Source organism: Bacillus sp. EB106-07-01-XG149 (assembly GCF_058791555.1).
Genome location: NZ_JBYTDP010000003.1, coordinates 1 through 57,671, shown reverse-complemented (window position 1 = coordinate 57,671; position 57,671 = coordinate 1). Strand labels below are relative to the sequence as shown.

60 protein-coding genes and 7 pseudogenes (1 of these 67 running past the window's edge) are annotated in these 57,671 nt (G+C 34.2%); 21 read left to right on the top strand and 46 right to left on the bottom strand.

The window, feature by feature from the left end:
• Positions 1-128: the 3' end of a DUF4352 domain-containing protein gene (locus AC3WTA_RS12540; protein ID WP_001231979.1), read on the top strand. 424 nt of this gene lie to the left of the window's left edge; 128 of the gene's 552 nt are visible here — the last part of the coding sequence; its start codon lies beyond the left edge, outside the window; it ends in the stop codon at positions 126-128.
• 192 nt (positions 129-320) lie between these two features.
• Here the strand turns inward: AC3WTA_RS12540 and AC3WTA_RS12535 are convergent, their stop codons facing one another.
• From AC3WTA_RS12535 to AC3WTA_RS12525, 3 genes are all read right to left on the bottom strand, one after another.
• Complete coding sequence (locus tag AC3WTA_RS12535; RefSeq protein ID WP_000946188.1) at positions 321-671, bottom strand: SH3 domain-containing protein; 351 nt, start codon at positions 669-671, stop codon at positions 321-323.
• Positions 672-899: 228 nt separating this feature from the next.
• On the bottom strand, positions 900-1,067 hold the full coding sequence (locus tag AC3WTA_RS12530; RefSeq protein ID WP_033659150.1) for a DAK2 domain-containing protein: 168 nt from the start codon (positions 1,065-1,067) through the stop codon (positions 900-902).
• 181 nt (positions 1,068-1,248) lie between these two features.
• On the bottom strand, positions 1,249-1,755 hold the full coding sequence (locus tag AC3WTA_RS12525) for an RrF2 family transcriptional regulator (RefSeq protein WP_001200329.1): 507 nt from the start codon (positions 1,753-1,755) through the stop codon (positions 1,249-1,251).
• A 210-nt stretch (positions 1,756-1,965) separates the two neighbouring features.
• Between AC3WTA_RS12525 and AC3WTA_RS12520 the strand changes: the two genes are divergently transcribed.
• Positions 1,966-2,607 carry an FMN-dependent NADH-azoreductase gene (locus tag AC3WTA_RS12520; RefSeq protein WP_001044360.1) on the top strand — a complete coding sequence of 214 codons (642 nt, stop codon included), beginning with the start codon at positions 1,966-1,968 and terminating at the stop codon, positions 2,605-2,607.
• Between the two features lie 74 nt (positions 2,608-2,681).
• On the opposite strand, the gene dhaK is transcribed toward AC3WTA_RS12520, so the two are convergent.
• Positions 2,682-4,433, bottom strand: a complete 1,752-nt coding sequence (dhaK, locus tag AC3WTA_RS12515) for a dihydroxyacetone kinase subunit DhaK (protein WP_078182890.1) — start codon at positions 4,431-4,433, stop codon at positions 2,682-2,684.
• Positions 4,434-4,611: 178 nt separating this feature from the next.
• Here dhaK and dhaS point away from each other — a divergent pair, with 178 nt between their 5' ends.
• Both dhaS and dhaQ read left to right on the top strand, forming a co-directional pair.
• On the top strand, positions 4,612-5,178 hold the full coding sequence (dhaS, locus tag AC3WTA_RS12510) for a dihydroxyacetone kinase transcriptional activator DhaS (protein WP_000204216.1): 567 nt from the start codon (positions 4,612-4,614) through the stop codon (positions 5,176-5,178).
• A 19-nt stretch (positions 5,179-5,197) separates the two neighbouring features.
• Positions 5,198-6,196: a DhaKLM operon coactivator DhaQ gene (gene dhaQ, locus AC3WTA_RS12505; protein WP_078182889.1), complete on the top strand. Its 999-nt coding sequence runs from the start codon at positions 5,198-5,200 to the stop codon at positions 6,194-6,196.
• Between the two features lie 91 nt (positions 6,197-6,287).
• On the opposite strand, the gene AC3WTA_RS12500 is transcribed toward dhaQ, so the two are convergent.
• Both AC3WTA_RS12500 and AC3WTA_RS12495 read right to left on the bottom strand, forming a co-directional pair.
• Positions 6,288-6,941 carry a DUF2306 domain-containing protein gene (locus AC3WTA_RS12500; protein ID WP_078182888.1) on the bottom strand — a complete coding sequence of 218 codons (654 nt, stop codon included), beginning with the start codon at positions 6,939-6,941 and terminating at the stop codon, positions 6,288-6,290.
• Positions 6,942-7,065: 124 nt separating this feature from the next.
• Positions 7,066-7,695, bottom strand: coding sequence for a VanZ family protein (locus AC3WTA_RS12495; RefSeq protein WP_070168500.1), 630 nt, complete (start codon positions 7,693-7,695; stop codon positions 7,066-7,068).
• 153 nt (positions 7,696-7,848) lie between these two features.
• Here AC3WTA_RS12495 and AC3WTA_RS12490 point away from each other — a divergent pair.
• The 4 genes and pseudogenes from AC3WTA_RS12490 to AC3WTA_RS12475 form a co-directional block, all read left to right on the top strand.
• Positions 7,849-8,013, top strand: a pseudogene (locus tag AC3WTA_RS12490) (IS3 family transposase); the annotation flags it as partial.
• A gap of 194 nt (positions 8,014-8,207) precedes the next feature.
• Entirely contained in the window at positions 8,208-8,519 is a 312-nt protein-coding gene (locus tag AC3WTA_RS12485; protein ID WP_000433539.1) for an ArsR/SmtB family transcription factor, read from the top strand.
• Positions 8,520-8,806: 287 nt separating this feature from the next.
• A complete protein-coding gene (locus AC3WTA_RS12480; protein ID WP_070168499.1) occupies positions 8,807-9,982 on the top strand; it encodes an MFS transporter in 1,176 nt (391 codons plus the stop codon).
• Positions 9,983-10,576: 594 nt separating this feature from the next.
• On the top strand, positions 10,577-10,681 hold the full coding sequence (locus AC3WTA_RS12475; RefSeq protein WP_075310385.1) for a YjcZ family sporulation protein: 105 nt from the start codon (positions 10,577-10,579) through the stop codon (positions 10,679-10,681).
• A 105-nt stretch (positions 10,682-10,786) separates the two neighbouring features.
• Here AC3WTA_RS12475 and AC3WTA_RS12470 read toward each other — a convergent pair whose 3' ends face one another.
• From AC3WTA_RS12470 to licT, 6 genes are all read right to left on the bottom strand, one after another.
• The gene (locus AC3WTA_RS12470; protein ID WP_000620589.1) at positions 10,787-11,158 is read right to left on the bottom strand and encodes an ATP synthase subunit I; all 372 of its coding nucleotides are present in this window, start codon (positions 11,156-11,158) and stop codon (positions 10,787-10,789) included.
• Positions 11,159-11,180: 22 nt separating this feature from the next.
• Positions 11,181-11,765, bottom strand: coding sequence for a CDP-diacylglycerol--serine O-phosphatidyltransferase (gene pssA / locus AC3WTA_RS12465; RefSeq protein WP_000038932.1), 585 nt, complete (start codon positions 11,763-11,765; stop codon positions 11,181-11,183).
• On the bottom strand, positions 11,758-12,216 hold the full coding sequence (locus AC3WTA_RS12460) for a MarR family winged helix-turn-helix transcriptional regulator (RefSeq protein WP_070168498.1): 459 nt from the start codon (positions 12,214-12,216) through the stop codon (positions 11,758-11,760). Before AC3WTA_RS12460 ends, pssA begins: the two co-directional genes overlap by 8 nt.
• 156 nt (positions 12,217-12,372) lie before the next feature.
• Positions 12,373-13,812, bottom strand: a complete 1,440-nt coding sequence (locus AC3WTA_RS12455) for a 6-phospho-beta-glucosidase (protein WP_070168497.1) — start codon at positions 13,810-13,812, stop codon at positions 12,373-12,375.
• 95 nt (positions 13,813-13,907) lie between these two features.
• Positions 13,908-15,800 (bottom strand): beta-glucoside-specific PTS transporter subunit IIABC, encoded by a 1,893-nt coding sequence (locus tag AC3WTA_RS12450; protein WP_070168496.1) that lies wholly within the window; start codon positions 15,798-15,800, stop codon positions 13,908-13,910.
• Positions 15,801-15,945: 145 nt separating this feature from the next.
• Positions 15,946-16,794, bottom strand: coding sequence for a BglG family transcription antiterminator LicT (licT, locus tag AC3WTA_RS12445; RefSeq protein ID WP_001219873.1), 849 nt, complete (start codon positions 16,792-16,794; stop codon positions 15,946-15,948).
• A 558-nt stretch (positions 16,795-17,352) separates the two neighbouring features.
• Here licT and AC3WTA_RS12440 point away from each other — a divergent pair.
• Positions 17,353-17,619: a YmzC family protein gene (locus AC3WTA_RS12440; protein WP_000432379.1), complete on the top strand. Its 267-nt coding sequence runs from the start codon at positions 17,353-17,355 to the stop codon at positions 17,617-17,619.
• A gap of 153 nt (positions 17,620-17,772) precedes the next feature.
• Entirely contained in the window at positions 17,773-17,883 is a 111-nt protein-coding gene (locus AC3WTA_RS12435; protein ID WP_000505686.1) for a YjcZ family sporulation protein, read from the top strand.
• 166 nt (positions 17,884-18,049) lie between these two features.
• Here the strand turns inward: AC3WTA_RS12435 and AC3WTA_RS12430 are convergent, their stop codons facing one another.
• From AC3WTA_RS12430 to AC3WTA_RS12420, 3 genes are all read right to left on the bottom strand, one after another.
• Positions 18,050-18,604 (bottom strand): HPP family protein, encoded by a 555-nt coding sequence (locus AC3WTA_RS12430; protein WP_000065737.1) that lies wholly within the window; start codon positions 18,602-18,604, stop codon positions 18,050-18,052.
• Positions 18,605-18,722: 118 nt separating this feature from the next.
• The gene (locus AC3WTA_RS12425) at positions 18,723-19,307 is read right to left on the bottom strand and encodes a CGNR zinc finger domain-containing protein (protein ID WP_097860122.1); all 585 of its coding nucleotides are present in this window, start codon (positions 19,305-19,307) and stop codon (positions 18,723-18,725) included.
• Positions 19,308-19,972: 665 nt separating this feature from the next.
• On the bottom strand, positions 19,973-20,218 hold the full coding sequence (locus AC3WTA_RS12420) for a hypothetical protein (RefSeq protein ID WP_000013662.1): 246 nt from the start codon (positions 20,216-20,218) through the stop codon (positions 19,973-19,975).
• Positions 20,219-20,417: 199 nt separating this feature from the next.
• On the opposite strand from AC3WTA_RS12420, the gene AC3WTA_RS12415 reads away from it, so the two are divergent.
• The 4 genes from AC3WTA_RS12415 to AC3WTA_RS12400 all read left to right on the top strand — a co-directional run bounded on the left by AC3WTA_RS12415 (position 20,418) and on the right by AC3WTA_RS12400 (position 22,107).
• Positions 20,418-20,543 (top strand): YjcZ family sporulation protein, encoded by a 126-nt coding sequence (locus tag AC3WTA_RS12415; protein WP_000540385.1) that lies wholly within the window; start codon positions 20,418-20,420, stop codon positions 20,541-20,543.
• Positions 20,544-20,766: 223 nt separating this feature from the next.
• Entirely contained in the window at positions 20,767-21,108 is a 342-nt protein-coding gene (locus tag AC3WTA_RS12410; protein WP_098251792.1) for a PadR family transcriptional regulator, read from the top strand.
• Positions 21,101-21,583, top strand: a complete 483-nt coding sequence (locus tag AC3WTA_RS12405; protein WP_098251793.1) for a hypothetical protein — start codon at positions 21,101-21,103, stop codon at positions 21,581-21,583. Before AC3WTA_RS12410 ends, AC3WTA_RS12405 begins: the two co-directional genes overlap by 8 nt.
• Positions 21,580-22,107, top strand: a complete 528-nt coding sequence (locus AC3WTA_RS12400; RefSeq protein ID WP_492332900.1) for a permease — start codon at positions 21,580-21,582, stop codon at positions 22,105-22,107. The genes AC3WTA_RS12405 and AC3WTA_RS12400 overlap by 4 nt, the downstream gene beginning before the upstream one ends.
• 148 nt (positions 22,108-22,255) lie before the next feature.
• Here AC3WTA_RS12400 and AC3WTA_RS12395 read toward each other — a convergent pair whose 3' ends face one another.
• A complete protein-coding gene (locus AC3WTA_RS12395; protein WP_016136571.1) occupies positions 22,256-22,411 on the bottom strand; it encodes a hypothetical protein in 156 nt (51 codons plus the stop codon).
• A 297-nt stretch (positions 22,412-22,708) separates the two neighbouring features.
• On the opposite strand from AC3WTA_RS12395, the gene AC3WTA_RS12390 reads away from it, so the two are divergent.
• Positions 22,709-23,596, top strand: a complete 888-nt coding sequence (locus AC3WTA_RS12390; protein ID WP_098222598.1) for a DMT family transporter — start codon at positions 22,709-22,711, stop codon at positions 23,594-23,596.
• 169 nt (positions 23,597-23,765) lie between these two features.
• Here AC3WTA_RS12390 and AC3WTA_RS12385 read toward each other — a convergent pair whose 3' ends face one another.
• A complete protein-coding gene (locus AC3WTA_RS12385; RefSeq protein ID WP_064469163.1) occupies positions 23,766-24,533 on the bottom strand; it encodes a TSUP family transporter in 768 nt (255 codons plus the stop codon).
• A gap of 233 nt (positions 24,534-24,766) precedes the next feature.
• Between AC3WTA_RS12385 and AC3WTA_RS12380 the strand changes: the two genes are divergently transcribed.
• Positions 24,767-25,552, top strand: a complete 786-nt coding sequence (locus AC3WTA_RS12380; RefSeq protein WP_098080475.1) for a TrmB family transcriptional regulator — start codon at positions 24,767-24,769, stop codon at positions 25,550-25,552.
• 91 nt (positions 25,553-25,643) lie between these two features.
• Here AC3WTA_RS12380 and dnaB read toward each other — a convergent pair whose 3' ends face one another.
• The 7 genes and pseudogenes from dnaB to AC3WTA_RS12345 all read right to left on the bottom strand — a co-directional run bounded on the left by dnaB (position 25,644) and on the right by AC3WTA_RS12345 (position 32,595).
• Complete coding sequence (dnaB, locus tag AC3WTA_RS12375) at positions 25,644-26,930, bottom strand: replicative DNA helicase (RefSeq protein ID WP_431122993.1); 1,287 nt, start codon at positions 26,928-26,930, stop codon at positions 25,644-25,646.
• The gene (locus AC3WTA_RS12370) at positions 26,927-27,790 is read right to left on the bottom strand and encodes a DnaD domain-containing protein (RefSeq protein WP_098633526.1); all 864 of its coding nucleotides are present in this window, start codon (positions 27,788-27,790) and stop codon (positions 26,927-26,929) included. Before AC3WTA_RS12370 ends, dnaB begins: the two co-directional genes overlap by 4 nt.
• A 197-nt stretch (positions 27,791-27,987) precedes the next feature.
• A complete protein-coding gene (locus AC3WTA_RS12365) occupies positions 27,988-28,314 on the bottom strand; it encodes a nucleoside triphosphate pyrophosphohydrolase (protein ID WP_492332899.1) in 327 nt (108 codons plus the stop codon).
• 52 nt (positions 28,315-28,366) lie between these two features.
• Positions 28,367-29,110, bottom strand: a pseudogene (locus AC3WTA_RS12360) (MerR family transcriptional regulator).
• An 8-nt stretch (positions 29,111-29,118) separates the two neighbouring features.
• Positions 29,119-29,370 carry a hypothetical protein gene (locus AC3WTA_RS12355; RefSeq protein ID WP_447614195.1) on the bottom strand — a complete coding sequence of 84 codons (252 nt, stop codon included), beginning with the start codon at positions 29,368-29,370 and terminating at the stop codon, positions 29,119-29,121.
• Between the two features lie 3 nt (positions 29,371-29,373).
• Positions 29,374-29,712, bottom strand: a pseudogene (locus AC3WTA_RS12350) (magnetosome magnetite crystal formation protein family).
• Positions 29,713-30,279: 567 nt separating this feature from the next.
• The gene (locus AC3WTA_RS12345) at positions 30,280-32,595 is read right to left on the bottom strand and encodes an AAA family ATPase (RefSeq protein ID WP_492332898.1); all 2,316 of its coding nucleotides are present in this window, start codon (positions 32,593-32,595) and stop codon (positions 30,280-30,282) included.
• A gap of 409 nt (positions 32,596-33,004) precedes the next feature.
• Here AC3WTA_RS12345 and AC3WTA_RS12340 point away from each other — a divergent pair.
• Positions 33,005-34,414 (top strand): annotated as a pseudogene (locus tag AC3WTA_RS12340) (IS1182 family transposase).
• A 129-nt stretch (positions 34,415-34,543) separates the two neighbouring features.
• Here AC3WTA_RS12340 and AC3WTA_RS12335 read toward each other — a convergent pair.
• The 11 genes and pseudogenes from AC3WTA_RS12335 to AC3WTA_RS12285 form a co-directional block, all read right to left on the bottom strand.
• Positions 34,544-34,900 (bottom strand): annotated as a pseudogene (locus AC3WTA_RS12335) (JAB domain-containing protein); the annotation flags it as partial.
• A 178-nt stretch (positions 34,901-35,078) separates the two neighbouring features.
• Positions 35,079-35,639, bottom strand: coding sequence for a C40 family peptidase (locus AC3WTA_RS12330; protein ID WP_447614198.1), 561 nt, complete (start codon positions 35,637-35,639; stop codon positions 35,079-35,081).
• A 637-nt stretch (positions 35,640-36,276) separates the two neighbouring features.
• On the bottom strand, positions 36,277-36,723 hold the full coding sequence (locus AC3WTA_RS12325; RefSeq protein ID WP_447614199.1) for a hypothetical protein: 447 nt from the start codon (positions 36,721-36,723) through the stop codon (positions 36,277-36,279).
• Between the two features lie 124 nt (positions 36,724-36,847).
• Positions 36,848-37,714 carry a hypothetical protein gene (locus AC3WTA_RS12320; RefSeq protein ID WP_492332897.1) on the bottom strand — a complete coding sequence of 289 codons (867 nt, stop codon included), beginning with the start codon at positions 37,712-37,714 and terminating at the stop codon, positions 36,848-36,850.
• Positions 37,715-38,058: 344 nt separating this feature from the next.
• Positions 38,059-39,072, bottom strand: coding sequence for a DUF262 domain-containing protein (locus tag AC3WTA_RS12315; RefSeq protein WP_447614201.1), 1,014 nt, complete (start codon positions 39,070-39,072; stop codon positions 38,059-38,061).
• Positions 39,073-39,077: 5 nt separating this feature from the next.
• A complete protein-coding gene (locus AC3WTA_RS12310; RefSeq protein ID WP_447614202.1) occupies positions 39,078-39,686 on the bottom strand; it encodes a hypothetical protein in 609 nt (202 codons plus the stop codon).
• Between the two features lie 759 nt (positions 39,687-40,445).
• Positions 40,446-40,682 (bottom strand): annotated as a pseudogene (locus AC3WTA_RS12305) (nucleoside triphosphate pyrophosphohydrolase); the annotation flags it as partial.
• Between the two features lie 386 nt (positions 40,683-41,068).
• On the bottom strand, positions 41,069-42,055 hold the full coding sequence (locus tag AC3WTA_RS12300; RefSeq protein WP_447614203.1) for an HNH endonuclease: 987 nt from the start codon (positions 42,053-42,055) through the stop codon (positions 41,069-41,071).
• Positions 42,056-42,177: 122 nt separating this feature from the next.
• Positions 42,178-43,386 carry a DNA cytosine methyltransferase gene (locus AC3WTA_RS12295; protein WP_098877628.1) on the bottom strand — a complete coding sequence of 403 codons (1,209 nt, stop codon included), beginning with the start codon at positions 43,384-43,386 and terminating at the stop codon, positions 42,178-42,180.
• A gap of 2 nt (positions 43,387-43,388) precedes the next feature.
• Positions 43,389-44,462, bottom strand: a complete 1,074-nt coding sequence (locus tag AC3WTA_RS12290) for a DNA cytosine methyltransferase (protein ID WP_447614204.1) — start codon at positions 44,460-44,462, stop codon at positions 43,389-43,391.
• Positions 44,463-44,517: 55 nt separating this feature from the next.
• On the bottom strand, positions 44,518-44,745 hold the full coding sequence (locus AC3WTA_RS12285) for a single-stranded DNA-binding protein (protein ID WP_002125643.1): 228 nt from the start codon (positions 44,743-44,745) through the stop codon (positions 44,518-44,520).
• A 446-nt stretch (positions 44,746-45,191) separates the two neighbouring features.
• On the opposite strand from AC3WTA_RS12285, the gene AC3WTA_RS12280 reads away from it, so the two are divergent.
• The gene (locus AC3WTA_RS12280) at positions 45,192-46,157 is read left to right on the top strand and encodes a restriction endonuclease PLD domain-containing protein (protein ID WP_492332896.1); all 966 of its coding nucleotides are present in this window, start codon (positions 45,192-45,194) and stop codon (positions 46,155-46,157) included.
• Positions 46,158-46,342: 185 nt separating this feature from the next.
• Here the strand turns inward: AC3WTA_RS12280 and AC3WTA_RS12275 are convergent, their stop codons facing one another.
• Genes AC3WTA_RS12275 through AC3WTA_RS12265 form a run of 3 tightly spaced genes read right to left on the bottom strand, consistent with a single transcriptional unit; the run spans position 46,343 to position 49,600 of the window.
• Complete coding sequence (locus tag AC3WTA_RS12275; RefSeq protein ID WP_492332895.1) at positions 46,343-47,317, bottom strand: tripartite tricarboxylate transporter substrate binding protein; 975 nt, start codon at positions 47,315-47,317, stop codon at positions 46,343-46,345.
• A complete protein-coding gene (locus tag AC3WTA_RS12270) occupies positions 47,314-47,991 on the bottom strand; it encodes a response regulator (RefSeq protein WP_098630933.1) in 678 nt (225 codons plus the stop codon). The genes AC3WTA_RS12275 and AC3WTA_RS12270 overlap by 4 nt, the downstream gene beginning before the upstream one ends.
• 19 nt (positions 47,992-48,010) lie before the next feature.
• The gene (locus AC3WTA_RS12265) at positions 48,011-49,600 is read right to left on the bottom strand and encodes an ATP-binding protein (RefSeq protein ID WP_492332894.1); all 1,590 of its coding nucleotides are present in this window, start codon (positions 49,598-49,600) and stop codon (positions 48,011-48,013) included.
• A 225-nt stretch (positions 49,601-49,825) separates the two neighbouring features.
• Between AC3WTA_RS12265 and AC3WTA_RS12260 the strand changes: the two genes are divergently transcribed.
• Positions 49,826-51,148 carry an MFS transporter gene (locus tag AC3WTA_RS12260; RefSeq protein WP_088351716.1) on the top strand — a complete coding sequence of 441 codons (1,323 nt, stop codon included), beginning with the start codon at positions 49,826-49,828 and terminating at the stop codon, positions 51,146-51,148.
• Positions 51,149-51,715: 567 nt separating this feature from the next.
• On the top strand, positions 51,716-52,663 hold the full coding sequence (blaIII, locus tag AC3WTA_RS12255) for a class A beta-lactamase BlaIII (RefSeq protein WP_098707946.1): 948 nt from the start codon (positions 51,716-51,718) through the stop codon (positions 52,661-52,663).
• 217 nt (positions 52,664-52,880) lie between these two features.
• Here the strand turns inward: blaIII and AC3WTA_RS12250 are convergent, their stop codons facing one another.
• From AC3WTA_RS12250 to AC3WTA_RS12230, 5 genes are all read right to left on the bottom strand, one after another.
• Positions 52,881-53,039 (bottom strand): hypothetical protein, encoded by a 159-nt coding sequence (locus tag AC3WTA_RS12250; protein WP_171902931.1) that lies wholly within the window; start codon positions 53,037-53,039, stop codon positions 52,881-52,883.
• 149 nt (positions 53,040-53,188) lie between these two features.
• Entirely contained in the window at positions 53,189-53,350 is a 162-nt protein-coding gene (locus AC3WTA_RS12245; protein WP_171902930.1) for a hypothetical protein, read from the bottom strand.
• Between the two features lie 287 nt (positions 53,351-53,637).
• The gene (locus AC3WTA_RS12240; RefSeq protein WP_492332893.1) at positions 53,638-54,162 is read right to left on the bottom strand and encodes a hypothetical protein; all 525 of its coding nucleotides are present in this window, start codon (positions 54,160-54,162) and stop codon (positions 53,638-53,640) included.
• A gap of 604 nt (positions 54,163-54,766) precedes the next feature.
• Positions 54,767-55,249 carry an antitoxin YezG family protein gene (locus AC3WTA_RS12235; RefSeq protein WP_000447113.1) on the bottom strand — a complete coding sequence of 161 codons (483 nt, stop codon included), beginning with the start codon at positions 55,247-55,249 and terminating at the stop codon, positions 54,767-54,769.
• Positions 55,250-55,251: 2 nt separating this feature from the next.
• On the bottom strand, positions 55,252-55,845 hold the full coding sequence (locus AC3WTA_RS12230; protein WP_492332892.1) for a DNA/RNA non-specific endonuclease: 594 nt from the start codon (positions 55,843-55,845) through the stop codon (positions 55,252-55,254).
• Positions 55,846-55,909: 64 nt separating this feature from the next.
• Between AC3WTA_RS12230 and AC3WTA_RS12225 the strand changes: the two are divergent.
• Positions 55,910-56,227 (top strand): annotated as a pseudogene (locus AC3WTA_RS12225) (site-specific integrase); the annotation flags it as partial.
• A gap of 17 nt (positions 56,228-56,244) precedes the next feature.
• On the opposite strand, the gene AC3WTA_RS12220 reads toward AC3WTA_RS12225, so the two are convergent.
• From AC3WTA_RS12220 to AC3WTA_RS12210, 3 genes are read right to left on the bottom strand one after another with little or no spacing between them, the layout of a single operon-like run.
• Positions 56,245-56,454 (bottom strand): hypothetical protein, encoded by a 210-nt coding sequence (locus AC3WTA_RS12220; protein ID WP_000392153.1) that lies wholly within the window; start codon positions 56,452-56,454, stop codon positions 56,245-56,247.
• A 3-nt stretch (positions 56,455-56,457) separates the two neighbouring features.
• Positions 56,458-56,928, bottom strand: a complete 471-nt coding sequence (locus tag AC3WTA_RS12215; protein ID WP_000595045.1) for a hypothetical protein — start codon at positions 56,926-56,928, stop codon at positions 56,458-56,460.
• An 18-nt stretch (positions 56,929-56,946) separates the two neighbouring features.
• A complete protein-coding gene (locus AC3WTA_RS12210) occupies positions 56,947-57,351 on the bottom strand; it encodes a hypothetical protein (RefSeq protein WP_000662517.1) in 405 nt (134 codons plus the stop codon).
• Positions 57,352-57,671 lie beyond the last annotated feature (320 nt).

Below are 57,671 nucleotides of genomic sequence, written 5' to 3'. Positions count from 1 at the left end.
CGGTAGAATTGAAAATAGCTTTTGAAGTACCAAGTATCGCAGATGAATATATGTTTTATATTGAAAGCTCTTTAGATCCTCTAGGAGCACGCTGGAAAATCGATAAGTTGCAATCACAAAAAAACTAAGTCTCAAATAAGCAAAAAACAATGAAAAATTTGATATAGATACAAATGAATAATATATAAACATAAAACCATCGATTTAATGAATCGTTGGTTTTTTTCAAAAAATGCTCCATTAAAAACTAGGAGACAAAAAAGAACTAATCCCTAGAAGAGATTAGCTCAATACATCAAAAGCTATTATAGTACATAGTTTTATGAGCAAACGTTATATAATGTTGTATGGGATACATAACCTGTCATCCCTTTATATGTAACTTTTAACCACTGTTTAGAATTACTGTAATGACCTTGAACATATTCACCAGTTACCCATGTTCCAGTAATTTTCGCACCATCATTAAATGTATGTAAGACAGGTGATCCAACAGTGTAACCACTGCGCATCTTTGCACCATATACACCTACCGTACCTCCCTTTGCACAAGCTGCTACTACAGTTTTATTTTCAGTAGTATTCGTAGCCGCAAAAGCAGAGCCGTTAAATGTAAACAAAGTAAACATAAAAGCTGTTAATAAAGTACAAATAGATAAGCGACGTAACAAAATAAATTCCCCCTTTTTTATAATATATTGCTTCATAAATGATTATCTTAAATATTCTAACTATTTTCAATATATTAATGTTGAGAAATATTAGTTGTAGTTTTGAAATAAGATTTTATCAAAAATATTAACAAACTCATATTTTACAGAGAGAGCACCGAAAGAAATGTTCTACATATCAACTATAAAAATCCCCTCCACCACAAGGCAGAGGGGATCTTCACATTCCTATTTCAAACTACCCGCAATCTCCGTAAAGATAACTCCAAGCGCATGCGCACCTGCATCTGGATATCCTAAGCTTCTTTCACCAACTGTACCGGCGCGGCCCATGCGAGCTACGATTTCTTTCGTGTACTCTGCTCCTTTTTCACTATGTTTAAAATATCTGAACACATAAATTCATTTACTTTTTACGAAAATAAAATTGTATTTTTTAGAATTTCAATGTTAATCAATTTGAAACTTTATGAGTTAATTAAATGTGATATTTAAAGAAGGAATTTGTGATGAAGTACTCACATGATGGAATTAATGTTAAAAAACAAAAAAACTCTAACTAATTCGTCATGGCGATTTAGTTAGAGTTTTTTTGTTTGAAGTATTCACGAGTATCTACCCTTATCTTTTCAGGTAAAACAATATCAAGTTCTTTATCTAACCATGCAAGAGTCTTTTTACGAAGAAACTCACGCATGTGTTCTTCTGCTTCAAGCATTACTAAGTTAATTGTACAAGAAGAATTGCTAGGCTCACAAGAATTACAAGCGTCGTCTCGATATAGTAGACCATTTTGTACAATATTTTTACATTGAAAAATAGGTTTTGGGCCTTCGACGGCTTCTATTACATCCCAAAAAGAAATATCTTCTGGAGACTTAGCTAACCTGTATCCTCCTTTTACACCTGGGACAGAATTCACAATGTCAGCTTTAGATAATTTACCGAAAACTTTTGAAAGAAATGTTTCAGAAAGTCCTTGAAACTCTGCCAAATCTTTTATTCCAACACTTTCCTTGGAAGGAGCATTGATTAAATAAACTAGGCAATGCAAGGCATATTCAACCCCAACACTATATTGCATATACAAATCACCTGCTTTTTATTTTAAGGGTTATCAAATTGTATCTTAGGACCATTTAGAATTTTAGTCAAATAAAAAAAGGCTCTTTTAGAATAGTATGTATTTCATTTGACAAAAATAATTTCAGAGATTATATTAAAGACAATATTAATCGACGATTAACATTGTCGACAATTAAAACGTAAAAACTTTTAAAAAGGGGAAATACAAATGAACAAAACACTTATTATAAACGCACATCCGAAAGTGGATGATACATCATCAGTCAGCATTAAGGTTCTTAACCACTTTTTAGTATCTTATAAAGAATTAATTCCTAATAATGAAACGATTGAACAGATTAATTTATACGATGATGTAGTACCAATGATAGATAAAACTGTTTTAAGTGCATGGGAAAAACAAGGAACTGAACAAGAGTTAACTGGTGAAGAACAAAAAGTAACGGAGCGTATGTCCGAAATTTTACAACAATTTAAAAGTGCAAATACGTATGTTATCGTATTACCTTTGCACAATTTTAATATTCCATCAAAGTTAAAGGATTACATGGACAATATTATGATTGCACGTGAAACATTTAAATATACTGAAACCGGATCAGTAGGACTACTTAAAGATGGAAGAAGAATGCTTGTTATACAAGCAAGTGGAGGAATCTATACAAATGATGATTGGTATACAGAAGTGGAATACTCTCATAAATATCTAAAAGCAATGTTTAACTTCCTTGGTATTGAAGATTATCAAATCGTTCGTGCACAAGGAACAGCATTACTAGATCCAAATGAAGTATTACAAAATGCCTATAAAGAAGTTGAAGAGGCTGCTTCTAGATTGGCTAACAAATAAAAGTTTTCACTGGAAGAATGATGGTTATCAATAAAGATCCCCTCCACCATAAGGCAGAGGGGATCTTCTAATTCCTATTTCAAACTACCCGCAATCTCCGTAAAGATAACTCCAAGTGCATGCGCACCTGCATCAGGATATCCTAAGCTTCTTTCGCCAACTGTACCAGCGCGGCCCATGCGAGCTACAATTTCTTTCGTGTACTCTGCTCCTTTAACCGCTGCTTCTGCACCTTTTTCAAAGGCAGTTTTCATGTCTACTTCGTTTGAAGCGCTGTCTAACCAAGAATCTACACATGGAGCAAGTGCGTCAACAAGTGTTTTATCACCAACTACCGCTCCTCTACCGAATGATCTTTCACCGATAGATTGTATACCTTGCAGTGCCGCTTGTAACATTTCAGCGAATTCTTTCACTGTTAACTCACATTTTTCGCCAGCTGCTTTACTAGCTGCGCGGAATGCACCGCCCCAAATTGGACCAGATGCGCCGCCGCAATGTTCCATAATAATCATCGAACAACCGTCAAGGAATGATCCAATCGTTACGTTCTCTTGATCTACAATAGAATGCCACTCACGTTTTAGTTGCTTAAATCCTTTTGCCACACTCATTCCGAAGTCGCCGTCACCAGCGTGCGTGTCTAACTCACAGAACGGCACTTCATTTTTAATAATAATGTCGCTCATTTTATCAACGAGATAGATCATGTTGTTTAATGTAATGACATTATCGTTTATAACAGCGTGCTCTTCCGCTGTTTCTATTTCAAAGGAAACTTCCTTCTCTTCTGCTCCTTCAAGCACATTCATGTACTCGACACTTTCAACTGGTCCATCTACTTTAAACGCTGGTGTATTACACTCTTTCGATAGTAATGTTTTTAGCTCATCATCTAATTTCATTACTGTTAAAGACATACCAGCCATATCAATACTCGTCATATAATTGCCAACGAATACTCTGTTTATTTTAATGTTTCTAGCTGCTAATTCTCGCGTCACTGCATTGTTAAATAAGTAAAGTTCTTGCAGTGGTGTTCCGCCAAAACCGTTAACTAAAAGCGCAATTTCTTCGCCGTCTTTTACTCCTAAATCTTTCATTAGATCATTTGTCATACGGTTCGCTAATTCATCTGCTGACAACATTTTTTCACGCTTAATTCCTGGTTCACCGTGAATACCTACGCCGTATTCCATTTCATCTTCCGCAAGTGTGAAAGTAGGTGATCCGCTCGCTGGAACTGTACAAGAAGTTAACGCTAAACCGATTGTGCGCACGTTAGCAGCTGCTTTTTCCGCTACAGCTTTCACCGCTCCTAAATCCATACCTACTTCCGCTGCTGCGCCGGCAATTTTATGAACGAGAATAACGCCCGCAACGCCGCGTCGTCCTACTGTATACAAACTATCTTCTACCGCAATATCATCATCCACTTTTACGTAGTCAACTTCAATTCCATCTTCCGTCGCTAAATGCGCACCGTTTTTGAAATTCATAATATCGCCGCTGTAATTTTTAATAATTAATAACGTACCTTTTTTACTCGCTGTCTCTTTAATTGCTTGATATACCTGAATTTGTGAAGGCGAAGCAAACACATCTCCGCACACTGCCGCATCTAACATTCCTTTTCCGACTAATCCTGCATGTGCTGGCTCATGACCACTACCGCCGCCACTAATTAACGTTACTTTATTTTCATTCATTTCTTTCTTTTTAATGACTTTATATTTTTTCAAAAGCTCAAGCTCTGGATGAGCCATAACCATTCCGTTGCACATTTCCATTACTAATGTTTCTGGTTTGTTTATAATCTTTTTCATTGTGCTTCTCCCTCAATTCCTTTAATATATTGTGATATATTTGAAATCTTCTTCTTACTATCCATGTTAAAATGAAAGCGTTTTATAGTAAACGGACAAAATGGACAATCTGTCTAAAGACACCGCTCTCATTTATGGGTAGGATTTTCATATTACTAACATTCTAGGGATGATTGAGATGACCTCTTCTATAATTTCTAAAAAGATAATCGCGAATTCATTGAAGTATTTAATGGAAACAGAGTCGTTTCATAAAATATCAGTGAGCGATATTATGTTACACTGTCAAATGCGTAGGCAAACTTTTTATTATCATTTTAAAGATAAATTCGAACTATTAAGCTGGATTTATAGAGAAGAAACGAAAGAAAACATTATCGACTTTCTCGACTATGAAACGTGGGAAAATATTTTCGATTTATTATTTGATTACTTTTACGAAAATCAAAAATTTTACCGAAATGCTTTTAAAGTCATTGAGCAAAACTCGTTTAATCACTATTTATTTGAGCATACGAAAAACTTATATATGAAGATTATTGATGAACTATCGATGAGCTGTGGATTCAGCCTTTCTGATGAGACGAAAAATACGATTGCCTCTTTTTATAGTCACGGCTTCGTTGGAACGATTAAAGATTGGATTGAAAGCAAATGCGAAGTAGATCCGTCCATTATGTCTTCACTCATGAAAAATATGATAAACAATCAATTACTACTATTACTGGAGCAATCGGCAAAGTAATTAAAGGGTGGCAAAAGCAATGAAAAAGATTATGAATGATGTACAAAATATCGTTCAAGATATGATGCATGGTTTTTATTTTGAACATAACGACAAAGTAAATTACGACGAAACAAATAACATCATTTATGTAAAAGATATAGAAAAACTGAAGCAAAACGTTGTTATCATAAGCGGTGGTGGTAGCGGACATGAACCTGCTGATATTGGTTATGTAGGAAAAGGTATGCTTACTGCGGCAGTAAACGGCAGTATTTTCACTCCGCCTACAGTGGAACAAATTATTGCGGCAACTCGCCTCATGCCAAAAAATAAAAGTATTTTATTCATCATCAAAAACTTTAAAGATGACGTAGCAAACTTTCTTGCGGCTGAACAAATTGCTAAAGAAGAAGGAAGAAAAATTGACCACATCATCGTAAATGATGACGTTTCAATTGAAGATGATGCTTCTTTTAATAAAAGAAGACGCGGCGTCGCTGGTACTGTTTTCGTTCAAAAAATACTTGGTGCGGCTGCTGAGAGCGGACATTCTTTAGAAGAACTAACAACACTTGGCCGTTCTATCACCGAAAACTTACACACATTAGGAGTCGCCCTTTCACCTGCAAACGACCCAGTGAAAGGAAAAGCTTCATTCACATTAAACGACGACGAAGTCTTTTACGGCGTCGGCATTCACGGAGAAAAAGGATACCGTAAAGAAGCGCTATCTTCTTCTGAAATATTAGCGATCGAACTAATGAACAAACTAAAAAGCATTTACCGCTGGAGAAAAGGTGACAACTTTGCTATTCTCATTAACGGATTAGGTGCAACTCCACTAATGGAACAATACATTTTCGCAAATGATATTCGCCGTTTATGTGAGCTGGAAGGCTTACATATTACATTCGTAAAAGTTGGTACGCTACTAACTTCTTTAGATATGAAGGGTGTTTCGCTCAGTTTGCTTAAGGTGGAGGATTTGGATTGGGTGAAGTGGTTGAAAGAACGTACGGAAACTGCTAGTTGGTAATACAAATAGGATGACTTCAATTGGCCATCCTATTTTTGTACGAAATTCAGCTATAAAAAAATTCTGCCCTCAATATGACAGCAAATTTACATTAAAAATGTAAATCCTCATTTCCCTGGTACTTTCCTTTATTAAGTCTTTTTCTTATGAATAATTCTGCAACAATTAAATTGGGTACCCACGCTAACCAAGCAATAATAGCGTAACTAAGTTCAAACCGCTCTATTCCAAATAGAGCGATAAACAACGGTAGCCAAATTCTTAATGTAACTGCTCCAAAGGTTAAAGAATAATTTCTAATCATCCAATTCCGATGGTCTTTAATTTTTTTATTCTTAACTCTATTTAATGCTTGATATGCTGATGTTAGCCAAAATATGGATAACAAACCGAAACCTAACTTCGCTACCAACCCTCCCGTAGCATAAAAGGATAGGTACAGTCCAGAAACGCCTCCTAATAATATACCAACCATATAGATTTTCCCAACTATTCGATGACGGTTGATATTCTTTTCTCTAAATTTAGTGGATAATGTAAAAGGGCCAGTTACTAATGCTACTATACTAGTTGTAATATGTATAAATAGCATCATATACCAGAACGCACTTAATTTAGATCCAAACATAAGCTTCGCTTTTACAAGCCCTGTTTGAAATCCATCCATAATAAAATATTGGACAACAACATAGCCAGTTACTAAAAGAGCAAAAAAAGTAACTACAAACCAAATTTTCCTGTTCAAATTTTACTGCCTCCTTATTACATTAAGGAATTAGATTATACATTACTGTTCATTCTAGGGAAAAATAGAAAAGCCTTCTTTACTGATTTATTCAATACATTGTTTTTATAAACGAGATTGTAGCTTACAGGTCTCCAGGATAATAAATGAACATCGCACCTACAAATGAACACACTAAACAAAAAACAGCTTCGTATTTTATAACTAAAGAAGAGTTCGTATCCAGCTTTTTTCCCTCTCTTCTTAATATCATTTTAAATAATGCTGTATATAATACTTTATATAATACATACCCAATAATCGCCCCGAGGGTATTCGTAAATAAATCATCAATATCTGTAATTCTATTATTTAGTAATTGATTTAACTCAATTGCCAATGAAAAAAAGAATCCCGCGCATACGGTGTTTTTCATTTTTCTAAACTTTGGCCAAATAGTCGGTAATAAAAAACCGAACGGCATAAACAGTACAATGTTCAAAAGATACGTAGTACTACCTGCCGTATCAAATAGAGTCAAGTTAATTTGACTGACACGAATCCACGTTTCATATCTACTTATATCCCATACAGTCGCGATTTGCGTCACCTTATACACGAGCGAAAGGTAAAACAGAAAAACATACACCCATAGAAAATGCCGAATAGATATATTGTTTTTCGCTTTAAAATAACATCCAATTTGAAACACAATACAAAAAATAATAGTAAAAAAATAAGTATACAAATAACTCATCAAAACTTCTGTATGCATGTAGAATCCCCTAACTTTACATTTTCATCTATGACTTTGTTGTTTATAGGATAGGAAAAACTTTTAAAATAAAAAGTGGGGTAAACATAAAATTTTTCTTAAATCTTCAGTTAGGTTTTATTATTACTCTTCTTAGGAATCCGTCATTGATAGCTAGGCAACAACATGCTTAAACGTAACAATATTATCATTTTTGCACGTAATCCTCGTAGTACTTTAACCGATGAAGCATATATAAAATCATGTGAATCGTTTGTTCAGTTAAAACATGAAATTAAGAAATATATGACGTACTATAATCACTCTTGCTATCAATAGAATTTAAAGAAGATGACTCCTGTTTGCATACAGAAATCATCTTTTTTAGGTTGCCTAACTTTTTTAAAAATGTCCTTTACAAAGGGTACAGATCAAGAGCACCTTATTACTATTCAAGGGGATTAACTATACCTTCTTCCCTTAAAATCACTAAAACCTATTTACAAATCTATAAAAGTAGATATAATATCCTTATGGAACCTTTATTAATTTATAAAGCATTGTCAAATGAAACAAGATGTCAAATTTTATCATGGTTGAAAAATCCAGAAAACCATTTCGATGAAAAACCTTATCTAGAACAAGACCTTAACTTTCAAGTTGGCGTATGTGTAGGAGATATCCAACTTAAAACTGGCTTAGCCCAATCGGTTATTTCTAGTTATTTATTAACTATGAAAAAAGCAGGCCTACTAGAGTCTGACCGAATTGGAAAATGGACCTACTATCGTCGAAATGAAAAAACAATACGAGAGTTTTCTGAATACGTCCAAAACGAATTATAAAATGAAAGCTAATAATCAATCAGCATACTAATTGATTATTAACTTTCACACATTCTGCTTTTTTACAGGTATCCAATGACTTTTGTATAAATTGCACTGCCTATAAAAGCAAGAAACATCGAAAGGAGAAATTTTTTTAACATATCATATCTAGTTATTTAGATATCTGTTATTGTATTTCAAATTACATACTCCTGATAATATCGGCATCCAATCATGCTTATAATAATGCTTCTTTGTTAATGAATTTATTTTCAAAATACTGATACGAATGGAGAGTTTTATAAATGAAAAAAGTAAATCCTTTACTTATTCTGACACTCGCAATAGGTGTGTTCGGAATTATTACTACCGAGATGGGTATTGTCGGCGTATTACCACAAATCACTGAAAAATTCGGAATTTCAACTACACAAGCTGGATTTTTAGTAAGTATATTTGCACTAGTTGTTGCTATTTCTGGTCCATTTTTAATTCTGCTCGTCTCTAGTATGAATCGCAAAATAATTTTATTAACAGCAATTTTCATATTTGTTATTTCAAATTTAATCTACGCTTATACAACACAATTTGAAATCATGCTTATTTTTCGTATTTTACCGGCAGCGCTTCATCCACTCTTCTTTTCAATCGCTCTTGTAACAGCTGCTAAACTTGTCCCTCCAGAAAAGAGCGGTCAAGCAGTTACAAAAGTTTTCATGGGAATTACTGTTGGCTTTGCTTTAGGTGTACCACTAACCTCTTACCTTGCAGACCAATTTTCACTCGAAATGGCTTTCTTATTCGGAGCATTCGTTAACACTGTTGCATTCATTGGAATACTACTCCTACTTCCTTCTATGCCTGTTAAAGAAAAAATGTCTTTCGGCAAACAAATTCGTATACTCGGCAAACCAGGATTATGGTTAAATATTTTAACCGTCACATTCCTTTTTGCAGCCATGTTTTCCGTATACAGCTACTTCGCTGAGTACCTTGCAAAAGTAACTTCCATGAATGGATCTCTCATCAGTATCATGCTATTCATATTTGGTATAGTTATGATTTTAGGTAATCATTTATTTGGTGGTCTTCTGCAAAAAAGCATAATAAACACTGTAATATCATTCCCTATTCTATATTCTATTGTTTACATATTGGTTTATTATTTAGGTTCCTACCTTGTTCCAATGATTTTTATAGTATTCATTTGGGGAATCGTACATGCTGGTGGATTAATTGTTGGTCAAACATGGTTAATAAGTGAAGCTAAAGAAGCACCCGAATTTGGTAACAGTCTATTCGTTTCGTTCTCAAATCTCGGAATTACTTTAGGAACCACTATTGGAGGCTGGTTCATTTCAAACTTAGGTATTCACCAGCTTATTTGGAGCGGATTTATATTCACACTACTCTCATTTCTATTAATTATAATAAAACTAAAATTTTTCAATTCTAATAGCCAGGCTTCATTATCAAGCTAGTACATTTTCAGTTCCAAATTCGATAAAAAACATTATAAATTCTTCTTATAAGATTTTATTAACTAAAAAGTATAATGCTCAAAGCCTTTAGCCATAATTACGACTAAAGGCTTTTTTGTATATAAAAATAAATCTAAAAGGAGCTAATTTTATGGAACATAATCAAAATGGAATACTTGCTTTAATTGTTTTATTTTTAGGATTAGTGTTTTTTGTTAGTGGAATGGTTTATCATTTATGGGGCTCTTTTTAATGGTATGATTGTAATCACTCATAAAAACCCTCAAGTATGTCGTTCCTTTATTAATTTCAACGTTTAGACAGATACATCATTCAAAAACTAAAATGTGTATTGCAATTATCGATATGAAATATTTCCAAAAACAACTTAACATGGTAAAATAATATTCGGACGGGAGTCCAATATTATTAAAATTAAGATGGTTCAAGTCGGAGAAAGGCACCTTAGGGTGTCTTTTCTTTATTTTCAAAAGGACCTGCTCAATTATTGTGTAAAAAACATAAAGTAAGTTGAATCCATTAAAATACATGAGTGACCCCTTGTTTTCCCCTCTTATTAAAGGAGGAACTATTATGGGATTTGGTGGTAGTTGTAGTAGTAATTGTGGCGGCGGCTTTGCTTTACTAGTTGTATTGTTTATTTTATTGATCATTGTTGGAGCTTCTTGCTTCTGCTAAAAAACTATCGGAAAAGACACTCTTATATGGGTGTCTTTTCTTTGTAATAAAAAGCTCTCTATAAAGGAAAGTTTTCACATCCAAATTAGTGATTTACACAGCACTTTATTTCTTCTCATCCCTCATACTGTAATAACCTAAATTAATAATAATTAAGAAATACCCACCCATAATTCCAGCTGCAAATGTCCACATGTACTCACGGTGTTCAATTTCATACATAATAATCGCACCGAGTATGGCGGCTGCAAACCGATTCATCATGCCAAGCATTGGTGCTTTTTCTTTTTTTACGATGCTATTTCCGAACTTTTCAATACGCCTTCCTAAGATCCAGGCGCAGTACATACTAACTAAAAGGCCAACGCTTATCCCTACAAACTGGGCTGAGAAAGGTGTCATCAACCATCCCAATAACATCACGCCTAGTAAACAATATATTTGTATGTTGAATGATCTTAATGCCATACGAATCATGTTATGCTCCTTATCTTTCCTATTAATCCCATCTTTCGGACTTCAAGCTTTCCGATATATCCTTTTTAAAATGGGGGAATTTGATTTTGCTCACCATTAAATAAGCGAGTACGCATGTGCCAAATGCCACGGAAACTGGATTATTTAGGAGGCATAAAATGAGGAGACACATTGCCGCAAATGGAATGGGCATTCCGATGAATGTTGGGAGTTTGCTTTGTTGTGTATTAAATCTCGCAAGCCGAAGCATTCCGCAAATACTATAAGCAAGCGCACATATCATCCCAATAAACTGCAAATCTTTTAAAGCGACACTATATACAAGAATAGAAGGTGCCACACCAAAGGTCACTAAATCCGCAAATGAATCTAGTTCTCCGCCCATTTCCGAAACAGAATCTAGCTTCCGAGCAACCATACCATCAAACAGATCAAATACCATACCTGTAATAATGAACAGAACTGCACCATACATATCGTGAACGAAAACAGCGTGAATAGCCAAAAGCCCACACACAAAATTTGCTATCGTAATCATATTTGGTATGTAACTCATAACACGCTTCCCCTCCTTTCTACTAATTTCTTCATCTTGCTTCTTACTCATTAGACTCAAGATCCTTCTGCTTTTCTTCCAATATCACTTTATTTATTTTCGTTAACGTATCAGTCATTTGCTGCAAAGCTTCAATATCAATTTTCGAGAAATATTTCTCGATCAATACATCATCTAACTCAGACAATCGTTCGATATATTTACTACCGTTTGGGCCGAGTGTAAGGAAATACTCCCTTTTATTGTTAGGATTAACTTGTTTTGAAATCATCTTCTGCTTTTCCAATTTCGATAAAACTTGGCTCACAGCACTTTTCGTTATATTAAACGTACTCGCAATGTTATTTGCTGTTGTGTTTTCATTTAAATGAATATGAAATAGCATGCTCTCTTGCTGCCCAGTAAGACCGAACTCATCCTTTAAATCTTGAAATAGTAAAATGTAGAGTTCCGTGTAGGCTCGATTCATTTCATTAATTACTTCTTTATACGATTTAGTCATAGCGTTCTTCCTCCATGCTGTTATTTCGGTTTTAATAGTTTAGTTCACTTAACTAAACTATATTATACCTTTATGTTCGTGTAAAGGGAAATATGGCTCCCTTCTTTATTCACAATGAAAAAAGAAGACATCAATCAAGATGTCTCCCTTTCATACTTAAGACTCCAAACTCTTACCATTTGTCTTAATTACTTCCTTATACCAATCGAAGCTTTTTTTCTTCAATCTTTTTAATGAACCTTTTCCTTCATTATCTTTATCAACGTATATATATCCGTAACGTTTCTTCATTTCTCCAGTAGAAGCACTTACAAGGTCAATTGGACCCCAGCTTGTGTATCCGATAATATCTACTCCATCTTGGATCGCTTCTGACATTTCAATCATATGCTTCTCTAGGTAATCAATACGGTATTCATCATTCACTTCGTCTTCACCATTTAATTGATCGATTGCACCGAGACCATTTTCAACAACAAATAACGGTTTTTGGTAACGATCGTACAGTTGGTTCGCTGTAATACGGAAGCCTTTCGAGTCAATCGTCCATCCCCACTCTGATTTTTCAAGGTATGGATTTTCAACAGAACCGAATACATTTCCGCTCGTTATGCTTTTTAACACTTCTGGATCTGTACTTGTTGCTCGGCTTGAATAGTAGCTAAAGCCAATATAATCAACCGTATGCTCTTTTAAAATTTCCTCATCTTCTTTTTCCATTTCAATTGTTAAATTATTATCCTTAAAGAAGCGTTTTGCGTATCCAGGATATGCTCCTCTTGCTTGTACATCAATGAAGAAGAATGATTCACGGTCTTGTTCCATCGCACGAAGAACGTCGTCTGGATTACATGTGTACGGATACGTTGCACCCGCAGCAAGCATACAACCAATTTTTGCATCTGGAATGATTTCATGACACGCTTTTACAGCTAACGCACTTGCGACAAGTTGGTGATGCGCTGCTTGATATTGAATTTGTTTTTTATTATCACCTTCTTTAAACGCTAGACCTGCTCCCATGAAAGGTAAATGTAAAAGCATATTAATTTCATTAAACGTCATCCAATATTTCACTTTATCTTTATATCTATTAAAAATAGTTTTTGCGTACGTCTCGAAGAAGTTTACGAGCTTTCTACTTCTCCAGCTTCCATACTTTTCTACTAAATGAACAGGCACATCGAAGTGAGCCATCGTAACGACTGGTTCAATACCGTGCTTTAACAGTTCATCAAACAAATTATCATAAAACTGTAATCCTGCTTCATTTGGCTTTTCATCTTCACCACTTGGGAAAATACGCGTCCACGCAATCGATACACGTAACGCTTTAAATCCCATTTCTGCAAACAACGCAATATCTTCTTTATAACGATGATAAAAATCAATCGCTTCGTGTGACGGGTAAAACTCTCCTTCTACCGGCGTAAAGGAATGAATATTTCCCTTCATAATATCCCAACGATTTTCACCAGTTGGTAATAGATCAACCGTCGTTAATCCTTTTCCGCCTTCTACATATGCGCCTTCAACTTGATTGGCTGCAGTTGCTCCACCCCATAAAAATCCTTTTGGAAAATTAACTTTAGACATATAGAAAAACTCCTTTATATAAGAATGAACGCGGAAAGGCATTGTAAGTTTTAAAGAATACCTTTCTTCGTTTGAACCTGTATGAAATGTAACTACTATTTAACTCCTAACTTTAGTAAGGAATCTCCTGCTTGAATCTTTTCTATTTCCGTTTTTTTGATGCTATATTTATCATAATTTGTAACAACAACTGGTGTCGTCACAATATAACCCGCCTTTTGAATTTCAGCTATATTAAACTCAATAAGTAATTGCCCTTTTTCTACTCTCGCTCCTTGTTCAATATGAGAAGAGAAAAATTCACCGTTTAATTTCACAGTATCCATCCCAATATGGATTAAAATTTCAGCACCTGAATCCGCCGTAATTCCTACTGCATGATTCGTCGGGAAAAGCGCAGCAATCGTACCTGAAACTGGTGAAAACAACTTTCCTTCTGAAGGCTCAATCGCAACTCCTTCACCTAACGCACCTGATGCAAATGCAGCATCGTCAATATTTTGAAGCGGCATAACAGCGCCATGGAAAGGACTAAAGATTACTTCATCATCGTTTGATGCAGCAATTTTATTACTTGTTTCCTCTGTTTCTGTAGATGTTTTCTTTTTCGTAAAACCAAATAAGTAAGTTAGAATAAAACCTACTACTAAAGAAACAATCATTGAAACAATTGCGCCCCAAAATCCAGCTGTAATCCCATCTTTCGGACTAATGAATGTAGGAAGCGTAAATATACCAAGTCCACCTGTCATATAAGCTTGTGTACCAAATACGCCAAGTATTGCGCCGCCAATTCCTCCAGCAATACAGCTCATAATAAACGGCTTTTTAAGAGGAAGTGTAATCCCATATATCGCCGGCTCTGTAACACCGAAAATACCTGAAATAAAAGCTGGAATGCTAAGTGTTTTTAATTTCTTGTCTTTCGTTTTCATCCAAACACCCAGCACAGCACCAATTTGAGCAAATGAGGCAGCAAATATAAGTGCTAGTATCGGATCAACACCGTTTACTGCTAAATTGTTATAGCCAATCGGAACGACGCCCCAATGAAGGCCAAATATGACGAGCACTTGCCAGAAAGCACCGAGTAAAGCACCTGCTACTAATGGGCTTGCATGATACACCCAAAGCGTCGCCTGTCCTAAAAACTGCCCTGCCCAGGTCGCAATTGGACCAATAACGAGAAATGTAACTGGTACAACGATTAATAATGTGAAGAATGGTAATAAAAATGTTTTCACAACATCCGGAATAACTTTCTTTAAAGAATGTTCTACTTTCGCTCCAAAATAAGCAGCGAGAATAATTGGAATAACAGATGATGCATAGTTCATTAAAATAACTGGTATGCCTAAAAACGTAATATGAATTGGTGATTCAAACATCGTTCCTGCAAATAACGTATATAATGGCTCAGTGGCTTTTAAACCTGATAAAGCTGGATAGACTAAAGCCCCCCCAATTGCCATACCGATGAATGGTGATCCCCCGAATTTCTTACTTGCTGTATATCCTAAGAAGATCGGGAAGAAATAAAATAACGAATCGCCAACTGCATTTAATATTTGATACGTTCCTGACTGTGTACTTAACCAGCCTAACGCTACAAATAATGCATTAAATCCTTTAATCATCCCTGTTGCAGCTAACACTCCTAAAATAGGAGTAAAAATGCTAGAAAGAATATCTATAAGACTACTCTTTTTCTTCTCGCTCGTAGTTTCTTCCTCAGCTTCTTGAAACCCTCCAACAGCAATAACCGCTTTGTATACGTCAGATACATGGTTACCAATTACAACTTGATATTGTCCGCCGCTTTTCATAACAGTCACAACATCTTCCATACTTTTCAGTACTTCTGTATTTGCTTTCCCCTCATCCTTTAACTGAAACCGTAAGCGAGTTATACAATGTACAACGCTATGTATATTTTCTCTCCCGCCAACATTCTTCAGTATGTCTTTTGCTAATTTTTCATACTTCATAGTAACTTTCCCTCCCTACAATCATCCCATTTGTTATTTTATAAAAGAAAAAACCTAAACTAACCGTAACGGCGTGATACATACGAATCACTCCATTACAAGTCAATTTAGGTTTTGCCTGCCAAACAGTAACAATCCCGTTTATTCAATTACATAATTCATTGCGTTTCGTTACACGATGAATGTGCAACGTTACGTACACTTTTTCATCTTTTGAAAGATGACTATTATGTGCTTTTCGTAAGTATGCTTCAATTTTTTCTGTACAACAATATGCCTCTTCATACTTACTTTTCACTTGCTCGTATAAAAAATCATCATCGGCCGAGTTCAATTCCTTCTGCATTAAACGCTGCGCAAAATATCGTAAATGCGTTACAAAACGACTATAATTAAATGAATTCTCATCTAAGTTCATCTTATAGTGGTACTTTACAACATTTAAAATATCTTGGACGATTTTCGTCATCGCTACCGTTTGTTGCATCGCGGGCTCTCCTTGCTGCGCATTAACGAAATGTAGTGCAATTGACCCTGCTTCATCTTCAGAAAGTCTAAGCCCAGTCTCTTCTTCAATTATGTTCAAAGCTTGTAGACCAATTTCAAACTCTTTCTGATAGAACCTCTTAATCTCCCAAAGCAAAGTATTTTTGAGATCCATTCCTTCTTTATGCCGAGTTAAGGCGAAACTTAAGTGATCCGTTAATGTAAGATAAATATAATCACTTAAAGTCCCCGGCAAAGCGTTCTTAGCAAACTGAATAATTCTCTCTGTAATCTCTAAATTTTCTACAGGAATTTCAGTTAGCAACCTAGCGAGTTTCTCTGATAATTCTTTTGTTTCTAGCACAAAGGTCTTTTCTACCTTAGATTCATCAATCGTATCGCCTACTTTTTTCTGAAATCCCAAACCTCTGCCCATCAGTACAACTTCTGTCACAGTATCCTTCATCGTACAAACAACATTGTTATTTAAGATTTTATGGATTCTCATATTGTTCCGCCTTCTTCTTCTTAAAGTCACAAAAGGTATAAAAAAAACCTAAACTGATTCCAAAAGCCACACTACACCCGTAGCCTCTAGATCAATTTAGGTTTTGCCTGCCGAACAGTAACAATCCTTTTACTTATTAACTTACCTTTATTATACACAAAGAGTAAGCGGTTGCAATAATAAATTATTGAATATTTTTTTACAAAGAAAAATACTATCCGTTAATCAGCTGTTGCTTACATTCATTACAAGACTAAATATATACATCATTATATTTTACAATTACCGTAGATGACTTACGTATTTCACCATATTTATCATCCTGAATAATCAAACATAATTATTAATAAAATTCCATATAGACCCATTAATGGTTAAAATGTTATAATGAAACTACCCTACATAGTTACTCATATTTAGATTGAGGAACTAGCGTCTTATTAAGCAATGCGCATAACTCAAATAAAAAAGACACTTTACAGTGTCTTTTTTATTTATTTTCATAAGAATTATCTCTTTTATAAACAAAATCTATTAAACAACAAAGGAGACTATCGAATGGAGAATACTGTATCGAGAGAACTACGTAACATACGTATATGCCTTATCATCTTGATCATTGTCATTGCATTTTGGGATCGTGAGAAAACTGTGGAAATCACTGATCACGGTAGTGATCCTATCGTAAACACGAGCAATATGACCCAAGTTGGCGATAATACATTTGCCTATAAAGACGAATCTAATCAAATTAAAATATTTAAATTTAACCCAGATACAAATGAAATAAAGCTAATAAAAGAATTTTATGCTAACGAATATTAATGAAATTACATTGGACAAAAGGCACCTCAAGGTGTCTTTTTTATTTTCAAAAGGACCTGCTCACGTTTATACTTCAAAACATAAAGTAAATGGAATCCGTTAAAAAACATGAGTGACCCTTTGTTTTCCCCTCTTATTAAAGGAGGAACTATTATGGGATTTGGTGGTAGTTGCGGCGGAAGCTGCGGTTTTTCTGGAGGATTTGCACTATTAGTTGTATTGTTTATTTTATTAATCATCGTTGGAGCTTCTTGCTTCTGCTAAACAAACTATCGGAAAGACACTCTTATATGGGTGTCTTTTCTTTGTAAACTAAAAAGCATGAGAATAAAAGCCTTTGGTCGTAATTACGACCAAAGGCTTTTTCTATATAAAAAATGAAACATAGTAAAAATAATATAATTACTTATATTGTTTTTCACTTTACAAACTATATCCAAAAAGTTGGATAGCTCCTTTTACTACTCATATTATTAATAAATAAAGCAATAACTACAATAACAAGGGAACCAACTAAAACCGGTGTTACTAAATAACTCCAACTGTATGCTCCTAAAATAACGACAATGGGATCAGCCCCTGCCGGAGGATGCGTTGTTCTCGTTAACATCATAATAGCAATCGACATACCAACTGCTAAAGCAATTGTCCAATATTCATTTCCAAACAAATGATATATTGATAGACCAATGAAAGTTGAAATCAAATGTCCTCCAATAATATTACGCGGCTGAGATAGCGGTGCATTCCAAACTCCAAACGCTAATACACAACTCGCTCCAAATGGAGCCATTAGTAATTCTGTAGAAGTTATACTCGTTAAATATGTTAAGGTGAGAATCGTTAAAAATCCCCCCAATAATCCCGTTAAAGAGTCCTTTATATTTACTTGTAATGGACTTCTTCCTTTCCCTTTCATTTTTGCAAAATATCGTACACTTATTGGTTGATCCTCTTTCTGCTTAGCTGCTGTTATATTACTCATCATTATCCTCCTTTATTTACCAATAATTATATCCCGAACGAACTAACCGGTCAACATTGATTTTAGAGGTTAGTTTAAATACACAGAAAAAAAGAATCAACTGTTATAAGTTGATTCCCTAAACTTCTTCAGATTTTCGAACCTGAAATTTTGCTACCTTTTTTCGGTTCCCACATATTTTCATAGAACACCATTTTCGCTTTCCACTTTTATCTATAAATAATAAAACACAGTCAGGGTTTGAACACCTTTTAAGAGAAATAAGCTCATTTTCTACTATTAACGTTAAAGCATCAAATGCAATTAACGATACAAGTACATCCTCAATTTCTCCAACTGGAATAGGTACTAAACTCTGTTCAATAACTTTATATGTAAATGGTGCCTTCTCAATTTGTTTTTCTAAATACGTAATAAAATCATCAGAGATTTCGTGCTGATCGGCAATTGCCTCAAACTGTTTTCTCAGTAATTCTCTTAGCTCCAGTATGCTAGATGTAACTTGATTCATTCGCTTTTGAATTTCTATAAGTGTTTTTTCGTTCCAAAAAGGAAGATTAACCTTTATTACATGTAGCCATTCTAATACATCTTCATCTGTTATTAATAAATCATAACGTTGTCCACGCCTAACTAACTCTGTATTCACTAAATCTAATGAGAGATTTCCAGATATAAGCGGGAATTGTTTTCTTTCCTGCATGTACTCATCACCTACTCTTTAAACAATCATATTCCAAATTAATACAGAAGTGCAACTTTTTTATAAACTACAAAGTATGAAGACCAAAACCTTTAGCCATAATTACGACTAAAGGCTTTTTTATATGTAAATAAAAAAGGAGCTGACTTTATGGAACATAATAAAAATGGAATGCTTGCTTTAACCGTTTTGTTTGTAGGACTAGCATTTTTTGTTATCGGCATGGTTTATCATTTATGGGGAACAGCTTAAAAATTAATAGTAATCCATTTAGAAGAAATTCAGATACAACATCCGGGTCTTCATCTCATTAAGCACCAATAATCTTTTTCCTAGTCATGAAACCCCTCATAATGCTTCAGGGGTTTCCACCTTAAAACAATTATAAAAAAAGGCCCCATCAATGGGGCGCTCAAAAAAATAATATAAGTAAATGAATTAAAACAAATAACAGACAACTAAAATATATAAGATTAACATCATATAATCTATATATATGCAATATTACATAAAAAATCTTTATTATTACATGCTATACTAAAAAAGGAGTCGACAATCGTTATTTTCTTCTTATTTTTAAAGCAATATGGATATACCTTCTTAACTCATTTGGATTGTACAAGTAAAAGAAGACATCTTACTAGATGTCTTCTTTTCTTATATTTTTATGAATTCCTTTGAGCAGATGCTCTCCAAGCACGAAAAGATGTTGGGTGTCCAGAATGAGCTCTTTGCTTTGCAGCAGCAACAGCTGGTTTTTCTTCAATAGTCGTTGGTTTCTCTTCCACAATCGCTGATTTTTCTTCAAGAGCAATTACAGCTGTTTGTATTTTTTCCAACTGCTCTTTTAAAGCTTGCTGTTCAATCTTTAAATCTGTAAGTAATCGTAAAATCATTTCAGAATTGGCCATAAAGATCCTCCTTCCCCCAATACACAGAATAAAATACAATATGTCATCAGCATAATACCCGTGACAAAAATAAGGTCGTCAACTCTTATAAAATCTAAGCACCTTTTATTTTTCAAAAGGACCTGCTCAAGTTTATCCGTAAAAACATAAAGTAAATTAAATCCATTAATTAATGGTCTTTATGGAAGGAGGAGTTAATATGGGCTATGGAGGTACTTGTGGTGGAGGCTGCGGTTTCGGCGGCGGATTCGCTTTACTTGTTGTACTCTTTATCTTATTAATCATCGTTGGCGCTAGCTGTTGGGGCGGCGGATTCGGCTGCTAATAAGAGGCACTCTTGAGAGTGTCTTTTTTTTGTGTTTTTTGATGTACAACCCTTCTCATTAATAGTTTATCAACGTTAATAGTTAGAGAATAGTATCCTTGTAATTCTCCCTCGAAATTCGCACATTTTAAAATTGACATAGCACTTCATGCACCATATACTGTTAACAACAGTATACTGTCATTAACAGTATAAATCCTAATTCATTCAAGGAGGTATATCCATGAAACATACAGGAAGACATACAGGTGCATTTCTTTTGTTATTTTTAGCTGCGGGTGATAACTATGGCGGGCAATTACTGCAAAAGTGCGAAGAAGAACTTCCCGTCAATCCAATCGATAGCGCTATTTTATATCGCACGCTAAAGAAATTAGAAAACGAAGGTGCAATTGAATCTTATGTAAGTACAGATCATCAAGACAAACCGAGAAAGATGTACAAAATTATGCCTGCTGGAAAGGAACAATTGGCAGAGTTTCAAATGGATATTGAAGAAAAAATGAAGAACTTATCCTTTTTCTTAGACAAATATAACGACTTAAAGGAATCCAATCATGATTAACGGCGTGATTCTTTACACTTTAGCCATTATTCTTACGGGGATTTCTTTTATGAAAGACCGCACGAAAACGAAAGAAGCTTTAATGAAGTCATGGAAAATGTTTCGCAATCTTCTACCTGCGATGCTCTCCATCATGCTCTTCGTTGGCTTATCACTTTCTATATTAACGCCGTCTTTCATCTCTTCTATTATTGGGGAGCAATCTGGATTCATCGGTATTATTTATTCAGCAATACTCGGATCCGTTGCACTTATTCCAAGCTTCGTCGTGTTCCCACTTGGTCATACGTTAGTGCAACACGGCGCAGGACTTCCTCAAGTTGCGGCACTTATGTCTACACTCATGTCAGTAGGGCTTACAACCTTACCGATGGAACAAAAGATATTCGGGCGAAGTTTTGCTTACGCACGTAATGCATCTGCTTTGCTCATGTCTCTCCTATTCTCCTATATCATTTGGGTGGTGATGGTATGAAGGAACTAAAAAAATATCGCTTCTTTTTCATTTTATTACTGGGGCTCTTTGTATTAACTTTTATTAATCAATCTTTAGGATGGAGCGCATTACAACTAACAGGGAATAGCATTTTAGATATGCTGTTTCTCCTTCCCCCTGTCCTAGTATTTGTAGGATTACTTGATCAATGGGTGAAGAAAGAAACGCTCATGAAATATATGGGCGAAAAATCCGGCGTATACGGAATCTTATTCTCTCTATTATTAGGCGGCATTGCAGCTGGTCCTCTCTACGTTGCCTTCCCAATTGCAGCACTACTCCTAAAGAAAGGCGCAAGTATTCGGTATATCGTCTTTTTCTTAGGCGTTTGGACAACTGCGAAATTGCCAATTCTCGTGTATGAATTTTCTTCATTTGGAGCTACTTTTACACTCATTCATATTGGTTTCGGGCTAGTATTCTTTTATGTAATGGGGGTTCTTTTTGAGAGGTTTTATGATCAGGGGCAGTTGCTTCGGTATGATGTTACGGAGGAAATGTAATCAAATTGACCATAAAATAGGAATATGATATATTTTCGGTAGAATACTATATAAGTATGACATCAAATAAAATGGCATATAATAAAAGAAGAGATGCGCTAACATCTCTTCCCTAACTGCTACCGTATAGGGTGGTAGTTATTATAAGTTATTTCTTTTTACGAAACCCACCCTTCTGCTTCCTACGGCGCGGAGTGGGTTTTTTGTTGTCCTTATCTAGAAGTTGCTTCCGCAAAAAATACGCTGAAACTTCGCGCACAGTCGCTTTCAGAAACTCTTTTACAAGATCAATCAAAAACTCCATATTATCACCTCCTTTCCTTCCGAATAGAAAGAAGGGATAACCATCCACCCTCACAATATGCAGTTGACTTTATTTTATCAAATGATTGTAAAGATATTATGTAAACAAAACAGATGAAATTTTACATAGAAAAAAGCCCCTCCCAACTGGGCTTTTTATATACATACTATTACTTCCCAATTGTTCTGAAAAAACCGTCGGTAAATTTATGTTTTAAATATTCTGAATTAATATTAAAATAAAAAATGGGGATAGGGGTATGGGATTTAAAATTTTATACATAACGAGGGAATAGAAATGAAACTACAATTAAAAGCGGATTTAGGGCTACTACTAGTTACATTCTTTTGGGGTGCATCCATCTTACTTACAAAGGTTGGACTTGAAGGCATCGAAGAATACAACTTAATTGCATTACGATTTATCATCGCCTTTCTTTTATCAGGTTTAATATTTTACAAACATTTATTCAAATTCGATTTTGAAACAGTAAAATATGCATTTATACTCGCTTCTGTCTTATTTATCGTTTACATTTTCGCGACATTCGGCACAAAGTATACGAGTGTTTCTAATGCTGGTTTCTTACTATGTCTCACAGTCATTTTCATTCCGATCTTATCAGCTATATTTTTAAAACACATTCCGGAAAAGAAAGTGATAGTAGGAATCTTTTTAACGATAATTGGAATCGGCTTATTAACATTAACGAGCGAATTCAAGATCGGTAATGGCGATATATTTTGCATATTGTCTGCCTTATTTTATGCGATTCACGTCATCATTACTGGTAGCGTAACGAAACATGTGAACTCCATTGCACTTGGAGTCATACAACTCGGTTTCGTCGGCCTATTTAGTCTTATTTTTTCATTCATTATCGAAACGCCAAAACTGCCTAGCACAACCAACTCATGGCTCATCATCCTAGCCTTAAGCATATTTTGCACCGCAGTCGCTTTCATCGTGCAAGTAATCGCCCAGCAATATACGACGCCTACACATACAGGACTTATCTTCTCATTAGAACCTGTCTTTTCCGCAGGCTTCGCTTTCGTTTTCACAGGTGAAACACTTACTGGAAAAGGATACTTAGGCGCGACGCTTATATTAGTGAGTGTTTTGATTGCTGAGGTGGATTTTAAGGGGTTGTTGCGGGTTAATTATAAGAAGAATATGGAATAGTTACTTCGCTAACGTACATAAACATACCCCGAAAATATTCGTTTGTATTATTTTCACCCTATTACCTTAATTTTTTTAGATGCTATCTTTGAATAAGGTAGCATCTAAAATATGTTATAAAGAATTATTATATTTATGTAGCCTGCATAGCTAACCTTTTCTACATTACTTACTGCACATAGTCATACAAATTTTTCGCTAACAATAAACAAGTTACTGTAATGAAAAGAGCACGAACATACCCGCTTCCTTTTTTTATAGCAAATTTGGAGCCAACGACTCCTCCAGCAATTTGAGCAATCCCCATTATAAAACCATACGCATAGTTTACTTGCCCTACATACATAAATATTAACAATGCACCAACATTACTTCCTAAATTAAGAAACTTCGCATTACCTGCTGCTTTTAAAAAATCATATCCAATAAATAAAAGAGCGAACATTAAAAACGAACCTGTGCCAGGCCCTAGAAATCCATCATAAAAACCAATAGCAAAAATAAAAAAGGTAAAAATAATGACGTGTCGACCAGATAATTTCTTATGAGTAGAAATACTACCCCAATCCTTTTTGAATATCGTATAAATAGCCACCGCACCAAGCATTACCAGCATCAATGGCTTCAGTACTTCTGGGTTCATTAAATGAACGGTCCATGCACCTACTATAGAGCCTATAAAAGTGATTGGAAATAATTTCAAAGCCGATTTCAAATCAAGATTACCAGAACGATAAAACACAATATTACTAGTTGCACTCCCCATTGTTGATGCTAGTTTATTCGTGGCTACTGCACTTGCTGGATTCAGCCCTGTAAATAATAAAGCTGGTAAGGCAATCAATCCACCACCACCTACAACTGAATCAATAAATGCAGCTACAAATCCAAAAACAATCAAAATAATTAATATAGATGGGTCTAAATAAAAATCCATACGAGTAGCCTCCCCTTTAGTCACTATTGTAATAGTAACTATCAATTTGCTAAATGTAAAGAGTTATTGTAACGTTGAAATATAAAGTGAAACTTTAATCAGCCCTCACCAATCGGGCTTTTACGGGCAGCCCGACCCCCCACCTAACTTCTTTGCTTCCGCTGAATTTTGAGGTGGGGATCTTACTGCCCGGCAAATAGCGGGATAAAAGCAAACATCGGAGGACGAAAAAAGTGGACTACATAGTACAACAGCTTAAAAAAATTGGTTTTAATGAATATGAAGCTAAATCTTATGTATCTCTTGTTAAACAGGGGCCTGTCACAGCCTACCAAGTGAGTAAGGATTCAGGTGTCCCAAGAGCGCGAATTTATGAGATTTTAGGTAACCTTGTAGAGAAAGGAATTGTCATGAAGGAAGAAATAAATGACACCACTCGCTATTCACCTCTACCTGTTGAAATCTTTTTACAAAAGGCTCAATCAGAATGGCAGTCTACGTATGAAGGAATCAGTGATTCATTAAAAAAACTAGAAACTTCCGAGGAAAAAACGGATAATCGAGTGATTACTTTAAAAGACAAAAAAACAATCATTAGCTATTGTCAGACATTAATAAAAAAAGCAGAAAAACGTATTGTCATTTCAATGTGGGATGAGATGTATGAAGCGTTAAAAGAGGAACTATCTGCGGTCGCTGATAAAGTTACAGTACAAGGTATTACCTTACATGTTGAAAATCCAATTAAAAATCTAGAAGCCCATCGTATCACACCCTATACAGAAACTCGCTCTACAGAACATTGGTTTATTTTATCGATAGATTCTAAAGAGATGATTTATGGACCATCACTTGAAGAGCGTAATGTTGCTTTTTATACAGATGACCCGGTTCATATATACCTATTAGAGGATTATGTATGGCATGATGTATTAGTGAACCGACTTGTCCGACGTAGCCAAGACGATTTGCAGCAATGGATCACTGCAGAGAGAAAATCCTTCTTTATGGGAAAGTAAGAAGGATATTGAAAGAATCAAAGAATAAAGCATAAGTTAATGAAATGAAAAACTTATGCTTTATTTGCAAAGTCATACTCAAGTCTTTCAACTATTTCCCCTCCACAAACCGCCCAAACTCCTTCAAGAATCTCAATTTAAAACTCCCCACAGGCCCATTCCGATGCTTCGCCACATGAATCTCCGTCATCTCTTTTTGCATTGTTTCCTTATCATAATAATCTTCACGATACATAAGCATAATGACATCCGCATCTTGCTCAATTTGTCCTGTCTCTCTTAAATCAGATAAAAGAGGTCGCTTATCTTGACGTGCTTCTACGGAACGAGATAATTGTGACAACGCTACTACACAAACATTTAATTCACGTGCTAATTGTTTAAGTTTACGAGAAATCTCACTAATCTCTTGAAATCGATTGCCCTTATGCTTCGGATCGCCCGTAATAAGCTGCAAGTAATCTACAATAACTAAAACCTTTTTATCACCGTGCTTCCTCTTTAACTTACGAGTTTGCATCCAAATATCTTGCACCGTAACACCTGCATTGTCGTAAATCTCAAATGGCAGTTCACCAATCTCCGCAAACGCCTTACTCACCTTTTCCCAGTCCTCTATCGCAAAACGATGCTTCGGATTTTTCAGCCTACCTCCTGACACTTCGCCCACGCAAGACGCCATCCTTTTTAACAAATGCTTACTACTCATCTCTAACGAAAACAATCCTATCGCCGCTCCAGACTTCGCCGCATGTAGTCCGACATTTAGCGCAAACGCAGTCTTCCCCATAGAAGGACGCGCACCAAGGACGACAAAATCACCTTCTTGCAATCCGCACGTCATTTTATTTAGCGATGTATAACCAGTCTCAATACCAGTAATCTCTTTCGCATCTTGATGAAGCTCTTCATATAAATCAACTAGCGCATCCTTCAAATCAAACTCACATACACAGTCCTTTTCCTCTAACTCACAAAGTGCCGTAATCGTCTCACCAATAATTTTCTCATTCTTCTCCGCAATAAGACGCTCGCCCATCTTGTGCCCGAGAACACCCGCCTGATACATTTTCCAGGCACCTCGAACAAGCCCCTCATAATAAGAGAAGTTGGCAATTGTAGGCACACCATCCATTAACCCTATAAAATACTCCATTCCCCCGATCCCCTCTAAAAACTTCGGATCTACCCTAGAAATGAACGTCACAAGATCAATCGGTTGCCCCTCTTCTTCCATTTTCCGCATTAACTGAAATATAGACTTGTGCACTGACAGAGAAAAATACTGCTCCGTCAAACGGCACTCCTTAATAAGCTCTCCATCAAGTAATAGAGAACCTAACACCGTCTTTTCCGCCTCCACATTTTGAATACTCATGGCCGCCACCCGCGCTCCGCTAAAAAGCGCTGCAACTCTTCCTCAGACGGCGCATTCTTCTCCCACTCCTCACACCTCGCCAAAAACTCCTCCGTCTCCCCCGTACTAACAGACGAATCCTTCTTCCTAAAGCTCGCCGTATCCGCCTCAACCTCACACACTTTCGTAAATCCTTTCCCGTGCCAGCCCCTCAAAATCCCCTTCACATAAGCAACCGTCCGCTTATTATTCTCAAACGCAATTTGAAGAGCCTTCAGCACAAGCTCCTCTGACAAATCTTCCATCCACGCACTCAGTTCCTCCACCGCAAACGGAGACAAACTACCAAAATGTTGCTCATAAAAAGAAAACACGCGACTTCCCGCCTCTTCCTCTATAACCTCTCCTTCCGCCTCTGTCTCCTCGCAAACTGGCTCAACATCATCCACAGCCAAATCACTCGGCATACCGAAATGCGCTAAAAGCATCGGAACATTCAGCTCCTCCTCTACACACTTCTGAAGAAACATATGTACAAACTCCTTATTCTTCACACCCTTCAGCTCACGAAGAACGCACTTCTCCACATTCGTATTCGTCACCGGATTATAACGAAGCCAATTTAAAACGAATAACTCACGAGTATCCGCATCATAAAGAATCTTCCCATAATCAATAAAGCGCTGCACAAGCTTATCAACAGTCTCCCGATTATAACCCGTCTCCATCTCAGCTAACCGCTTTGGAAAAGGAAAAATCCCACACTGCGTCGTCTTCGAACAAGTTAACAAATACACATAAAAATACCGCTCCTCCGGCGTCAAATCCAAAACAAAATCATCCTGCCAAAAATTCACCTGCACAGTACGATACACCGCCATCCCAATTCCTCCCGTCCTAATTCAAAAATGAAAATTTCCTCTTTGTACTATATATAGGAAGGAGGGCCGGGTTTTTGGCGTGTTATTTCAAAATTTTTTTCGACTCCTACTACGGTGTTTGTTGTTGTTTTTGTTTTGTTGTGTTTTTTCTTAGTGATTTATTACTTGGTAGGGGCTTGTAAGGGGCTTAGGAGGGGCTAGTTATCGGTTACTTCGATTAGAAATACTCGATTTGAGAAGCCACCTCGTTCTTCTGTTTTCTTTTTACGGATGCTGTTGATTTCTTCTAGTGTTGTGCCTTCGTGTTCGGCTAGGGCGTTGATTAGTTCTAGTAGGTCGGATAGTTCTTCTAGTTTATGCGGTTTTGTTTTTGCTTCGATATATTCTGTTAGTTCTTCTTGTGTTTTTTTGCAGAGTTCCTCTATGTATTCATCTTCGTTTAGGATTCTTGTTGTGGGTGTTTTTCCGTTGGATTTTATTATTTGTGGGATTTTGTTTCGGATTAGTTTGTTGTAGGTTGGCATGGGATTTTCCTCCGTTTGGTTTTTCTTCTATTATAATGGAAAAGCAGTTTAACTAGTTGTTAAACTGCTGGATTGCTTCTTTTATATAGTTTTCTTCTTCGGTTGTGAAGAGCGTTGGAAATTCGGATAGTGGGAGGTTCGATTTTTGGATTATATCCTCTATATCGCTTTGAGGTGTATCAAGATAGTTCGTTACCTCTTCTATTACATTGAAAAATTCCTTCAAGGTAACTTGAACGTCATGATGACTCGGATCCGTCCCTTCTTCCTTATACTTTTTCAACTTCCCTATCACATCCATAAATCGCCGGTCAAACTTTTCTTTTAATTCCTTATTATTATAAACCGCTTGAACACTTTCTTTTGAAAAATGTTCCTCTAACCATTCCTTATTCTCTTTCTCCCATATAAAAGTTTGCAGAAATGAAGAAAATAAAGCGACATCCACTCGTTCTTCCTCTTGAAATTTCTTCTTCATCTCATCCATTTGCGAAAGCACCTTCGCAATTCTTTCTTGCTCCGCCAAAAGCAATTCCCTTTGAAAATGCATCTGTCTTAAAAAATCTTTAGTCTCTATATCACGCTGCAATATAATATTTTGAATTTCACCAAGCGAAAAACCGAGATGCTTAAACGATTGAATTTGCTATAACACATACAAATCATCTTTCGTATATAACCGATGCCCGCCTTCAGTATAATCACTCGGCTTTAATAAATTAATCTTGTCATAATAACGAAGCGTCCGCACCGTAACATCCCCAACACTTGCAAACTCACTAATCATCCACGCCATATCATCACCTACTCCGCTAACTTCTCTTTCACATACTGAAGCATATGAGAAAAACTCATCTCATTTTGTCTATAATATTGAAACAACCCTAAAACAAGCAATACAAAAGGAACACTCCCTCTATAACGATGTTCATACTCGCTAATACCATCATAAAAGTACTCATATTTTCGTCTTCGTAAAACGATATAAACTGCAATAAACAACAATGCAATCATAACGAAAAATCGCTTTCCCCTTATCTCCACTTCTTGTTTCATCACCTATTCTCCTTCCACTATATACTTATCTTCTTTAAATAACGGAATTCGAATGAAATAACGATATGGTTCGTCGCGCATTACTTTCCACGCAACAAAAATCACTTGAACGATCTCAAAGGCAAACACAATCCAAAACAAAACATCACTAATACGCGAACTAATATTAAATAGAAGAAAAATTAATAAATGAAAGTTGAACGCCTTTCGGCAATGATATTTATACACCTCATTTTTACGTGCCAGTGTGATCTACATGAGTAGTGGTGAAAAGATTCCTATTGCAGCTGAAAGTAGTAGCATGATGATGGTGTTTCTTTTTTCTTTTGTGGTGGTTTTCATGAGTAGTTCGCTCCCCCTTTTGTTTTGTCTTCTTTAGGTTAGGGGGTGACGTTAGGGGAGATGCAAGGGGAATGTATAGAAAAAATTGATTAATATCAATATAGATAAAATTAGACTTTTACCTTGACAGGGTGGCGGTCGCTAGTGCGAGACCAGTCGGGATCATATGAAAAACCCCTTGATAGTCAAGGGGTTTTCTTTATATGGAAAACTTTTGGCTCTTTTTGAAAGACAAACTTTCTACTGTTTGGTCAAGATTTGATCAATAACTCCTTTTTCGATCAATAGTTAGTTTAAATGAATTTTAATTAATGACCTACATTACCAATAACGCCACTAATTTTGAAATATATGAAATATAATAGAGCAAAAAATAGATTCTCTAAAGATACGAGTATAGCGATTAAGGATTCGTCCCCTTATAGTCTATCAATAAAAAACGCAAAAAAAACTTGAAAAATTAAGTTTTTTACCTTCCTCTACTCTACTGCTCAAAATGATTACATTTCTAAAATCTAAAAAATATCTCATTGATTAAAATTATCCTGATTCCCTACAAAAGTTACTTTATTTTTTTATACTATTGTAAAGAGCATTATACTGTTCAATATCTTTTTTTTGAATGGTATCTAGTATTAACAACGCATCCTTTTGAAATTCCGGAATATCGATCGGCTTCGATAACCGATCAAACTGTTCTTCACCATGTGAGTATTCATTATTAATCCTTTGCATAAAAGCAACTTGTTGTGACGATTCTCCAAAGAACCTATTTATTCTATCATCATTTTTAATCTTAATATCTGGGTACTTAAAAAACAGATAGCTTTCTAAGAATTTCCGTGCATTGTTAGGAAAATTATAGAAGACATGATAATTCTCCTCACCCTGTACCTCGTTTGCCACTCTATAGATCTGTTCAAAGAGAAAAACAAATTCCGTAACATACTCTCGCATATATTTTGGCATATCTACTAACTTACTATTGGCATTACTCTTATCTGTTAATAATCGTTCAATCATAAAATAATTCTTCCTTCTACTTGCTCTACGAAGGTACTTTAGAAAGTCCATATTGTGAGTAGATATAAAGATTTGTTTATATTTATCTTGATTGATTTCAGAATCAATTAAGCTAAATATAGAAAAAATATTGCTAGAATCCAAGCTACAAATTGGATCATCAATAAAAATTATGTAGTCATCTTTATCACTAGCAGGAATATCTTTTAATTGAGCTAAGAAATAACTAAATGATATTAGCGTTTGTTCTCCCTCACTTAAATTATAAGCAATCTCCCCCTCCCTTTTAATCACAAAAGTACTTTTACTACCTACTTTTTCAACTTCAAGAGTAAGCTCTGGGTGCCCTAAAGAAACCCTAAGATATTCATTAACTTTTTCTGCTGCTTTCAGTTCATCATTTAAAAGAGTTCTTAAATACGCAATGTTGGACTCTATTTCTTTTATACTTTTTTTCACCGTACTTAACTCTTCCTTTTTCTCTTTTAAAAGTTCTCTTTGATGTTCAATTCTCTTTAATTCTTCACCGTATCTTATTTCATCAATGAAGTTTTTAATGTTATTTAATCGCAACTTTCTAACAGCTTCTTCTTTTTTATCAGTTATACTGTTACTATAATCATTATTTTGTTTAATAATGTTATTCATCTCTACTATGCAACTAACTAAAAGTTCCTGCGAATTGTTTAAAGCACTCTTATCAAGACTATACTCATTGTAGATATTATTAAATCTTAGCCTTAGTAAACCTAATATATCATCTAAATCACTCAAGTATTTATTTTTTAGTTCGTTCCATTCATTTATTAAATTTTGATAACCACTTTGAAATTCAATATAAAAATCATTTATATGGTTAGGCACTATATATTCTATTTCATCTCTGTGCCCTTCCATTTGTTTTACTAATTTATTTATTTCTGTTTTATGAGATTCAGCTTCTTTTGTAAAGTGTTCACCTAACTTTTCCCAAAGAAATGTAGTCAGCTCTGAATCACAAAACGCACATCGGTCTCTCTTATTTTTATGATGATCTATCCCTTCTCTAACCCAATTTTGCAAATCCGAGTTATCAAGCAAGTCCTTAATTGATTGACTGGGACTAATGGATTTTCTTAGCCGTTCATTGCTTGCCTCAATATATTCCTCTAGTTTAAATACAGGCTGTTTTATTTCAGCTAGTGAATTTTTATGTTCTTCAACTAAAATTTTCTTCATTCTATCTGATTCATCAACTGATAATTCTTTTGCTAATCTCAATTCAGCTTTAATATCTCTAATATTATAGTCACTTTTAACCCCTATCTTAAATAATGTTGAATCCCTTTTTATATTTCTCGCTCTTTCACGGAGCTTATCATCTAAAGACTTTTCAAGGTCTTCTAGTCCTTTTTTTAAAGTTTCGCACTTACTTATAATCCCTAGTTTTTCATTATTACCATTAAGCTTAAGCTTGTTTGACTGTAACTCGATATTAGCTTCTGAAATTTTTCTTTCTGTTTCGACATTTTGTTCTCCTAATATTGCGAAAGGTATAATTTCACCTTCTTTGTTAGAAAGAAAACTTAGATTTTCAGTTTTAAAATCATAATTGTATACACGTAACTTTAGGTCTGAACTAGCTAACTGTAAATGACTTAAAGACCTTTTATCCAATAATTCAACATTAAACTTTCCATCTTCAAAATCTGCATGTAATTTCTTCTGCTCTAAAGACCTAAATATTCTAGACAAAGTGGTTTTACCTGAATAATTTCTTCCGTAAATAATATTAAATGTACCTAGTAATGAACTAACATTTTTGGTCCATTTAAAATCTTTGAATGATCCAAAACTTTCAATATTTATTTTCTCAATCAAAATAGTACCTTCTTTCAATATATTAATTAAACGTATAATGAATTTACAAACATGTTCAGACCGGATCAAATGTAAAAATGGAATTGTCAACGAAATACATTTGATGCCCTTTCCATTTAATTTACTAAAAAAATTATCCATTGCCTCCATTTAGGATGGGCTTATGATCTTAAGTTCAACTGCATTTAATAAGATATTTTTAATATCCTTGTAATGGTTAGAATAAATATTATTTAATAGTTTCATATTCTCTCTCCCTCACATGGACCTGTAACAAATTTCCTATTTCAGTATACATTATTTAACACATACCTTCCATTTTAAAAAGCGAAAGCTTCCTCGATGAAATCGAGGAAGCTTTCGCTTTTTTCATGTATAATGATTGTACTAATTCTAGGTGGTGTCTCGGATGATTTCTAACCAACAATCTCTTAACCTCAGTCCATTTATGGCGATTTACGATATCGTTGTACCAAAGGATAATATGCTTCGTCAATTCAATGAACTGGTAGACTTTTCTTTTGTTTTAGAAGAACTACAAGATAAATATTGTCTCGATAACGATCGCAACGCAGTGCCCCCTGTTCGTATGTTTAAATACTTATTACTAAAATCTATTTTTGATTTATCAGATGTAGATGTTGTAGAACGCTCAAAATACGATATGTCCTTTAAATATTTCTTAGATATGGCACCAGAAGATACGGTCATTGACCCTAGTTCATTAACGAAGTTCCGCAAGCTTCGTCTAACAGATATAGGTTTACTTGACATGCTCATTCAAAAAACAGTGGAAATTGCACTCGAAAAAAACTTGATTAAAAATAAATCTATTATTGTTAATGCCACGCATACAAAAGCACGCTTCAATCAAAAATCACCGAAAGAATGAAGGAAAAGTTTCCACCAAAAACAATGACAGATGACTTAAGTGACGAACTTGAATATTGTCAAAAAGTGATTGAAACAGTAGAAAAAGAGGAAATCATTCGTGAATATCCAAATGTGAAAGAAAAACTGAATTATTTAAAAGAAATCGTAGAAGATCACCAAGAATACCTTCAATTTTCGCAAGATCCTGATGCACGAATTGGGCATAAAACAGCGGATTCTTCTTTCTTTGGTTATAAAACACATATTGCGATGAATGAAGAACGCATCATTACAGCTGCGGTGATTACAACGGGTGAAAAAAGCGATGGAAAATACCTTCAAACATTGATTGAAAAAACTCGTGAAACAGGGATGGAAATTGATACAGTTATTGGAGATACTGCTTATTCGGAGAAAAATAATATTCAATACGCCAACCAAAATCAATTACAATTAGTATCGAAATTAAACCCTATTGTGACACAAGGACCGCGTCAAAAAGAAGATGAATTTGAGTTTAATAAAGATGCCGGTATGTATGTCTGTAAAGCTGGACATATGACATATGGCTGTTCGTAGAGCACGCACAGGTAAAAAAGGAACAAACAATAATCAAAGTCATACCTACTATTTTGATATTGAAAAATGCAAGGTATGCCCATTCAAAAGTGGGTGTTACAAAGAAGGCGCTAAAAGTAAAACATATTCTGTAACAATAAAATCCACTGAACATAAGGAACAACAAGCATTTCAAGAAAGTGCATATTTTAAAGAAAAGGGGAAAGAGCGTTATAAAATTGAAGCGAAAAATAGTGAACTTAAGCATAGACACTGGTATGATGTGGCATCTTCCTCGGGTCCGATTGGCATGCAACTGCAAGGTGCAATGGCTATATTCGCTGTTAATTTAAAACGAATCCTAACCTTGATGAAAGAAACAAAGTAAAAAAGAATGAAAAGTCGCCTTTCTTGTTTTGCATCTGGTTTATCAACCAAAAAACGTAAATTTTTCAGTGGCCTCGTTTTCAACGAACGTCTTTTTTTACTTATTGTGGAACATACACGTTCCCCATTGATTATGCGCAACGATAATGGAAGCAGCATTTGAAATAATTGCTGGTTTCAGCACCTCTCTCGGATGAACGATACTGGCATTTAAGCTGCTAATATGATAAACATTAATGGCCGTTGGTTGATTTTTAGTATCTAGACAAAGTACAATGAAATACTCTCGATCTACTTCTCCTAAAAACTGCTTCAACAATACATTTGAACCTTCTGGAGATTTAATTCTTCTTTCCTTATAAAGAAGACTCACCTCTTTTACCATTTTTAGGCGAACGATGTTTACTCTTTTTGCTGGTTTGTTTATACCAACAGGTGTTTCCAATAATTCCAGCTGTTTCCCTAGTTTTACTTTATAACATTCCATCTCTTCTTCCTCCAATCATAACGAAAGTGTTGCTCCTCATACTTAAAAGAACAACCCTTCTTGTACTAATTCATGTAAATAATATATACTTATTAGATTGGAGTTTACCTTTAACTTAACAATAAATATTTGTACCTTAATTTATGTATAATCCAGGAGCAACGCTATAATAGTTGACTTACTTTTTCCAATCCCATTTTTTCCATACTACTTGATCCCCGTATTTTTTTTGTACTTCATCTTTTAACATCCATAAGAAATTACATGAGTTTTCAAATTCCTCAGTCAGACAACCTGAAACAAATTGATGACAATTATCGAAAAGTACATGATAGTTTCGGCTCTTTCCCAATTTTTCTATGGCTCTTGCTCCAACATCAGCAAAACCAATTTCCCAATCATGTTTATTGTCATAGGGAATGTAAATTTCATAGTTAAATGTAGTTATATGACTAGTAAATTCTTCAAAGGTATTTTCAATAATTTCTCCTCTTGCATTAAGTGCAATTATTCTGTCATTTCCTATATAAATACCCGAATGTCCACTAATACCAAAACCAATTTCAGTAAAAACTGGAGTACCAAAGCTTGGTCGGATATCTTTTGGTTCGTTAAACCATTTGGATGGTGCATCAATAACCTTATCGACTGACTCTACCGCTTCATCCACAATTTTAAAAGCAATTTTTAATGGTTCCGTAACTACAAAGCCCACCAAATCAAAAAACTCCCTCATCATTTACTTAAACCTCCATTAATTAGATTCTCAAATTCATTTTATTAACACTCTTAGTAAATCAGTTTAAACAGAAGCATCCTCCTTTCTTCCAAATAAAAAAGATGAAATCAACAAGGTTAAATTAGAAAGTTAAAGAGGGACAAGACTAAAAGCCCTATTTACCATTTATACTTTCATATTTTTTTACCGTATTATTGATTTCATCTTATTATTATTGATTAATTTATTTTGCCAACATCTATGGTTGTTATTCTCTTTATAACCAAAATGGAAGTAAGATATACACCCAACAACTTTAAAATTATTAAAATCTTTATAAGTCAAAAATCCCTACCGAGTATCATAAGGAAAGTTTTCATATTCCCCCTTTTTTACATGTACAACTGTTTACATTATTGCTACTGTACAACTCATTTAACTTTTATCTCAAATGATTGAAAGCAAGCTCCTTTTTATCTTAAAGGTTCATTGTTATTTACAATATCGTCCACCGATTGATACATAAGAACAAAGTTAATTTTGACCATAAAATATTCATTAACATATAGAGAAATAGAGCAAAATATCAGAATGATTGGAAGTAATTTTTCTACGGTATTTTGCTCAACAAAAAAATTCATTTAAATTAAAGTATAAATTAAAAAACAAGTCTTTCTAGAACATCGTTCCAAACTTCTTCTTTAATTGTATTACTATTAAAATTGTGCGACGGACTTAATCTACCGGATATACGTAAACCTTCTATATCTTCATATTTGTTTAATATGTACTCAAAATCAAATTTACTTATTACTTTTGATGGGTCACCTAAAGGAATTATTTCAAATGGCAAGATAAATTCCCCATTCCAAATTTCATTCTCTGTTACGTCTTTTGCTTTAGATTTGACAACAAAAGGAACTGTAAATTCTTGTTTTTTAGAATTATAGAGCATACCAAAACTACCTATTAACATATTTTCTGATTTTGTTTTATAACCTTTATTAATACTTTCTTTATCACTTGGCTTAACCGCCCATTTTTTTCCACCAACAGATGCCCAAGCATTGGTAATATTGTAGCTTGAAAAAATATAAATTTTCATATCATCTTCCTCCTTATTAATGTAGTAGTATTTATTATATTTTTAAATTTCAGCTTAGAACAACCTTATTCTAATTACTGTTCGGTTAACCGTAACTAATCTAAACGATGTTTCTAATAATTTCTTACCATTGCTCTAAAAGAGATATATTGTTAGCTGTTATCAGATAAACTATAAGCATTCCATCATCGTTACTGTTATTAAGAACAATAGGAAACTGAACGCTTTCGTTTACTCTCAATAATCCTAAGGTTCTTGATCCAGCCCCTTTATAATTTTTGGTTGAGCAATAATCTTTCACAACATTTATTGTATCTTTCCACCCAGTATCATCATTTAATAGACGTCCGGAAAGATCATTAGGCGATAAAAGATCCACCAACTCCTCAATAAAACAAAGGTTATTTGTATCATCCCTGAGTTCCTTAGTTCTATATCTATCTTTAGCATCTAATCCATGTTTTGTATTCTCAACATAGAGATATCGCGCCCCTTTATGTGGTTGCTTTGGCTTCACGTCATAGTACTTCGGTATATCGGGTATCGTAAATTTAAATTCTGGCCATTTGCTATATAGAATATCTTGTTCTTCATTTTTAGAATCCCCACTGGTTGTCTTTACTTGATAAAGTAATGCACGTTCCATGCAACTTCCATCAGTATTATAGTCTATATGAATAAACATTAAGTCTCCTAGTTCACAACCCTGATGTGTTCCAATACGCTTAATTCGTGGATGACCATGAGTAAAATTTGAAAACATAAATAATTTTTTAGAGGTATATCTATCGTATATACCTTCCCACTCCCTTTTTAAGTCTAAGAAGTTTTTATGCATACTTTTGACTATTGCAGTTTCTTGTGTTGAGCCAGCATTTTTGTAAACAGCGTTAAAATAATCCACTGCTGATAAAAATAATTCAGTCCTCAAATGATCCCTTTTCTTCCGAAATGGGATTTTTTTCATAAAAAATCTAATTGACTTAAACAAATTAACCACTTTAGATACACATCCTTACACCCTTATACTTTTATATCAAGAATTGCAAATTCCACAGTAAGCTGAATTTTACCTGCCCCCAAATTTAATACACTAAAAGTTTTCCCTCCATTATTCTTTGTAATAGACACTGATGAATCATATGTCCCTTTTTAAGCCTGAATATTCACATTTCACTCTCATTAAACATACTTAATTTAACAATATCATATAAAGCTATCGAATTAATATAAATATAAACATAAAAGGAAATACAAAAGGGAGCCTTGCTAATAGCTGCAAAGCTCCTTTATTATAAAATAAACTATCTAATTTAATAGCATTAAATAAAGAATTTATATTACATTTAAATTTCTTTCCAATATTTGTCCTCTGATAACTCTAGCCTGTCTACTATTTGTACCAGAATACATATATGTATAGTAAAGGCTGTAATCATTTTCTTCCTTACCCTTATTCTTATTTTCTAGTATTTTCTCTTCAAGTTGTATTAGTTCATTCTTTAACCTATCGATTTCTACTTCATTTATATTAGTGTATAATTCTACAAATAATGTAAAGAAATTAGATTTTCTAAGCCATATTGAGTCAACAGGTAGGTTCAGCGATTCAATAAATTTAAATGTGCTTATAAATTTTTCTTTAATTTCACTGGCATTAGGAAAATAATCATTAAACTCAATAATACATTTTTCAATTTCTCTATCCCTACTAAAATAACCTTCATGAACTATCGTAGAAAGTATAAGCAATACAAAATGTAAGTCTTCCATTCTACTTATCTTAGATTCGGTTAGAAATGGAAGCTCAGATAAGCTGATTTGTTCTAAAATTTCTTTTGCTACTTCTATAAACTTCCCATCATAAACAGCATTATGAAGCTCAATTTCTGTTAATCCGTATCTTGTAGAATTTATTCTTTTAAATATTTCAATTATTTCTTCACTACTTATGTCTCCAAGGTCCCTTATAACTATATTATATCCCAAAAACTCTCTCTTAGCCGTTTCTGATAGGTCTTTAAATTTAGAAACTATAGTTCCAAATACAGAAGAATCTTCAGTTTCGTTAATATATTGAACTATTGTATTTAATCTTTGCTGTCCATCTACTACTACTTCCTGAGTTTCAATCTTTTGTATATCAATTCCAGATTGAGCTATATAAATTTCTGGAATTGGTAATCCTTGAAGCAATGTATCTATAAAATTTTCTTTATGTTCACTACTCCAGACAAATCTACGTTGAAAAGCTGGTTGTAATATGAGAGTAGGATTCTCCGATGTTAATCTTGTATACAAATCTGATATTTTTTTAGTACTAGGAGTCGCTAATAATTGTTTTGCCATCTTTTTCACCCCAACTTCAATTTATTATAATAACTATCTATATTTATGTAATAATATTTTTCTAAATAATCATAATTTTTATACAATCCACCTGCTACCTTATAATCTCCAACTTCAGATTTACCATAAGATATAGACTTAAAAAATTTAAACCAATCATTCTTTAATAACTCCACTTGGAATGATAATGGAAGTAGATCCGGCCTCATCCAACCTTTAACTAAGTAACGTAGAAAATTTGCATAATCTTTCTTCTCTTCTAGAGAAATAAATTTATATTGAGAATCTAATTGATACTGATAATCACAAATTTTTTCATAATAATAGTCAAAGAGAGCCTCATTAACAAGAACCACATCTATATCAGAATCATAGGTGAACGGAGTATCCTTAATATAACTAAAACCAAATTTTCCTGAACCTACTATAAAAACCTCATGAAAACTTATATCAAAATTGCTCGCAACTCTATTTCTAAATTCAAAATATTCTTGCTCTCTGTCTTTAAACACAAAAGGTATACCATGAAAAAAGTACTTTCTTATGAAGTTAATTTTTGTATCCTTTGTATCAGCATTTATTAGTACATCATTAAATTCACCAATATTCTCCAATGTTTACACCCCAATCCTTTTAACGGTAAATCTTTATTTTTGAAAATTAATAATATTAGATTAATATCACGAAAGAAAAAAAGGTACTTATATATTCTACCATATATTACATAATCCCTGCTATAGTTTAATAGCAAGGATTACCAAAACCTCATTTACTTATGATACGGTTCACAATATCATAAACTAACAATGTCGCAGTTATAGCCAATTTTCTTCAATCATTTCTTGATAAGCCCTAACACCTTCTATTAAAATCCCTGTTCCAGGGACTAGTTTGATTGCCTCAATAATCCCTTCACCTTCCCCCTTAAATATTGCTTATTTCTTATCAGACATAAAACATCTCTCCTTAACTTATCAATTTGCCGGTAATTTTAATACCTCCCAATGCAGCTAACTATGAGTATGTTACCACATAGAGATGAGAAATATATACCACTTTATACATAATACCTTACAACTACTTACTACAAGAAACTGATTGAACAGCGGTCAAGATTCTGGTCAAGAAATTTCATCTTTCTACGTTACAGGATTTGCATAAAAAAATACAAAACACCCTATAAACCCTTGATACAACTACCTTTCTGCTTGATATTACCGAAATGTAAAATATATGCTTCTTATCTTGACAGGATGAAGATCGCTAGTTCGAGTCCATTCGAGGTCATATTTGCTTGCTATTACTGAATTTCTTAGTAATTCTGACAGTAATAAAATATAGTGGTTGTTGGCAGACATTCCATGCACCAAAGAGCCTCTTTCTTCTGCTTTCTTTTTACCGATGTTGTTGATATTTCTTCTAGTGTTGTACCCAACGTGTTTGGATAGGGCGTTTATTAGTTCTAGTAGGTCGGATAGTTCTTCTTGTACTTCTTTGCATAGTTCTTTTATGTATTCTTTTTCCTTTAGAATTCTTGTTGTGGGTGTTTTTCCATTGATTTTTATTATTTGTGGGATTTTGTTTCGGATTAGTTTGTTGTAGGCTAGTATGGGGATGCTTTCATTATTTTGATCTTCCATTAATGGTATCACACTCAAATAAAGATATTTTGTATATAAATTTATTATCATTAGTTTTAGAAGATTATTCTTAGGCCAAATTTGAATCTATACATTCATTTTTATTAATATAATTCTCTCTATTAAATGTAATTAAAACTTTTAACTCTCTTATTTAACATTGCCTAAATAACCATCCCTCATTCAAAATTCTTTTGAGATCATACTACATCACAAAACTTTTAAATTACACTAGAAATCATTTAAATATACACGTAGTTAATAAAAAACAAAAATACAGTAAAGTAGAGTGAAATTACAACCGCCCTACTTTACCTAAAACAATATATATAACTATTAAGAATAGAAACCGATCTTTATAATCTACCTGATGTTAGAAAGAGCCCAAACACATTATCTCTATGATAACGAATACTTTCAATTGCAGGCTTAAAAAAATCCTCTTCAGGAATAGAAATTTGCTTTCCATTGTATTTTTGTAAAAAATCACTTTCAATTGCAGGATGTACTCTTAGCGTATAATCATCATTTAATGTGAAGAATCCCTTATCAAATGCCCAGTGAATATCCCTACTTAAAGCTAATCCATTATTAGGGAGGTATGATCCAGTATGACTTTTAGGTCTTATATGTGCAGCTTCTAGATTAAGAAAATTATTACACCTAATAACACTTCCAGTTACTGCGCATTTCCCCTTGTATGCCACCATAGTAAAATCTCTAAAACTAGTAGCATTAAATAAATCTTCAATTTTTGTGTCAGATGTTTCCATTTTTTTAGTAACACTAGTATCTACAACTATTTGTAAGGGTGTTATAGATAATTGATCAATCTTTGCTTCAATCTCATCCAAAATCCCTTCATAAATCGCATGTTTACCACCAATATCACTTTCATCAATAATAGTTTCACACCTTTGATAAAGTGCAGATTCAATGGGTGTTATTCTTTCTAAATAATAAACAGTTTGCCTTGCTTCTTCTATAATTTCATCTTTTTTCATTACAATAATATCTCCTGCTTCAAAAAAATACTGACACATTTCTAAAGCATTATTGGAATAGATTCTATATTCATCTCTAGGTTTTGCAGAGGTACTTCCATTATATTTATCATTATGATAAATATAATTACAATAGATTTTTTCTTTGTGTTCTGTGTATAAAGGTATAATCGGTAATAAAGATGAATCATTTTTCACACTTTTAGACAATGGCGGAAAAAAAGAAAGAACCTTCTCATCTTTAGAAATATATATGTACCTTCCTCTAGATGCCTTATCGCCAGGTTTTTTAATACTTCCTAACTCTTGCTGTCCTAATTTTTTCATGTAATATGTCATAGTTTGTACCCCCTGTGTATGTAATTGATTTCACCCTAAGTATAAGCTCCATCCTTTCATAATCATTTAGCATATTTTAACATAAAAAAAAGAAGCCTGTACAAGCTTCTCTAAAAAACTATTTATAATAGTACTTCTATAGCCTCAGCTAATTTCCCTGAGAATTTGGGCGGAACCGCATTTCCAATCATTTTATAATTATCTCCTGCACTAGATATAAACTCATAGTCATCATCAAAGGTCTGTAATCTAGCAGCTTCACGTACAGTAATTGTACGCGCCTGAGTAGAATCAGGATGAATATGTCTTAAACCATCTTTATAAAGATGAGCTGGAATGGTATTACTAGGCTGATCCCATCGTAATACATGATACTTATGAACATTTGAATTTTTCCCTGTAATTTGAGTGTAAAGCTGTTTTAACGCTTCACTAGACGTATATTTATATTGACCACTTTCAATATCTTCAGCTAATAGTTTAAAAATTCCAATGTCCCGTTTACTATGAAATCTCGGTAAATGATTTGGAATTTCATAATTTAAAGAATGTGAAATTTTTTTACCATTAACTTTGATTTCTTTATCTAAAGGTAATAATTTAGGTAAATCTTTAATTGTGTCATTCACCGTTTGAGTAGATTCTTTATATTTTGGAAGATGTTCCACATAGAATGATTTTAGAAGTTTTTGCGCATCTGGATACAAGTCCTTTCTTAGACCGATAATGATTACACGTTTTCTTTTCTGTGGGACACCATATTCCGATAAATCTATTTGTGCATAACTTTTCAAGTCATCAACTATTTCATATCCAGATTGTTCAATGGCATTCTGCATAAGCTCTGTAACAGGTGTACCTCCAGGTTTAGCACTTAATATTCCAGGTACATTCTCAAAGACAAATAATTTCGGTTGATATTTCCTTACAATCTCTAAATAACTCTCGAATAAATAATTTCTATAGTCATCTCTCATACCATTTTCATCACGTATTCTACCCGCTACTGAGTATGCTTGACAAGGAGGACCACCAATTATTAAATCTAATGACTTTCCCTGTAGCAATTTATCTAGTCCTTCATGGGTTCCATAATTCGGATCATTGATCCAACCATTAAATAACTCTTCAGTTCGTTGAATATCGAATCTCAGTACTCTTTTGTCAGCATCTTCTATCTTCCATTTTGTTACTAATCTATTTATAAGATTTTGCACTTGAGGCTTTTCCCATTCTACAGCAGCTACCATGTTAAAATTAGCTTTTTTTTCAAATCCTTCAGAAAGTCCTCCACAACCAGCAAAAATATCTATTAAATTATACTGACTCATCGCTATTCTCCATCTATATTCAAATATTTTTTTAGTTGTATGCCTAAGTGATATCCTAATAATGGGGGCACGGCATTACCAACTTGCTTATATTGTTCTGTTTTGTTACCTGAAAATCTAAAGTCATCTGGAAACGATTGTAATCGAGCATTTTCTCTAACTGTCGGTACCCTATTATATTTATAGTGAAAATGATTCCGATGCCCTGTATCAATAGTCTTGGAAGGCTTTTTGCTATGATAACGAGTCCAAGCTTCATTAAACTTTCTACTCTCTCCTACACCAGGTGGTAAATCTTTATGATTTCCTCCTTCTGGAACTTGAGAGATGACATTGATCACTTCAGGTGTATGCCTTGTCCCTACATGGTTATATAAGTTTTTGGCATACTTTCTCATTTTTTTTTGATACACTGTTTTAGGAATATTTAAATATTCACTAATATCTGTGCCTAAATCCTGTTCGAAATCATGTAAATCACCAATGGCATCTTCACATGTTACATAATTTTCTGGGGTAAGAACCGGTTCTGGAAATTCAAATTCCATACCATTTGACAATCCAACAAAAAATAAACGTTTTCTTATTTGCGGAATTCCATAATCAGGAGCATATAAAACTTTGGAAGTTATTGTATATCCTAAATTTTCAAATTCCTTCATAATAGCTTCCTTTGCTTTTCCTTTATATAAAGTGGCTAAGCCAGGCACATTTTCTAATACAAAAGCTTTAGGCTGAAAAAATGCAACAGCATTTACCATAGCCTCAAACAGCGTATTACGCTCATCATTTTCATTACGTTTTCCAGTCAATGAGAAACCTTGACAAGGAGGACCACCAATTATTAAGTCGATACTTTTATTATCTGTAAGATGCGCCATTTCTAATATAGTAGATCCTTGAAATAGATCTCCATTCATAGCAATAGCCCCATTATGATTTTCCTTAAAACTCTTTAAAGCAGGCTCATTATTATCAATGCCTAGTAAAACATCATAACCTGCATCCATAAATCCCCTTGATAAACCACCGCAACCACAAAACATATCAATAACTGTAGGTTTTTTATTATTCAATATTCTCAACTCCAAATAACAATCCATTTTACATAAATAATTATCGATTAACATACTATTTTTTCTTATATTGTTGCTGATTTGCACTACTTTTAATCCCAATTTCTATTTTTTCATTTAGTTCACCATATTTTACTTCATGCAAAAATAAAGAACCTAGCGAGCGTCTATCGCCAATAGCTAAACGATTCCATTCATAACCTTTAAATAAATCCTTAATCAAAAATATCTCACCAGAATTTAAATTTTCAACTTCTTGAATGGCCAACTTCAAACAATCCATTTTGTTCAGTTCCCCTTTGAAATAAATTAACACTCAACATAAACATATACATATGTTTATAATAGAACAAACGTTTATATAAGTAAAGAAAATAGTAACCTTAAAGAGTATTTTAATACTCTTTAAGGTTACATAATTTTAGAAAAGCTTTCTTCCGAAATTAACCATCTAGTAATTTCGGAAGAAAATTTTTCTAATTTTAGTCCCTACAATTGGATTTTATTAAATAAAAAACTTAACTGAAAGAAATGTTCAATAGATTTAGGTAAAATTTAAGATTTAATTATTAATTACAACTACACTAACCATAATTCATATATTATTAGATCCAAAATCTTAATAATCATTTGTTTGATTATTCCCTAAATTAAAACTTTTTATATTGAAATCATTCCGCTAAATCAATTAAAATAAAATTAAATCTTATAAATAAAAGAGGGACTGATATGCTTTTTACCGATAATCTTGAAACAAAAATCTTCACTTCCCACCAGTACTTTACCTGTGATGAACTTATAATTATTTCAGGATATGTTGGACCAAATCCAGTTCAACGCTTGAGAACACTCTCCATAAATTCAACTGTAATTTATGGAATGTTTGGTAGTGAATCAATATCAAACCGGTTACATGATACATTAATCAACATACATAATCCACCGCATATCAATATTCTATATTCAAATATACCTATTCATTCAAAATGCTATATATGGAGAAATAATGGTAATATTGTATATGCTTTAATAGGTTCAGCAAACTTTAGTACAAATGGTTTAAACATTCCATTTAGGGAAAACTTAGCAGAAACCACTATTGATACCTTTTCTGATTTAAATACGTATTTAAATCAGATTCTATCAAATACTGTGGAGTGTACTTCTGCTACATTTATACCTAAGGATCCCATCCCTCATTCTCTCACAGATACTAGAAATATTTGTAGTATGATTTTATATAATCCAGCTACAGGAGAGGTTCCACTCAGTAGTGGATTAAACTGGGGACATAGCCCTAACGGTCACAACAATCCGGGTGACGGGTATATTCCTATCCGTACAAGCCATATTCGAGCGTATCCACGACTATTTCCCCCTAAACAAGCGCACCCTATTAGAAGTTTAGGTCTTGGTAGGTCGAATAGACAAAATGATTCTATCGAATTAATTTGGGATGATGGTGTACTAATGGATGGTGCTCTTGAAGGATCACAGCCCCTTAACGGTAGACAATACCCCAAAAACTTATGCTCTTTTCCAAACAAAAACGTCTTAGGGGTTTATATTAGAAAAAGGTTAGGTCTTCCACCTAATGCTCTAGTTGCAAGAAATAATCTCTTACAATATGGTAGAGATGATATTCACCTTTCTCTTCTCCAGGATGGAACATTCTATGCAGATTTTTCCGTTTAATAAAGCACAAAATAAACAAGGAATGCTAGCATTCCTTGTTTTAATTTTCATACTCTAGTATTTAGATAACACTCACCTATAATGCATCGTCAACTTCAATATTTTTCAGTTCAATAAGTATCCGACCTTTAACAATCAAATCCTTAGTTTTTATTCCAAATACTGTATTCAATACGTTGTAAAATTTAATAATCCTTATCATTCCCCACTAACTCCCCATACTCCTGACTACTCTGCTCAAGAAATATCATACTCTCCCCACTCCCCTTATAAAAATCCTCCCAACCCCGCTCCCTCAAAATCCCCTTCCAACTATCACTCTCAACCATCCTCTTAATCACACCATCCCAATAAGCAACCTCTTCCTCCGTCATATCTTTCGGGCCCATAATTCCTTTCCAGTGCTGGAATATGACGTTGATTCCTTGTTCTTTCCATGTTGGGATTTCTGGTAGGCGGTCTAGACGTTTTGGTGCGGATACGGCTAGTATTTTTATTTTGCCGGCTTTGTATTGTTTTTCAGCTTCGGATAGGGTCATGGTTGCGGCGCTGATTTTTTTGTTCGTTAGGGCGTTTATGATTTTTTCTTTGTTTTCGTAGACGAAGAATTGTAGTTCGGCTGGGTTTATGCCGAATGCTTTGCTTACTTGTACGAAGGATAAGTGATCGTCGTTTCCTAGGCCTGGGGCAACGCCGATTTTGAAGTTTTTCTTGTTTTGTTTTAGTTGTTCCATTAGTTGTTTTGCATTTTCTATATTCGAGTCTTTTGATACGACAACGACTTCCCAGTCTGATGCGAGTGTCGCGAGCGGCGTGAAGTCTTTATATGTTAGTTTACTGTGGCCTAGTAGGTTGTTCGTTATGAGTAAGCTTGAGTTAATCGCCAGTACGTGACCGCCTTTTTGTTTCGTATATTTCCATCCGACATCACCGCTACCACCTACTTTGTTTGTGACAGTGATTGGTTTCGTGAAGATTTTTTCTTCTGTTAGTGTTTTTTGCATCGCTCGTGCTGTTAAGTCCCATCCTGCTCCTTGAACATTTGGCGCAACGATTTCAACTTTGTCGATGTTCACTTTATTCATATGGGATTTTTCCGAAGAACAACCAGCTATTACTCCTGTCATGATCCACATACATAGTAATAATCGTTTTTTCATAGTCCTCGTCCTATACGATATTTTCGTTCTGGTCGTCCGATAATGCCGTATGTGTACTCTACTGTGCATTCGTTTGTCGCTACTAAGTATTCTAAATATCTTCTTGCGGTTGTTCTGGAGGCTCCCATTTGTTCTCCCATTTCTTCTATTGTAATGCCCTCTTCGAATCCTTTTATAATCCCTTTCACTTTTTGCAGTGTTAGTGGATCCACACCTGTCGGTAAGTTTTTTATGTCTTGTGTTTGCGAAATGCCGAAGAAATTATCGATGAGTGCTTGATTCACTTCATTGTTACTATGTAAGAGTTGCTTCTTTCTTTTATAGTCTTCAATTGTGCGAACGAATTTTTCTAACGTGACCGGTTTTATAAGGTAGTTGCTTACGCCGTTTCGAATTGCTTTTTCTAGCATATGGTTTTCATTTGCCGCAGTAACCATAATGACGTCAACGTCTGGAAAGTCAGCATGAATTTTCGGCAATAAGTCCGTACCGATTCCGTCTGGTAAATAATTATCTAATAGAAGTAAATCGATTTCTTCCTTTTGTAGTAGTTCCATCGTTTCTTTCGCATTCAACGCTTTTCCAATCACTTTTACGTCCTTTATTTTTGATAAAAACTCTTCCTGAATTTGCGCGACGCGGAAATCATCTTCTGCAATTGCAACCTTCAACATACGACCATCCCCCTGTTTGTCATGTACTTTCTCTCAATGTTTTCGGAAGGTAAATTGTAAAAATAGCTCCCCCATTTTTCTCGTTTTGAATTTCAATTGTTCCCTCTAGTACATCTACCATTTCTTTCACATTCGCTAATCCGTAACCACGATCATTCCCTTTCGTTGAAAATCCTTTTTGAAAAATGGTCGTAATTTTTTCTGCCGGTATCCCTATCCCACTATCTATCACTTCAAACACAATATCGTGTCCAATATCGGTAACGAAAAAGGAAACTCTCTTCTCCTCTTGCCCACTCACCGCATCAAACGCATTGTCGATTATGTTTCCAAGGATCGTAATAAGGTGTGAAACTTTTATATGGTCTGGTAACGGATGAAGCGCACTATCTCCTTCAATATGAAAATCAATTTTCTTCTCAGACGCTGTTCCGATTTTTCCTAATAAAATAGCTTGTACTTTCGCATCATGAATTTGATGGAATAGAATATGGTTTTGGCTTTGATGAATATTAGATTCTTGCTGGATAAATTCAATTGCTTCTTTGTAATGTCCTAACTGAAGTAATCCTGATAAAACGAACAGTTTATTTGTAAATTCATGCGTTTGAGCGCGTAAATCCTCTGAATACTTTCTTACCTCGGATATTGTGTTCACAAGGTTTTGCAGTTCTGTTTTATCTCTAAAACTACATACAACGCCTACCGTACTTTTATTCTCGAGTATCGGTGTCCTATTTAAAATAAACACTTTATCTTGAAACGCGATTTCTTGATCGGTTTCTAGCACTCTTTCCATATTAAAATTCGGTAAAACTTTTGAAATGTGCTGCTGCATATAAGCATCATTTACATGTAGCATCTCTACTGCTGAGGTGTTCATCATCGTAATAAAACCGTTTTGATCAATCGCGATGATTCCTTCTTTTATAGATAGTAGTATCGCACTTCGTTCCCGGTATAGCGCTGCAATTTCATTCGGCTCTAGACCGAGTGTATCTTTACGAATGCTACGCGCTAAAAGGATTCCACCAACAATTCCGGCTAATAACACCGCTAAAGAAAAAAGTATGATTTCTTTCGTTCTGCTCAGTATGTTAGATTCGATACCTTTTATTAAAAACTCTACTGTCACAACACCTACAACTTGATCGTAGTCTCCGTTATGAACAATAATCGGTGCTTTCGCCATTAAAGCTGGACCACTTGCACCATTTCCTTCGAGCGTATAGTATCCTCCAAAAGTGAGTGCTTCATAGTTATATGGATTGTTACTCTTTGTGCCAATTAATTCCGAATTAGAATGGGAATACATCACCCCAAAGCGATCTTCTATAATGACATAATCCGCACCAGCTTGCTCACGAACTTGTTCCGCAATAGATTGAATGTTATTTTTACGCTCGTTATTTTGGAAAGCCTCTTTTATAGCTGGCATAAAAGAAAGAGATTTAGCCGTTTGCAGTGCTAACTGCTCCACTTGGCGCTTCGTATCAACGGACTGAATGTAAACAAATATTCCAGCTAATAGGAGAACAACAAATAAAATTAACGTAATAATTAAGCTTACTATTTTCGTTTGTAACGACACTTTGCGTGATTTCTTCATACTTCATATCCTTTGATAAAATATTCAAAACTATCAATCTCCTTTTTCTATTATTATGACAAAACTAATAATGAAGCAACTATTAAAGCTCTCCATGTACATAAAGTACAAAAAGAATAAAATTGTCATAATATTGAGATTTTAATCTACAGACAGTACAATTTAACTATAATGAACACGCTTTCATAATTATCATTTTATTACTAAGCAAGAGGAGGAATGATTATGGCTCAAGCAAAATCTAACCGAGTCGCCGGCAATATCTTTAAAGGTTCCGTCGGCAATTTAATTGAATGGTACGACTGGTACGTTTACTCTGCTTTCGCTGTTTACTTCTCAGCAGAGTTCTTTCCTAAAGGAGATCCAACGAGTCAGTTACTGAACACAGCAGCTATTTTCGCAGTTGGGTTTTTAATGCGCCCTATCGGAAGTTTATTAATGGGACGTTATGCGGATCGGCACGGACGCCGGGCAGCATTAACGCTTTCGATTACAGTTATGGCCGGTGGTTCTTTAATTATCGCCTGTACACCTAGTTACGAAAGCATTGGTATTATGGCACCAATTATTTTAGTTCTTGCCCGTTTACTGCAAGGATTATCACTCGGCGGAGAGTACGGAACTTCCGCAACGTATTTATCTGAAATGGCTAGTAGTGGTCGCCGAGGCTTTTATTCAAGCTTCCAATATGTAACGCTCGTTGCTGGGCAAATGGTTGCGTTAGGCGTTCAAATTGTTCTTCAGCAATTACTAAGCGAACCAGATATGAAAGCTTGGGGCTGGCGCATTCCATTCATTATTGGAGCGATGGGCGCAGTAGCTGTATTATGGCTTCGCCGCACGATGGATGAATCAGAACAGTTTGCAAACATAAAATCACAAAAACGCGAAAGCGCAGGAACCGTTCGCGCGCTTATGAAACACCCGAAAGCAGTATTAACAGTAGTCGGTCTAACATTAGGAGGCACTGTCGCTTTCTACACGTACACAACATATTTACAAAAGTTCATGGTAAACACAGTCGGTCTTCCGAAAGAAGTTGTAAGCTGGATTAACTTTGTCGCACTACTTATTTTCGTCGTACTTCAACCAATTGCGGGGCTACTATCCGATAAAATTGGACGTCGCCCACTATTAATGGCATTCGGTATTCTCGGAACATTACTAACAGCACCAATCTTCTTCTTTATGGAAAAAACGACAGAACCAATCGTAGCATTCTTACTTATGATGGTCGGTCTCATTATCGTTACCGGTTATACTTCCATTAACGCAATTGTAAAAGCAGAACTCTTCCCAACTGAAATTCGCGCACTAGGTGTAGGTTTACCATATGCATTAACCGTTGCGATATTTGGCGGAACAGCTGAGTTCATCGCATTATGGCTAAAGAGTATTGGGATGGAATCATTATTCTACTTCTACGTAGCTGGATGTATCGCAATAAGCTTTATTACGTATTGGCGTATGGATGAGTCATCGAAGACTTCGCAGATTGAGGCGGAGCTTGGTGGTGGGGATAAATTAGTTAACAATAAATCTAGTTAAAATTATGTATTCTATTATCTTCGTTTATCTGAAAAAGCATAATTCATTCATATATAATTTAAAGACCTCTACTTATATGTAGAGGTTTTTGTATGATGAAAAAACACGTAGTTCCATTGTTATTTTACAAACCCCAAATTCTTCCTCATCTTAAAGTGGAACAAATTTATTACTTAGAGTGTCTAATAAGTGTATTTCTAATATGAGTTGTCCAGATTGGATACAACATATCCCGTTTGACATCTATTTTTATGTATTACAAAAAAATGAAAGGACTTATTATTCCCAAAAGTAAAAAACATGTATTGTAACACTTTCACAGGTGAACCATTACAAGTGAAAACAAAAAAGAAATAACCCAAACCGTGACTTATCAATCATATAAAGTGAAACTTTAATCAGCGGGAGTCTTACTGCCCGGCAAATAGCGGGATAAACGTTTTGGATGTCATTTAACCTGTGAAATTTTAGCTGCAGTAGTATTGTTACCCAATGCCATCTTTAATTGCATTGGTATTTAGAATACCTAGACAAAATCCATATATTCTTGAAAGAGGTTGAAAATTTATGTTCGTTTTAAACAAGTTCTTTAACATTTTACATTACAAAAAGATTGTGCCTGTAGTATTACTTTCATGTGTATCACTTATAGGCTGTTCCAATAGTAATGCTCAATCTGAACCACCTAAACAAACGAATCAAGCTAATCAAATTAAACAAGAAAATACAGGTAATCAATCTTTCGCTAAACTTGAAAAAGAATATGATGCTAAGCTTGGTATTTATGCACTGGACACAGGTACGAATCAAACTGTTGCTTATCATTCAGATGATCGTTTTGCATTTGCATCTACATCTAAATCATTAGCTGTGGGCGCTCTTTTACGCAAGAACTCATTAGAAGCTCTTGATCAAAGGATTACGTATACTCATGAAGATCTTTCTAATTATAATCCAATTACTGAAAAGCATGTTGATACAGGAATGACGTTAAAAGAACTTGCAGATGCTTCTGTTCGATATAGTGACAGCACAGCACATAATTTGATTCTTAAACAGTTAGGAGGTCCCTCTGAATTTGAAAAAATCTTGAGAGAAATGGGAGATACTGTTACTACTTCAGAACGATTTGAACCTGAATTAAATGAAGTGCATCCAGGAGAAACACATGATACCAGTACACCAGAAGCGATAGCTAAGACACTTCAATCATTTACATTAGGAACTGCACTTCCAATAGAAAAACGTGAACTATTAGTAGATTGGATGAAGAGAAATACAACTGGAGATAAATTGATTCGTGCGGGTGTACCAAAAGGATGGGAAGTAGCTGATAAAACAGGCGCGGGATCTTACGGAACAAGAAATGATATCGCAATTATTTGGCCACCAAATAAAAAGCCGATTGTTCTTGCTATACTTTCTAATCATGATAAAGAAGATGCTAAATACGATGATAAACTTATTGCAGACGCAACCAAAGTCGTGTTAAGTACCTTAAAAGCTACGGAATAAATGATAATAGGTTAAAAGTTTTCTATTTTATGCGAGTGTTTTCATCAACTGAAAATTTAATAGTGTCCCAAAAACGAAATTTGGTGCTAACTTGTAATAAAAAGCTCATTTTTATTGTTTGGCGATAAATCGTTCTTTAAGCTTGATGGCGGTTTGGTGCTATCCCTAAAACATCTGGACTTTAATAGCCAACTAAAAAATGCAAACAAAAAGACCTTTAATCAGTCGTTTTGTTTGCATTTCCTTTTTCTAAAACCACAGAAAAGATAAGTACTATAGTTAACACTATAATAAACCTTACTTCACTTCCGTCACTTACAAAAAATGAATACAAAGTATAAATTAAAATTAATATTCCATAAATAATTTTGTGCAATGTACTCCCTCCTTTTTGCCGTATATATTTTAGTATAAAAATTTGATTCAAGTCCTATATCCAAATGAAAATAAAAATCACCTGTGATATACACAAAGTGCTTTTCTCTTGTTAATTTATCTATTTCACTATATTTATCTATTTTCTTTTTATAACTCAAATTTCTTCGAATCGTACTTTTCTAGAGTTTGCTGCAATTCATTTTGTTCATATGGAATATGTTGATCTGTCTGTACATCTTCAACATTTTCTCCACCTGTTAATAATCTCCTGTACATAAAAGAGTGCCCTGTTAATACTGCTTTAATCATTTTATATTGCCCTCCTTTTATTTGATTACTTGTATCATAAAATAAGTATCTGAAGTTGATATGTAGTCTATCTAGAGTGTATGTAAATTTAGAAAATCTCTAATAAAATGTTTGTATTGTAACGTTACCACCAAAACTATTGCCCTAAACACCATGATTTGAAGAGATAGGCCCCATGTTCTAGTCTCAATTCCTCCTACAGTTCTATATTCAGTAGAACTAGTTAATTCCTATAATATAAAAAGAGCACCACTTTTTGGATGCTCCTCGTTATAACTATATATTATTTAATTTCCTTCTTTTGCTGGTACCATTTTTCCTTCTTGAGAATCTGTACCTTCTGTTCTTTCAACTGTTTTTGCATATTCTGGTTTCTCAGGGGCTCCCATTTCAAATCCTGGTTGAGAATCTGTACCTTCTTTTGCTGGTACCATTTTTCCTTCTTGAGAACCTGTACCTTCTGTTCTTTCAACAGTTTTTGCATGTTCTGGTTTTTCAGGGGCTCCCATTTCAAATCCAGGCTGAGAATCTGTACCTTCTTTTGTTGGTATCATTTTTCCTTCTTGAGAACCTGTACCTTCTGTTCTTTCAACTGTTTTTGCGTCTCCTTTAGGAGTTGCTGGCACTGCATCTTTAGGTAAATCAAAGTTTTGTGAGAAAGACGTTGTTCCATCTACATTCTGTGTAATTACTTGATTTGAACTATTTTCATTTGACTTTAAATTATCCATTTTCGCATCATCTGCACCTACTGCACCTCCCGCTACCAATCCTGTACTTAAAAGTGCTCCTGCTAATAATGTTTTAATCATTTTTCATTACCTCCTGTTTATTTGTAATATTCATCAAAAAAGTATCTAGAGTTAATGTTTTAGTCATTATCTTTATCTACTTGCTTTTTGATTACATTTAGCATAAGACAAGAATCTATAGTTGATATGGACTGTATCTGGAGATTATGTAAAGAAAAATAGATGATCCATTGTATATCCTAATGGATGCTTAAACAAGATTGAAACTTTATATGAATTTGAATAATTGAGTTCCCCTTTGTTTTTGGGTGTGAGGTTTTTAGCTGGAGTGGAGTGAGGGACTAACCTTTTCTAATATGAAAGCAAACTTTTTATTATTAGTTTACATTCGAATCCCAGTAAAAGTTGACTTCTCATCAATTCCCCTGATATTCTCAAAATACACAACAAAAGTATACATTCAAGACATTGAAAATACAAAGGTCAAAGATATGAAGTAAACCCTCAAACGTCATTGTTCCGAACGGGACTATATTCTGTTCCTATCTACTCCCTCTCATAATTAAGTATGAGAATTATTCATTTTTAACTATTGAATTTAATAAAAAATCCTCTATGAATGATAATTCATAGAGGATAACATAACACACAATTATCAATATTTTTATTTATCTTCTATATTTTTAAGATAATTATCTAAAAACTTTTTATCAATTTCATTATCGGGAGTAATACCAAGATATTTGTATTTCCATATTATCTCCCTTTCTGTAGGATTATGTTCAGGGGATAACACATCTGTATAATCATATTCTATTTTGAATTTTCCTGAATCATGTAGAATTAATGTTAAGTTTGTCCATAATTCTTGTTCATTTTTCTTAAATTCTTCACGTAATTTCTCTAATGCGTCATATAGTTCGAATAATAAGTCATCATAAATCTCCTCATCTACATCATATACTTTTGGAATATTATTCGAATAAATAAAACCATTTTTTTTAGGAGTAGTAAAGAAGAAGTATGCTTCTGTTGAATCCTCTAATAATTCAGCATATAGATAAATTTCGTTCCATTCCCCTGGTATAATTTCATCTATTTTTGTACCTATTTCTTGATAAACTATTTCCATTTTTTCAGTTTCCATACTTATCCTCCAGATCGATTTTTTATCCTAATTTTTTTAATTTCTCCATTAATCTCATAAGCTATTTTAAATTGAGAAGGTCTTATACTATCATCAGAATATATAGGCTCTATTTTTACTTTCACCGTTTTTTCATCCGCTAAAGCTTGCGACCACTTTTGTTCAAGACTATACCATTTACCTCCAGAACGATTTATTTGTGAATTCATTGCCACCAAATTATCAATATCACCAGATCCCTCAAACATACTTGCGATTAAATGACCTCCATCATCATCTTTTAATCTATCATTTCTTCCATTCGGTCCATTTTGTCCAGCTTTTCGTTGTGCATAAGGATTTCTTTTAGCATCTCCTGTTTTTAATTCTCCTTCTACACTAGTAATTCGCCTCTCACTATCAGTTTTATAAGTATGGCCTGATGGTGATTTATACTCTACATCTGGTGCAAGTACTTTTCTGCGTTTAACTCTTTCATAATGAGCTCCATATTCTACTTTAGCGGATAAAAGCGTATCCTTTGCTTGATTAAACTCAGGTATATTAAACCTGGATTGTCCACCACTTCCACCAGCAAAAGCAAATTGGTCTTTCAATGGTATTTGATTCGAAACGGAAGAGATACCTTCTGGGAATTTTGCTAGATTCGCGCCTTCACTGAGTGTAGTTATTTTCCCTACTCGAAAAGGAGATTAACCCACTAATAAAATCTAGGCTTATCAAAAATTTCAAAAAGCCGGAGAGTTTGCTGGTATCGAATCTATTGGGACTCACACTATGAGCAAAACCTTCGGCTATTCGTTCTATAAATAAACAAAAGATTTCGCTATGTTGTAAGAAATACTCAATCATAGCACCTCATAAATTACACTAAAATATATTGGCATCAATAAGGAAGAAAAAGATAATATCTTAGTTACATTTCAAATTTTAAAAATAAAAAGGACATATCCCTTTCAGAATTGCCCTTTACCTTAAGATTATATGTCAGCTTATTATTTATTTCTTTTCACAAAATGATGAATCCCTTCAAAGATTACTTCTTTTAAAGCTTCTGGATAATCCGAATAGCCTTCTTTTTCCATAATTATCTCCAATACTCCCCTTAAATTTCCATCAAGTATTATAGTAACTCCTGGCGTTAGTTCACCAGTTTCTTCATTTTTAAATGTTTCTTTTATCATAACTAATTTATTTTCTTCCATGACCTAATCCTCTCTAACTAAATAGTTTTTATTCTTATCTTCCCAATATCTATATTCATAGGGTACTTGTTCATCAAATCGCTGTATATAACCTCTCCAGTTATTCGGAATATATTCTTCAAAAGATATTGATTCTGGATAATTAGAATAAAAAATTAAACGCTCAAAGTCTATTAGGAAACATGGATTATAATCATAATAGGCTTCTTCTCTATTAGTTCTTAGTTCCCTTAAAAATTCTAACCTAATATCTTCTGTAAATCTTTTATATTTTTCTATTCTTTCTAAAAAGTTAGCTATTGTAGTCTCATTTAAAATACTAATGCCTTTTCTTTCTTCTGGATATTCACTAGGAGAATATCCAGCTTGATTATAATCTAAATACCATAAATCTGATTCAGTTATATACCAATTGAGCTTATTTTTATATTTTACACCTACTATAATATTTTCGGCGTATAAAGGCTTAATCATTTAACACGCTCTCCTCTCTTACTTAATAAGTTTAGCATTCCGTCCATATTCTACCAACCACCGACTAATGGGGTCAGGTAATTCGTATGCAACACCTTCAAATCCATATTTATTAAAAATACCCTTGTCAACAATCTTAGGAGCTGTTCTACCTTGGTTAAGTGGATTAGTTTTATAACCCTTCTGAGAAATTGCATTTTCTCTAATTAAATCATCTAAATACTGTGGTACATCAAATTCCACAATATATGAGTCTGCTCGTTTATTTTTGAAATATGTAGAGTGATCTTTTCCAGTAGATACATTTAAATTATGATCTGCCCTCCATTTACTATTTAAAGAGAGTGTACCATCATCATTAACTAAAATTAACTCTTTACTATCACCACCTTGAACCCTACGATAAGTAACGTTTTCTTTCATAGTTATTTATGTGAATTCAGCTCGTTTTTTTGTTTTGGGTGAAAAAATTTTTAAACTTGATAGCAATGTGGTGCTGCCCCATCGCTATCAAGCTAAGCTTATGCAAAGTCAATTTTAGGCGAGATTGTTTCTTTTTCTAAAGGGCAAGTGTAGGTGATTGAAAGATTTGCATATGAAATAAACCCTAACGGGTTTCACTTTTTTGAATTAAGCGGCTTGATTATCAGACATGGTACAATTGTCAACGACACCTAATATATCAAAGACCGTTTTTTTCTCATATCGATGAGATTTCCGCCCGTTTTGCTGTAGGAGATTGA

Coding starts and splice junctions, on each gene's coding strand:
- AC3WTA_RS12455 (WP_070168497.1), bottom strand. CDS start 13,812: ATGTCTAAAGTTAATTTTCCAAAAGGATTTTTATGGGGTGGAGCAACT.
- AC3WTA_RS12260 (WP_088351716.1), top strand. CDS start 49,826: ATGGCTCAAGCAAAATCTAACCGAGTCGCCGGCAATATCTTTAAAGGT.
- AC3WTA_RS12415 (WP_000540385.1), top strand. CDS start 20,418: ATGGGCTATGGAGGTACTTGTGGTGGAGGCTGCGGTTTCGGCGGCGGA.
- AC3WTA_RS12355 (WP_447614195.1), bottom strand. CDS start 29,370: ATGAAACAAGAAGTGGAGATAAGGGGAAAGCGATTTTTCGTTATGATT.
- dhaQ (WP_078182889.1), top strand. CDS start 5,198: ATGAAAAAGATTATGAATGATGTACAAAATATCGTTCAAGATATGATG.
- AC3WTA_RS12325 (WP_447614199.1), bottom strand. CDS start 36,723: ATGAAAATTTATATTTTTTCAAGCTACAATATTACCAATGCTTGGGCA.
- dhaS (WP_000204216.1), top strand. CDS start 4,612: ATGACCTCTTCTATAATTTCTAAAAAGATAATCGCGAATTCATTGAAG.
- AC3WTA_RS12220 (WP_000392153.1), bottom strand. CDS start 56,454: ATGGAAGAAAATAAATTAGTTATGATAAAAGAAACATTTAAAAATGAA.
- AC3WTA_RS12525 (WP_001200329.1), bottom strand. CDS start 1,755: ATGCAATATAGTGTTGGGGTTGAATATGCCTTGCATTGCCTAGTTTAT.
- AC3WTA_RS12520 (WP_001044360.1), top strand. CDS start 1,966: ATGAACAAAACACTTATTATAAACGCACATCCGAAAGTGGATGATACA.
- AC3WTA_RS12210 (WP_000662517.1), bottom strand. CDS start 57,351: ATGAAAGAAAACGTTACTTATCGTAGGGTTCAAGGTGGTGATAGTAAA.
- AC3WTA_RS12450 (WP_070168496.1), bottom strand. CDS start 15,800: ATGAAGTATGAAAAATTAGCAAAAGACATACTGAAGAATGTTGGCGGG.
- AC3WTA_RS12390 (WP_098222598.1), top strand. CDS start 22,709: ATGAAACTACAATTAAAAGCGGATTTAGGGCTACTACTAGTTACATTC.
- AC3WTA_RS12240 (WP_492332893.1), bottom strand. CDS start 54,162: ATGATTAAAACATTATTAGCAGGAGCACTTTTAAGTACAGGATTGGTA.
- AC3WTA_RS12395 (WP_016136571.1), bottom strand. CDS start 22,411: ATGGAGTTTTTGATTGATCTTGTAAAAGAGTTTCTGAAAGCGACTGTG.
- AC3WTA_RS12470 (WP_000620589.1), bottom strand. CDS start 11,158: ATGATTCGTATGGCATTAAGATCATTCAACATACAAATATATTGTTTA.
- AC3WTA_RS12385 (WP_064469163.1), bottom strand. CDS start 24,533: ATGGATTTTTATTTAGACCCATCTATATTAATTATTTTGATTGTTTTT.
- pssA (WP_000038932.1), bottom strand. CDS start 11,765: ATGAGTAAGAAGCAAGATGAAGAAATTAGTAGAAAGGAGGGGAAGCGT.
- AC3WTA_RS12440 (WP_000432379.1), top strand. CDS start 17,353: ATGGAGAATACTGTATCGAGAGAACTACGTAACATACGTATATGCCTT.
- AC3WTA_RS12420 (WP_000013662.1), bottom strand. CDS start 20,218: ATGGCCAATTCTGAAATGATTTTACGATTACTTACAGATTTAAAGATT.
- AC3WTA_RS12270 (WP_098630933.1), bottom strand. CDS start 47,991: ATGTTGAAGGTTGCAATTGCAGAAGATGATTTCCGCGTCGCGCAAATT.
- AC3WTA_RS12495 (WP_070168500.1), bottom strand. CDS start 7,695: ATGCATACAGAAGTTTTGATGAGTTATTTGTATACTTATTTTTTTACT.
- AC3WTA_RS12435 (WP_000505686.1), top strand. CDS start 17,773: ATGGGATTTGGTGGTAGTTGCGGCGGAAGCTGCGGTTTTTCTGGAGGA.
- AC3WTA_RS12275 (WP_492332895.1), bottom strand. CDS start 47,317: ATGAAAAAACGATTATTACTATGTATGTGGATCATGACAGGAGTAATA.
- licT (WP_001219873.1), bottom strand. CDS start 16,794: ATGAGAATCCATAAAATCTTAAATAACAATGTTGTTTGTACGATGAAG.
- AC3WTA_RS12475 (WP_075310385.1), top strand. CDS start 10,577: ATGGGATTTGGTGGTAGTTGTAGTAGTAATTGTGGCGGCGGCTTTGCT.
- AC3WTA_RS12410 (WP_098251792.1), top strand. CDS start 20,767: ATGAAACATACAGGAAGACATACAGGTGCATTTCTTTTGTTATTTTTA.
- AC3WTA_RS12295 (WP_098877628.1), bottom strand. CDS start 43,386: ATGAGTCAGTATAATTTAATAGATATTTTTGCTGGTTGTGGAGGACTT.
- AC3WTA_RS12215 (WP_000595045.1), bottom strand. CDS start 56,928: ATGATTAAGCCTTTATACGCCGAAAATATTATAGTAGGTGTAAAATAT.
- AC3WTA_RS12405 (WP_098251793.1), top strand. CDS start 21,101: ATGATTAACGGCGTGATTCTTTACACTTTAGCCATTATTCTTACGGGG.
- dnaB (WP_431122993.1), bottom strand. CDS start 26,930: ATGAGTATTCAAAATGTGGAGGCGGAAAAGACGGTGTTAGGTTCTCTA.
- AC3WTA_RS12315 (WP_447614201.1), bottom strand. CDS start 39,072: ATGGCAAAACAATTATTAGCGACTCCTAGTACTAAAAAAATATCAGAT.
- AC3WTA_RS12480 (WP_070168499.1), top strand. CDS start 8,807: ATGAAAAAAGTAAATCCTTTACTTATTCTGACACTCGCAATAGGTGTG.
- AC3WTA_RS12280 (WP_492332896.1), top strand. CDS start 45,192: ATGCTTTTTACCGATAATCTTGAAACAAAAATCTTCACTTCCCACCAG.
- AC3WTA_RS12460 (WP_070168498.1), bottom strand. CDS start 12,216: ATGACTAAATCGTATAAAGAAGTAATTAATGAAATGAATCGAGCCTAC.
- AC3WTA_RS12400 (WP_492332900.1), top strand. CDS start 21,580: ATGAAGGAACTAAAAAAATATCGCTTCTTTTTCATTTTATTACTGGGG.
- AC3WTA_RS12425 (WP_097860122.1), bottom strand. CDS start 19,307: ATGCAGGAAAGAAAACAATTCCCGCTTATATCTGGAAATCTCTCATTA.
- dhaK (WP_078182890.1), bottom strand. CDS start 4,433: ATGAAAAAGATTATAAACAAACCAGAAACATTAGTAATGGAAATGTGC.
- AC3WTA_RS12235 (WP_000447113.1), bottom strand. CDS start 55,249: ATGGAAACTGAAAAAATGGAAATAGTTTATCAAGAAATAGGTACAAAA.
- AC3WTA_RS12300 (WP_447614203.1), bottom strand. CDS start 42,055: ATGACATATTACATGAAAAAATTAGGACAGCAAGAGTTAGGAAGTATT.
- AC3WTA_RS12430 (WP_000065737.1), bottom strand. CDS start 18,604: ATGAGTAATATAACAGCAGCTAAGCAGAAAGAGGATCAACCAATAAGT.
- AC3WTA_RS12485 (WP_000433539.1), top strand. CDS start 8,208: ATGGAACCTTTATTAATTTATAAAGCATTGTCAAATGAAACAAGATGT.
- AC3WTA_RS12265 (WP_492332894.1), bottom strand. CDS start 49,600: ATGAAGAAATCACGCAAAGTGTCGTTACAAACGAAAATAGTAAGCTTA.
- AC3WTA_RS12365 (WP_492332899.1), bottom strand. CDS start 28,314: ATGCCAACCTACAACAAACTAATCCGAAACAAAATCCCACAAATAATA.
- AC3WTA_RS12370 (WP_098633526.1), bottom strand. CDS start 27,790: ATGGCGGTGTATCGTACTGTGCAGGTGAATTTTTGGCAGGATGATTTT.
- AC3WTA_RS12330 (WP_447614198.1), bottom strand. CDS start 35,639: ATGATGAGGGAGTTTTTTGATTTGGTGGGCTTTGTAGTTACGGAACCA.
- blaIII (WP_098707946.1), top strand. CDS start 51,716: ATGTTCGTTTTAAACAAGTTCTTTAACATTTTACATTACAAAAAGATT.
- AC3WTA_RS12285 (WP_002125643.1), bottom strand. CDS start 44,745: ATGGATTGTTTGAAGTTGGCCATTCAAGAAGTTGAAAATTTAAATTCT.
- AC3WTA_RS12245 (WP_171902930.1), bottom strand. CDS start 53,350: ATGATTAAAGCAGTATTAACAGGGCACTCTTTTATGTACAGGAGATTA.